Genomic DNA, 45464 nt, shown 5'->3' on the forward strand with positions numbered 1-45464 from the left:
CCCAGGCCTGAATGATCGGGGTATCGGTGGTCAGGCTCCGGCAGCCACCCTCGTGCCAAACGGCAGAGAGCCGCGCGGAATCATCTGGAGTGTGAAGTCAAGTTGGGCCCGCGCGGCCTGCTCCGATTCTGCCCTGTGCGGGATCTCGAAGGCACACCTGGGTGCGCTGATCACCGAGTTGGCCGGGCCGTGGACCGCAGCCCGAGACTCTGCGCCGGCCCAACGGCGTGGCCATGGCCGACTGCGGGCGGCCGGGGCTGGGCCGGATCACCGGTTGGTCTTCGTGGACCGGGTGCTGGTGACCTTGGTGGTGTTGCGCTGGGCGCTGTCGCACAGGGTGCTCGCGGCGCTGTTCGGAGTCTCGCCCTCCACAATCGACCGGGCGGTCGGCGAGGTGCGCCCGTTGCTGGCCGCTCGCGGCTTCGCGGTACCGGATCGGCCCGGGATCAGGCTCAGGACCCTTGCTGACGTGTTCGCCTATGCCCAGGCCGAGGGGATCACGTTGCGGATCGACGGTACCGAGGTGCAGGTAAGCCGCCCGAAGGCGGGGCGGCCGGGCCGTAAGGCGTTCGTGTCGGGGAAGAGGAAGCAGAACACCGGGAAGGCCACGATGATCAGCGACGAACAGGGGCGGGAGCTGTGGCTCGGGGCGATTCGCCCGGGCCGGATGCACGATGCCACCGCAGTGCGCACCGAGGGCATCGAGGAGCAGTTGCGGCTGCACCCGAACGTGAAAGCCGAAGTCGATTCCGGCTATGCCGGCCTGGCCCGCGACTTCCCCGGCCAGGTCAGCGCCCCGCCCAAGAAGCCAGCGGCGGACGCCGGGCCGTCCGAGCGCAACTTCTACGACCATACGCGCCGCCGCCAATCCCAACGGCGGATCATGGCCGAGCACGCCAACGCAGAGGTCAAACAGTGGCGGTCGCTGCAACGCTGGACCGGCGAACGCGACGACCTGCCCGAGGTCATCACAGCAATCGGCGCCCTAGTTTCCGACCGCAGCGCCAAACGCCCGACCCGGAGCAGGCCGAGCGTGGAACCCGACCTCGTCCGCGAGACGGCCTGCTGATCTACCCCCGAGTCGAACCGCCAGGCCAGTACGTCCCAAGCCCTATCGTGCGGCTACTCGTTAGTCTGCCGGTGGCTCAGGTTCGTACCTACACTGACCAAACGGCTGTCGCGCCGACCAGTTCGTTGACTCTGGACCGTGAGTGTTCCGGATCTTTCTGTTCGGTCTGCACGGATTCGTCCAGGCCGACCTCCTTGAACCGGTGGATCACGTCATGAAGTTGTTTACCTGGTGGCGCTGACCTGCGGCGTTGTGATTCTACAAACCTCTGACCTGCGCGGATGCGTCTTTCAGTGTCCTTCAGATTCGTGCTGAGTTATGCAGCCGATTCTCCCCACGCGCTCCCCAGGGCCGTCGCTACTCCCCAAATTCTCCCCAGAGGTGCCACTGGCGCAGGCACGGTGACGGGGGAGAGTTGGTTTGCCTGCGGCTCCAGGGTCAGCACACTGGGTGACTGCCGCGTCCGCTGGCCAGTGGACGCGGCAGTCAGCGGGACCGATGAGCCGCTCCCACCGGGGATACCGGAGCCCTGCCGTCGGCGGAGACAAGCGTGACGGGCATGCCGTCTCGGGAACTGCACTGGAGGCTCGTGTCCGGGATGCGGCCGCCTCAGCGCAGGCCGCATCCCGTCGACGGCTGACCAACGTGGCCAGGAAGAGGCTCAGGTCGGCGCGGGCCGGTCCCACATGGCACATGTCGTAGAAGCCGTCTTCTGGCGTCTACGTGGTCCAAGTCGGGAGCGTTTGTCCTGTTCAGGGCCTTGTGGTTCAGGAGTGTCGACGCTGTTGGTGACACGCGCGTGACAGGTGTGACCCCCCGTCGGCTTGATCCGGCGGGGGGCTCCGCGTACGGGGACGGGCCCGATTGAGCGGTGGTCGACGGGGTTTGCTCCGCTCCGGTTAGCTGTTCTGGGCTGCGAACAAGGGCGGGCTTGTCCCGTAAGTGATCTTCGAACGGGCGGGGACACGGCCGTCGGGGCGCGCATCTATCCAGCGAGGGTGAGGTTGTGCAGGCGGGCAACGCCGAGGATGGCGTGGTGGACTCCTTCTCTTTTGAGCCGGCAGTCGCGGAGGATCTTCCAGGTCTTCATGCGGGCGAAGGTGCGCTCGACTCGGGCGCGAACCTGCTTGTGGGAGCGGTTGTGTTCCTCCTCCCAGGTCGGGAGTTCTTCGCCCTTGCGGCGACGGTGTGGAACGACCAGACCGGTGCCCTGATAGCCACCGTCGGCAATCGTCATCGTGTTGCCGACGGCGGCTTTGGCGCCGGACTCCTCCCACCCTCGGGAATCGGGGTCTTCGATCTTGAGCGGTGCGCCTGCTCAGGGCCTCTGACGTTTCGTTACGCTCAGCGACGGCAGTTGGTGGCTGCTGCCGGGGCCGCAGGCGCGCCGGGAGCCCAGGGCACCACGCGGCGGGCCCTCTCCGTGACTACGGGTGCAGCTTCTCGCCCTTCGCCAGCATCGCTACGTACTTTTCGATCCGGCGCGCCCGGGTCTCGGCCTTCTTGGCGTCTTGGATCCGGTACAGGATCGCGTAGCGGTTCTGCCGGTCCAGTGTCTCGAAGAACTCCGCCGCGGCCGGGTCGGCGGTCAGGGCCGCCGTGAGGTCGTCCGGCACCGTGGCGGTCTTCGCGCCGTCGTAGGCCGCTTCCCAGCGGCCGTCTGCCTTGGCGCGGTCGACCTCGGCCTGCCCCGGGGGATGCATCCGGCCTTGCTCGATCAGGGCGGCCACCTTGTCCCGGTTGGCCTTGGACCACTTGCTGCGCGGCTTGCGCGGGGTGAACCGCTGGAGCCACCACTGGTCGTCGAGCTTGGCCTTCTGGCCGTCGATCCAGCCGTAGCAGAGTGCCGCGTCGAGCGCCTGGGTGTAGTCCAGCGCGGCGATTCCGGGGCCCTTCTTGCGAAGCTTGAGCCAGATGCCGGGCGAGACGGCGTGGTTCTCGCCGAGCCATGTCTGGAATGCCTCGGCGGATTCGAATGCGACGATCTCCAAGTCCTGAGTCACCCCAGCAGCGAACCACACCCGGCCGATTGTCATGAGGCATTCGGCACGGCCCCGGATGCGGGATGCCCGTGGGCCTGCGTGATCATCTCTGTTCTCGACGCAGAACGATCATGCAGGAGCCACGGGCCTGGTCAACGATACGACGTTGCTGCTCGACCTCGACGGGGTGTCTGTCGCGCGGGTTGAGCGGCTGGCCGACGGAAGGCGCCGAGTTCACCTGGTCACGGCCGACGAGGCAGCCAGGGCCTGCCCGGCCTGCGGGGTGTTCGCCACCCAGGTGAAGGGCTCGGCGGTGACCCGGCCGCGCGATCTCCCTTACGGCGAGAGCGGATTGGAGTTCCGCTGGCACAAGCGCCGCTGGTGGTGCCGCGAGGCCGGCTGCCTTCGCCGGTCCTTCACCGAGCAGATCCCGCAGATCCCGGCTGGTGCCAGGCTGACCGCCCGGCTGCGGGGTGCGGCCGGGCGCCGCATACGGGATGCCGGCTCCACGGTCATCCAGGCCGCCCGGGATCTGCATCTGTCCTGGCCGACCGTGATGGAAGCCTTCCGCACGCAGGCCCGCGACGGCCGATACGGATCGCGGCGTGGTAGGTGGCCGACATGTCGTTCCGCCAGATGCCCGATCACATGCCAGGCCCTGCTGCCGGCGACATGCGACGAGGGAGCCCAACATCGGTGTCTGAAGACAGAGGTGGGTTTCCGCCGACGTCCTGGCCTGGCTCGCCACTACCAGCCTGGACTGGAGAAAGGGCATCGGCCACATCGCCATCCGCGCGGCTGATCACTTCGCTCGCCCGTTCGCGCCGGCCGCGGGTCTCGGCGGTGGTGCGGCGCCTGACTACGGACAGCATTTTGTTGGCGAGCTGGACCTCTGCGGTAGCGTCGCCTCAGGGGCGACGCCGTACGAAGCCCAGGTAGGCGAAGCCTTCGCCCTCGCGCGGCGCCCGGGTCCAGGAACGGGTGGTGAACATGGGGAGGCTGCCCTGGGACAGGGCGAAACAGGGAAGCGAGATGCCCAGTTCGGCGTGCAGGGTCTCCAACAGGCGTACCTCTCGGTCAAGATGGGTGTCCGGTGAGCCGACAAATTGCGCGGGATCCAGGGTGTTGGGTATCGCACCCGAGCGCCGGATGTCGTTGCCCCGCACCGTGAACGCATAGAGTTCCACGCCGCGTTCGGCCACCGAGACATGGAATGCGGCCGGGTGATCAGCCAAGTGCCGCTGCGGCTCACGCCACACCACCACGGCGCGACCCGACGCGGAGGCGGCCGCGGCGGGGGACTGGAACAGGTGGTTGATGCCCTGTCGGGACTGGCCGTCGTAGGCGAAGGCCCACCCCTCGCTGCAGCGGCCGGCCATGACCGCGGCCCGGTCCTCCCAGAGCTCGACGCCCTCCCGCTCGTGGTTCTGCTTCAACGGCCGGTACGCCCTGGCTGCGTGCACGGGCGCACTCAGTTCGGCACCCTCGTCGCCTATCAGAGCGGGTAGGCCGGCGGGGTCGGCGCCCTCGACCCAGACGCAGCGGTACGCGTCGAACGGCCGCCCATGTATCCCGGTCGTCGTCAGCCAGGTGAGACCCGGCGGGTCGAGATCGGGCGCCGGCTCGGGAGCGGGCCCGGACTCGCCTGCGCGCGGAGTCGCGAGGATCTCTCGCCCGCGCTGCGGGGTGATCAGCGACCCCAGAACCGGATCGGCGAGCAGGCCAAGGGGCGCGAGCAGCAAAGGCCCAGGTGGTATCCACTGCGTAAGCGCGACACGCAGCATTCGCCACGCGGCATCGGTCGCTCCCCATCGGGCCGACTCCCGGGCCTCGTTGACGGCCCGGCCCCACGCACCCGGCGGCGCATAGCGATGGGTGCCGTGGCGCAGCGCGCTCAACAGGTCCTCGGCGATTTCCCGGTCGACCCCACGGGCGGCCATCATCCCCAGCCAGTGGTCGTCTCCGCCCAGTCGCCATTCGCCGGAAGCCGGTTCGATGGCCGACACCGTAAGGAGCTCGGGCAGATAGCGGGGGTCAGCCACAAGGGAGCCGTAGTCCCGCTGAGCGAGGGGAGCCGCCAGATGCTGCAACTGGTTCAGCAGAATGGCGCTGTTCGGTCGTCCGAAGGACCGCGCCTCCTCGAGCAAGGGCAGGGCCTCCTCATGCCGTCCGCGCAGGGCGAGGAGGCGGGCCTCCTCGACCCGGGCGTCCTGGGCGCGTGTGGTGGCGTTCTCGAAGTCCGGCCGCTCCACCCGGTCGCCGTGGAAGCTCCGGTACATGGCCTCCATGTAGGCACGAAACGACGGGTAGCGGTCCGGGCATTCACCGCTCCAGCCCTTGTAGATGTAGAGCGGCCACTCGCCGTGCTCGTCGCGGTCGCCCGGGTCAAGCAGAGCCAGCGTCATATCGGAGTCCGTCTCCAGGCGCAGCGATCGCTGCCACATGCCGGCGAGCAGGACTTCCTGCTCGCGCGGGTCGTCGCCCAGATTCTCTTCGTACACCTCGGTCAACCCGTACGGATCCCGGGACCAGCCGATGTCCGCGATCCCACCGAGTTGATAGACCCCGGCCGTCTGCTCCACACGCCATCCGTCGCTCGCGGCCAGGAACTGGCGGTAGGAGGGCGGCAGTCGCTTCCCCAGCCGCCTCTCGACCGTGGTGATCGCGGCCTCGTCCGCCCCTGGCCTGCCCAGCCTGACGGGACCCGGACCGCCGTCCCCGTCCTCCTCGTGCTCGGCGCGGGGAACCCACTCCTCCTGCCAACGTCCGAGGAAGTCGTGCCAGTTGAAAGACTCGTCGCTCATGACCGAGATCGTGCCAGCCACCACTGACAACGAGTCACTCAGAAGGCATACGTCGTCCGTTCTTGACGGCGGTTGGTCGGGGACGGTGCGTTGTCGGTGCCGGGCCGGCGGGGCGTGTCCCGATAGGGGCCTGCCGATTTTTGTGGCGTCCTCACGATTCTGACCGCCCGGTTGGCCCGGTACCGGCAACGCGACGCGGCCCGGAAAGACTTCTACCTGGTCAGATAGCCACAGCCAGGACCCCGCTCATAGGGGCTGTGACACGTGATGGGTCACTGAGGCCCCTGCCGGGCAGATGATGGCGGGGGCTTCAGCCTTCCTGAGCAGCGAGCGTCTGCTCCTCGATCCTGCTGCGGCGTCTGCGAACGCCTCCTTGAGGGCCCACAACGGGAGCCGCCGCGCGGCCACCCACTCGACCCGAACGCCAGCTCGTTGGTGCCCTGTCCTACAGCCGTCGAGAGGCGCCGCACTGGTGGTGAAGCAACCTGAACCAAGATGTCGGTCTCTGTGCCGCGGAATGATCGGCCGGTGTCAGATCCAGGGTGCTCCGGGAGCTGGAACTGAGCATGCTCTGTGTTTCTGGGGGGAGGGGCTGTGACGGGCGGGAGAATGGGTGGGTGCTGTCCCGGGTCCGGGCCTGACTCCTGACATCTCTGACCATTGTGTCCCGGTCTCACAGTGTCGGCCGTTGGCCGGGGACGGTGCGTTGTCGGTGCCGGGCCGGCGGAGCGTGTCCCGATAGGGGCCTGCCGTTCGTTGAGGCGTCCTCACGATTCTGACCGCCCGACGCGGCCCGGTACCGGCAACGCGACGCGCGGTCGGACCGGAAGGGGGAACGGGCATGTCCAGTACAGCGGCCATGTCCTCCAGCACGTCGCCTGCTCCGCAGCACCCTCGTCGTCGCCCTGCAGGGGGGGTGGTTTTGGGAGTGGACACGCACCGCGACGCTCATGTGGCTGCGGTGCTCTCCGTGACGGGGACGGTGCTGGCCACCGGCGAGTTCCCGGCCACTGCGGCGGGATACTGCGATCTGCTGAAGTGGGCCAGGAAATGGGGAGCCGTGCGGCGGGCCGGGGTGGAAGGGACCGGCTCCTACGGGGCGTCCCTGTCCCGCTCTCTGCTGGCCCAGGGCATAGGCGTGTTTGACGTGAACCGCATGGACCGGGCAGATCGGCGTCGGCGCGGTAAATCAGATCCGCTCGATGCCCAGAACGCGGCCCGGGCGGTGCTGAGCGGGCGGGCCCGCGCCCGGGCCAAAGCGGGCGACGGGCCGGTGCAGATCGCGAGAATGTACAGACTCACGAAGGTGTCGGCTGTCAAAGCCCGCACCCAGGCCATCAATCAGCTCAAGTCCGTCCTCGTTACTGCAGATCCCGTTTTGCGGGAAGAGCTGGCCCAACTGGGCAATGCCGATCTCTTGAGGAGCTGCGCGCGGTTCGCCGATGTGAGCGGTCACGAGGAGGTCGGTGACGAGGCGGTGCTGCAGGCCACTCGGATCACGCTGGGGCTGCTGGCTTGCCGGATCGGCCAGCTCTCCGAGCAGATCCGGGATGTGGACGCTCGTCTGGCCCGCCTCGTGAAATGTCATGCCCCGCAGCTGCTCGAGGTGGTGGGGATCGGTCCGGACACGGCCGTCGCCTTGCTGATCACGGTGGGGGACAACCCGGAGCGCCTGGATAGTGAGGCGTCCTTCGCTGCGCTGTGCGGGGTCAGTCCTGTCGAGCGTTCCTCGGGACGCCGGCAGTACCGTCGCCTCAACCGTGGTGGCGACCGTCAGGCCAATGCCGCGCTCCATCGCATCGTGTTCACCCGTCTGCGGGTCGACCTGCGCACCCAGGACTATTACGAGCGCCGGATCAAAGAGGGGAAGACCCGTCGCGAAATCGTTCGTTGTCTCAAGCGCTATGCGGACCGGGAGGTCTTCCACCTGGTCAGATATCTACAGTCAGGTCCCCGCTCATAGGGGCTGTGCGAGACGACGAAGCCCCGCAGGCACGGCCGGCGAGGCTTCTGAGCGCGTGGGCTACGACGGAGTGCAGCGTCCGACGTGGGCGAAGACTGCGGCAACGGGGTCTCCTGGCGCTTGGTTTGGTTCGCACCCCCGAGCTACCAAGAGGCCCTGCTGCCATGCGCCAGTTCTCCCGCGATCATCCGATCAGGAACCCTGTTCGACCAGACCAGCCCCGTGATCGATAAGCGGATGGCGTCTCACATCAGTCGACTTCATTGGGCCGGGCCAAGTACCTCGTCGGCGCTGCGCGGCTCTGTGCGTGGCTGCTGGTTGAGCTGGTGGCGCTCGATGGAGGATTGTCGGTAGACCTCCTTGCGGGCCCGCATGATGTTGCCCAGGGGCGCGTGCTCGGCGGTGACCCGCCAGGGCGTGAAGGACAGTGCGTCCATCTTCTCCAGATTCTCGGGGCTGGAGATGTCCTGCTGTGGCAGCCGCAGCTTGGCCACGGTGAAGGACGGCGAGGGCTGTTCGGGCCACTCGACGGTGGTGTCCTCCACCGGCATGCGTTCCAGGTCGGTGCAGAGCTGGACCTGGATGTCGAAGGCGTAGGGCCGCTCCTGCAACTCGGCTTCCAGGGCCGGTCGGAAGACCTCCGCGGCCGAGGTCGGGTCGAGGGTGTGCCGGACCACCGAGGCGGCGGAGTCCGGGTCGGGGGTGATGCGCACCTTGGCGATGTAGTCCCCGTGCCTGACCGCGCCCATCGTCCAGTAGCTCGACAGCAGCACGTTCGCCGGCGGGGTCTTCGCCACGCGCAGGAAGGCCAGGAACTCGTCCCACGCCCAGTTGTCCTGGTCCAGCGTTCCCTTTCCGGTCACGAACTCGGTGTAGAAACGATGTGCGCCGGGGCGGCCCTGGGAGAAGTAGGCCGGTGCGTTCAGGAACAGGTCCTGGATGAACAGGTAGTGCTCGATGGTGTTGCAGAAGAAGATCGGTGCGTTGATGTTGGCGTAGTCGAAGGTGCCGGTGTCCGGTTCGTCTTCCAGCAGGGTCGGGCCGGGGATGTCGAACATCTTCAGCGCCAGTCCGGTGGCGGCGCCCAGTCGCGCGTCGGCTCCGGCGTGGGGCGAGCCGTTGGAGAAGCGGATGAGGGCGTCGTGGGTTCCCGGGGTCGCGTAGATGCCCTGGGCGTACTCGGGGGGAAGCCCGGCCAGGATCTCCACTTCCCCCCGGACCAGCCCGTAGCCCTTGGCATGGGCGTCGCGCAGGGCCCGTCCGGTGCCACCGGCCTCGACCGACTCGGCGATGTAGATCCCGGTCTTCTCGATCACCGTCTGCACGTTGCGGTCGAAGCTCGGGTCATCGTCTTCGACGTCCGGCGTGTAGCGGACGAACTGTGCTGCCATGACTTCGACCTCTCCTCGGGGAGCGTGATCGGACCTCAGGGGCTGGGTCATGGGGTGGGAATCGCCCTCAGTCCTCCAGTTCGGCGAGCCAGTGCAAAGCGCGCAGACCCGGTACGAAGCAGTACTCGCCGCCGCGGGTGACCACGAAGCTGGGCAGGTTCTGCAGGCGGCGCCGGACCGGCTTCTCGGGGATGGTGATGCTGCCGGTTCCGTCGTGATGCCCGGCTACCGGGTCCTTCTCGCCGGGGTAGCCGATGAAGTTGCCGTTGTTGACCCATTCGGCCTTGATGAATTCGAACTGTCGTTCAAGGTGTGCTCCGAGGAAGACTCCGACGAGGCCCCGGTCGGCGCCGTCGTCTTCCAGCACGCCCTCGGGCAGCGGCGGGCCGTAGGTGGTGCCGCGGCGGATGAGGCGGTGCATCCGTGCGTCGCCGATGATGGTGGAATCGCGCGGGTTGGTGCGCCGGATGTGCGCACCGGCGGGGCACCGGAAGCCGCGATCGTCGTTCTCCCGGTACAGGAAGTTGTTGACGCGGTGCGGATCGGCCGCCAGCTCCGGATCGTCGTGTTCCGGGCTCAGCGTCAGCGGCGCCCCGCTGGGCCAGCGCCCGATCATCTTCGCCGCCAGGAGTGCCTCCTCCTCGGCGGCCGAGCTGTTCGCGCGCAGGAACCGGCGCCAGGCTGCCACGTTGGTATGGACCTTGCGAACGGCGGCGTAGGTCCCGTTGCGCCCCAGTACCTCGGGGCTGGGCATGGGCGGCAGATGGCCGGTTTCGTCGGGGTAGCCGAGGATGAACTCGCCTGCCTTGATCGGGGCTTCCTGCGGGTTCGAGCCGGGCAGTCCGACGCCCTCGATGTTCGGATGGCTGATGCCGTCACGGAAGCCGAAGGTGGTGCGCCCGGTCGGGAGCTGGTGGACGTCCTGCTGCCAGATCACCTGGACACCGGGCGTGTCCTCGTAGGCGGCACGGGCCCGCTCCAGCTCTTTGTCCAGCTGTCCCGTATCGGAGGAGAGGGCGCTCAACGCGATGTGGATGTCGCCCGTTCCGAACGGTGCCTCCCAGTGGGCCGGGGCGCTCTCGCCGACGTCGCCGATCAGCTCCGCGCGCGCGGCCATGCCCTCCCGGAATGCCTGCGGAAAGCTGTCCAGCGACTCCTGGGGCACCCCCAGCGCTTTCAGCCCCTGGTAGGTGAGCGCCATGGCGACCCAGGCATCCTGCTGTCGGTCCGCGCCCGGCAGACCACCCGAGACCACCGGGAGCAGCCGCCGCAGCAGGGCCCGCCCGGCATGGGGGTCATCGACGCGCAGGAGGATGTACTTCCCCTGGTAGGGCACGGGCCGTGGCCGCAGTGCCCCGCTCTGGACGTCGTCGATCTCGATGCTCACGCTGGCTCCGCTCGTGTTTACCGGCGCGTTCATGATCGCTTGTGCCTCCACATCGATCTTTACCTGGACAACTGCGGCGGCCGGCTCGCGCCCGCCAGCGTGATCCATGACGTGCCGGGGTTCACCGCCGCGGCATCGTGCACGTTGGCGCCTGCCCGCCTCATCCCGATGCGGCGTCGGGTCGCTTGGGGGTTGGTCGTGTCCGGGTTCTAGGCCGAGGCTTCTTCCAGCAGCTTCTGGAAGGCTGGCGTCTCCCGCAACTCGGCGTTCGCCGGGTTGTCCAGCATCGCCCGGAACTCGGGGGTGTCCAGCACCTCCTGGAATGCTTCGTCCACGCGTTGGTCCTTGTAGATCTGCTGAACGGTCAGATCGGGATAGGCGCTGACGAAGATCCCCGCGGGCTCCTGGTGGGCGATGAACCAGTCCTTCACCCCCGGATCGGTGACGCCAGGGAAGCCTTCGGTGTGCGAGAAGGCTTCATCGAAGAGCTTCCCGACTACCGTCTTGGCGAAGTCGTCGATGTAGTTGTCCCAGGTGCCGTCGAAGACGCTGGCGAACATGTACCGGGTGTCGTTGTCGAATATCACATGGCGTGCGTCGTGCAGGATGCCGAGCTGGCGCACCGCCTCAATGTTTCCCGCCGTGTCACCCGACCCGCTGGTGGTCTTGGCGAGAAGCTCACGCAGAGCATCCGCATGGCCCGGCTTGATCTTGGCAAAGACGGTGAACTCTGTGCATACCCCAGCCTTCCTGCCCTTGCGCTCGGTCTGAGCCGACGGGGTTGCATCTGGCGTTGCGGCCATCGTGATCCCTCCTGCCGTGGATCCGTCCGAGGGTCGCCAAGCGTACGGAGATGAGGCGCTATCGCCCTCAAAATCCTGACCCCACACGCGCTGCCTCGCACCACCGGCCATGGCACGGTCCGTGCCCGATAGACCGTAGGGGTGTACCTCGTCCGTCAGGGTGCCGCGAGAAGGCAGCCTCGGGTGCCGGCTTGCTGTCCAGTTCCGGGAAGGCAGCAATGAGAGTGGCCGGCAGGTCAAGGCCAGGGTCCTCGCGTCCTGAGAAGCTCCCGAGGACAGATCCGGAAAGGCGCAGGAAGATGGAACCGGGACGTGCCGAGTACGTCGACGTCACGTTCTCGGGCAGCCGCTTCAGCGTGGCCGTGAAGACAGCCGCGCAGCCGATCGCACAACAGCCCGTTGCGCCGCCCAGGGGGTTGTGGCACCTGCTCGCCCCAAGCCCTGCTCAACTGGATCGCCACCTTGACCCCACACGGAGGCAACCATGGGCAAAGTTCTCGGTGACATCCTGGGTTTCGCCGCCGGCGTCGCGATCAGCCCGCTTCCGATCATCGCCATCATCCTCATACTTGCGACGCCGAGGGGACGTCTCAACGGCCCCCTCTTCACCGTCGGCTGGATCCTGGGGCTCTCGGCACTGGGTGCGGTGATGCTGGCAATCGCTTCCCCCGCAAACGCCTCCGCCCATAATCACCCGGCCACCTGGGTGGGAGCCCTCAAACTCGCCCTCGGCCTGTTCCTCGTCCTCTTCGGCGCCCGGCAATGGCACCGGCGCCCAAAGGATCCCTCACAAGCCAAGCTGCCGAAGTGGATGAGCGCGATCGACCGCCTCACACCGGTCAAGATCTTCGGACTCGGGCTGGCCCTGGCCGCGCTCAACGCCAAGAACGCCCCGCTGACCATCGCCGCGGCCGCCTCCATCGGCTCAGCCGGACTGCCGGTCGGGCAGCAGATCGCATCGCTGGCGATCTTCGTCGTGATCGCCACCCTCGGCCTTCTGGCCCCACTGGGAGTTTTCCTGCTCGGGGGAGAGCGAGCCAAGACCACGCTCGGCAACTGGAAAGACTGGGCAGCTCAGCACAACGTCGCCGTGATGGCTGTCCTGTTCTTCGTTCTCGGGCTGAAACTGCTCGGAGACGGCATCTCCATCCTCACCTCCTGACCGGCTCACCCACGTGCGACGGTGTATCCGATCACAGATGTGCAATAGAGAAGGTCGGCGGAGTCTTAATGGGCGTGTCAAGCGCCGCGGGGTGCACTCAGTAGCCGAAGAAGTGAAGGGCCGGGTCTTTGACCTGCTGGTGATCACGTGAGTGCCGTTCCTGACTCGTGCAGTCGATCGAACTTTCACCTGGTGGTTGTGCTCGGCGTGCCCGATGACCTCACCGCGGATGCGGGCCCCGAGAACGGGCAGTCCCAACCCCTCGGGCATGGCAATGATCTCGGCCAGCGACACGGCGTTCGGAACTCCGTCGACCCGGATGAAGACGCCGAAGGGCTGGCGTCCGACCACCTCTCCTGCGATGGAGGCCCCCAGGGGAGAGCTGCAAGGGTCGCCGTCCGGACTTCCTCTGGCGACTGCCCCGGCACGTTGGGGCAGCGCGTTGGCCAGGTGTACTCGTCCATGGGTAGATCATGACCTGCTCAGAAGCCCGCGCCCGCTACGTTGTAAGCCTGGCAGCGCCACCTCAGCCGTCACTGCAGCTCATCCTGCCTGTGCGCTGCGACGGTGGTCACGAACGTGTGGACGCCGCTGTGCTCCTCAACTGACCGTGGCTGACCGTTCGATCTGGCACGTATCTGGCACGCGCAACGGATCCACCGGAGGCAGGGTTCGCGGTGGAGACGCCCTCAGAGCGAGCAGGTGTGTGCAACCGGGGGGCGGAGGTGTGTCAGTAGCCGGTGCCGCGCTTGACCTGGGCCCGCTCGGTCCCATGGGTCGCACCCTTGTCGTCCAAAGTGCGACACGCGTCGGCAATGTCCTGGCTCAGGCGATCGATCTGCTCGCGGCTCAGGGTCTCCTTGACCAGGGCACGCATGATCTTCACCCGCTCCGCGTTGGGCGGGAGCGTGTACGCCGGCACCATCCAGCCGCGCTCGGCCGAGAGCTGCCAGACGACGTCGGACTCGTCGTAGGCGTGCTTGCCGGCGAGACGGAAAGCGACCAGCGGCAGCTGCTCGAGGTCGCTCCCGATCACTTCGAAGCGGCCGCTGCTACGCAGGTTGTCCGCCAACACGTGAGCGTTTTCCTGCAACATCTTCATGACGTAGGTGTAGCCCTGGCGACCGAGCCGGACGAAGTTGTAGTACTGCGCGAGCACCATCGACGCGCCGGTAGAGAAGTTCAGCGTGAACGTCGCGTCGGTTTTGCCCAAGTAGTTCTCGTGGAACACGAGGTCCTTGGGCAGGTCGGACTCCTCGCGGAAGACCAGCCAGCCGATGCCGGGGTAGACCAGGCCGTACTTGTGTCCCGAGACGTTGATCGAACGGACCTGCTCGAGCCGGAAGTCCCATTTCGAGTCCGGGTAGAGGAAGGGCCACACGAATGCGCCGCTGGCTCCGTCGACGTGGATCGGGATGTCGAGGTCCCGCTCCTTGCGGACGTCCCGCAGGAGCTTGTCGATCCCGACGACGTCGTCCTTGTGGCCGGTGAACGTGGTGCCGAGGACGGCGACGACGCCGGTCGTGTTCTCGTCGAGGTGAGGCTCCACGTCCTCCGGGCCGATCGTGTATTTGCCCTCGGCCAGCGGCACGATCCGCGGCTCGACGTCGAAGTAGCGGCAGAACTTCTCCCACACGACGTGGACGTCCCCGCCGAAGATCAAGTTAGGTCGGTCGACCGACAGATTGGCCGCCTGGCGACGCTCCCGCCACTTCCACTTCAGCGACAGCGCACCGAGCATGATCGCCTCGGACGAGCCCTGGGTCCGACATCCGGTTGTCTTGCCCGGCGCGTTGAAGAGGTCGGCGAGCATGCGCACGCAACGCTGCTCGATCTCGGCGGAAATCGGGTACTCCGCATGGTCGATGAAATTGCGGTGGAGATTCTCGGCGATGATCCGTTGCGCCTCCGGCTACACGAAGCGGATGACATCACGCTCCGGCAGGGTGCTGAATGCGGCGGAAACTGTAGACGTGCGTGCCTGCCTGCGAACTCACAGGGAAGGAAATTCGCCAGTTCGTGTCCGGTGGCAGCAGACCCGGACCGTTTGCCACCGACGTTGGATCAGCGACTGCTGTTCGAGCAGTCCGGAGCCCATGCCAACGGCCTCCCGCTCCTTGGATTTCCCGGCGGAATCGTCCGGTGCCTCAAACGCTACGCTGCCCGCGAGGTGTTCCACCTGGTCAGGGCCATACAGCCGTGGCCCAGTCATAGGGGCTGTGTGAGAGAAGTGAACCCCCGTCGGCTGCTTGCGTTCTAGTGGTCGTCGCAACACCCCAGTTCAGGGGATGCGATGGACTTCGAGATCCGGAAGGTCCGCAAAGCTCAGGGGCCTATGAAGTTGCGGCGGGAGCGGGAGGAATACTTCCGGCTCGTGCGACAGGGCTGCAGCAACAATGAGGCGTCCCGGCTGGTGGGCGTCAACGAACGGACCGGCCGCGAGTGGCGCAACGGCCGGACGGACCCGAACAGGTTCCGGGCGACGGTCGACTAGGGAGAGAGCCTGAGCTACCTGCATTTCGGTGAGGGTGGCGCTGTCGCGGAGGCAGTAGTCCAGAAGATCCCGATCGTGCCTTTTTCCCTCCTCGTCCTTGCGCGCCCACTCGACGACGAGGAATTCCCAGGCTACGTAAGCAGAGGTATGTCGATCTTCGGTGCAATCTTCTGGGTCGCCGGGACACCAGCCTGCTTCCAAGGCGCTAATCGTCGCGCGCAGTACCGCGCGATCGAGCGCGCAGCGTTCCAAGAAGCGGCATTGCGAGAGAAGACGCTCTGCGGCTGCAAGGACATCAGGAGGGGGGAGGAGCTCCAGTGAGGCGTAGCGGGTTTCTACCGGGATGGCGTGCTTGGCTACGAGCGCCTGGCGTTCATACCCACCGTGAGATCATTCGTTGCCTCAAGCGATATGCCGCCCGCGTGGTCTTCAACCTGATCCGGACGGTATCCGGCGTCCCCCCGTTGTAGGGGGTGCCCGTCATGTCCGGTGCCGCGTTCGCTGCCCCTTGCGGACAGGTGTCTGCGACGTAGGCGTTGAAGGGACCTCCCCGGAGAAGAGGCTTGCTCCCTCTCGCAGTCCATGGATAAATCCGGCGACCGCTGCTCGCTCGCGGGCAGGCATCGCCTCGACCGAAGAGAGGATCCATGCGACGTCGGGCGAGATGGCCTCAGTGTTGGTTCTCACTGTCGGCTCGGGCGGAACGGGTCGAGCCACGGGTTCCGGGCATGCGAACGTGACTATCAACTCGGGGGCCTTGTTCGACTCGTCCCCGTCCAAAACCTTTGCCCGCAGTTCGATGGTGATCGCTGCGAGGCGCATGTCGATGGGGTCGCGCAGGCCGATCTCGTGCCTGTAGTTAACCGTCCAAGGGTCGCCCAGCAAGCGCCTCAGGATCTGGCAGATCGCCTCGGCGAGGGCGAATAGCTCCAGCGAGGGCTCATAGAAGTCCTCGTTCGGAGTCCAGGCGCTACTGGCGGCGCTACGGGCTTGGTGATGGTCGAGCTCAGCCTGAGGACTCGCCCCCAACTCACGCCACCATCGAGGGGCCGGCAGGTCGTCGGCCCAGATATCGATCCCGATCATCCCCTGCATCGCCCACCAGAGCTGAAGCAGAGCATCCTCGTCGAGCTCCAGGGCGGCGGCGTAGCCACGGACCATCGCCTCGGTTTTGGGCGGACGGTTGCCGCTCTCGGCCATCGAGACAGCGGCCACGGAGAGCTTGGGATCGAAGAAGCCGGCGACGTCAGCTTGGGTCTTCGACCAGCGTTTGCGCGCTGCCTGCAACACGCGACCGAAGGCCACCGCTGAACTGGATCCTGCTTTCACTTCACTGACTCCTCGTGGACCGTGTAGCCTGTTGTTTCACAACACTAGTAACTCGTGAAATCTACCACGACACGTCCTCTCGATCCGCGAGTCCGACGCAGTCACGCCCGCAGGAGAAGGAAGTTGCGCATGAACCGCCAGTTCACGATCGGCCCCGTCACGGACGCCCGAGTCATCGCCGACAATGTTGAACAGATGGCCCAAGAGCTCCGTCGAACGGTGGCCGCGGTCGAGAGGATCGTCGACGACCTAAAGGGCTTCTACGAGGTCGTGTCTCCACTCGTCAAGTGGCTCAGGTCGACGCTGGCCGACCCTCCTGCCAAAGCCCAGGTGCTGGTCTCGACGGAGGAGTGAGGTTCCCGCGCGCCACGTACTACTCCTGGCTGGCCAGCCGGTCCGCCGTCACAGAGCGGCAGCGCGCTGAGGCGAACTCGCCGAGGAAATACGGGAGATACGCGGGAAGTCTCGTGGTGTCTACGACGTCCCGGGCGTGCATGCACACGCTGCGGAGCAAGGGCCATGTAATTAACCAGAAGAAGGTCGAGCGGAGGTCGAGCGGATCATGCCGGAGCGCGACATCCGGGGCGTGGCCCGCCGCAAGCACCAGTACCTGACGAAGCAGGAAACTAACGAGCTGGTGGGTGATAGCGCTTGACGTGTCCTTAGCGGTGGGTGGCGTGATCCACCTGTGGCGATCATGGTCTCAACGCTCAGGCCGGTGGTGATCTTGGGGATGTCGGTACGTACGGACGTGACCCGGTCGGGTGTTGGCTGCACCGATGTCAGCCGCCCTCGCGCCGCGACGCACCGATGCTGCAGGCCATCTGCATCAGCCAGCGCTTGGGTCTGATGAGCCTTCCATGGTGGAGGTTCGATGCCGTGCTCGATGCCGTGCAGGACTCGCCAGCCCGCTGGTGGGCTGGTCGGTGTCAGGCGCGTCCCCGATACTCGGACAATTAGCAGGGGAGAGGGAGTCGGCGTGAAGGAGTTGCAGGACGGCATAACCCGCCTACTGCCTGACGCGGTCAAAGCGAAGATCGAACCAGAGAGCTGTCCGACCTGGTTGCGGCATCCAGGGCAGACCGAGTGTGCCGGCATGTGGGAGACGATCGCGGCGATCTACGGCGCGCTCACCGGGCTGGCCCTTCCGGAGCAGGCCCCTTCTCGTGAATGGCGGAGTCTGGACGTCCTGCTGACCTACGAGAACGGGCAGCAGCAGATCCTGGAGGTTGACGAGAAGCAGCACTTCACCGCGGCCCGTGCCCTGACGCTGGAGTGCTACCCGGCAGGCGTGAAGCTCGGCTTCGACGCTTCTCGATGGTTGGCCCGCTCGCAGGCTCTAGCCGGGCGTGAACCCGGCGGCGGATTCGGCAAGCCAAAGCCGCCGTTGTTCCCTGGCGAGGGCGGGCGCCATCGGCAACGTGCTTTCAGGGACACGCTGGCGGATCTGCTCCCGCCCGCGCACGACTGGCTTCCGACCATCCGGATCAGCGATACGGAGATCACCGCCATCACCGCCGCACGGGATCCGGTCTCGTCGCTGAGGACGCTGCTTGGTGAACGTGGCGTACCAATTGCGTGTCTCGCCTCTGAGTGAGACGGCGCGGCGGCCACCCGGTCCAATGGCAGGAGTGGAGCGCCCGGCCAGCTCATCTGTTGGCCGGGCGCACTGCTGCCGCCGGGGAGACGACGAAGCCGCCGGAATGCTCCGACGGGGCGCCTGCGCCCGGAGGTCTACGACGGCGTGCCGTGTCTGGCGAGCGCACCGTTGTACTCCGGCTCTCCGCTTTCCAGGACGCGGAGCAGAGATGCGGTGACGACACGTGTCGTACGGCCGATGCGTAGCACGCGGCATGGGAACTCCCCGCGGCGCACCAGGTCGTAGCCCTTCGCCCGAGAGAACCCCAACGCCCTGGAGGCGTCTTGCACGCTCCCCGTGCCGTTCCAGGTGGCACGGATGTGCGTCGGGTTGCAAGGGGTGCCTCGCACCGCGTTGGTCTGTCCGTGCAATTCGGGTTCTCCAGTTACTTTGGTAGTTCGGCTTGCGCGCAGCCGTTGGGATTGAAGCTGCCGAAAACGTGTCGCGCTAATATGTTCTGCGGGATTGCCGGTTTGGCTAACCGGCGATCCCGCGCTAAGTTGCTCTGCGTCCAAGCTGTCTGGGCCGATATGCCACCGCTCGCGTGGGGCCGGCTGCCTCAGGCGCCTGCTGTCTCCTCCAGCAGGAAACGCCTGCCCAGCTCGGCGCCGTAATTGCCCCGGTCTTTCACTGCTTGGGCGGCAACGACACCGACACTCACGTCAGAGCACTCGAAGTCACCTCACGTCTCAAAACGGTCGCAGCACAGGTGTACGTGTTGGTGGCGATTTCCGCCCGGGAGCAGTCACCGGCGGTGGCCACCCAGCTGGTCCGCGACGTGGTCGACAACCCGCGCGATGAGGTCGTCGGCATCGGAATGGACGCGAACCATAGCTCGAGCCGACCCGGCCCATGCTCCTGCGGATCCCGAAACCGTCGCAGACCTGCGCGAACGCGGCCGACGTGTATTGCGAGCCCCTGTCCGCGTGGAAGATCACTCCGGCGACGGTGCCGCCGCGGGCCGCGACCGCCATCTTCAGGGCGTCGATGACCAGTTCGGCGCGCATGTGCGAGGCCATTGAGTAGCCGAGTACCCGGCGCGAGTAGATGTCCAGGACGCAGGCGAGATACAGCCACGTGCCGCCGACCTGCACGTATGTGATGTCGCCGCACCACTTCTCGTCCAGCCGGGCGGCGGTGAACTGGCGCTGGATGAGGTCCGGGGCGGGCGGCGCGAGCAGGTCCGGGACGGTGGTGTGCTTGCGGCGCCGCGGGTGACGGCCCTCGATGCCGTTGAGGCGCATCAGCCGCTCGATGCGCTTGCGGTTGACGGTGTGTCCCAATCCCCGCAGCTCAGCATGGACGCGGCGGACTCCGTACATCCCCTTGTGCGTGGTGTGGACCTCGCGGATCTCCTCGACCAGGGCGGCGTCGGCGGCCTGCCGGACCCCGCGGGCCTTCGCACCGGCGAGCCACCGGTAGAAGCCCGAGCGGGAGACCTGAAGGGCCCGGCATATCCGCTGGACGCCGAACTCGGCGCGATACGTGGAGACGAAGTCCCAGCGGCGGGTCATGCCTTCATCTCCGTGGCGAAATAGGCGGCTGCCCGGCGCAAGATCTCGCGCTCGAGCTGCCACTCCTTCTCCGCTTTTCGTAGCCGGCTGATCTCGGCCCGCAGCCGTGCCAGTTCCTCATTCCGGTTCTTTCCGGGCACCTCACTACGGCTGCGGCCTGCCAACTCGTCAGCCTGGCGCACCCAGCTCCGCAGCGTCTCGCCGGTCACCCCGACATCCGCCGCGACCGCCGCATACGTGCGCTTCCCGCCCGCCGCGCGGTACAGCGCGACGGCATCGTTCCTGAACTCCGCCGGATACGGAGACTTCCGTCCCACCAGGACACCCTTCCTCGGATCTGCAAGATCCAATTGTCAGAGTGTCCACACCGCCGGGGTCACCTCATCTTTCGGGCCGCCCCCCTGGCGGACCTTCTCCCAGTGGTGGGCCATCTGCCGCACAGCGTGGGAGACCGGGGAATTCAAGGGCTGCCTGAAGTAACCGCCCTCGCTGCCGCGGGCAGGCTCCGCGTCCGGTTCCGGCCGCGCAGCCTGCTCATTGTGTCGGACGTTCGTCAGCAGGTGACCGGAACGTCCAGGGTCACCGGGCTGGAGGGATAGCCGAGGGCGGATGAGGTGAACTCGGCGTGGACGGTCGAGCCGCAGGGGACGGTGCCGCCGACGCCACGGACCTGGGTGGTCGCGGCTTGGAAACGGACCGGCTGCACCAGGTGGCCGAGGGAGGTGCCGCCGACGGCGTTGCCGGTGAGGGTCGTGGTCAGGTCCTTGACCGGGAGCGTGGAGCCCGGGCTGGGCGGGCCCGACAGGCTTATCTGGCCGTACAGCTGCACGCTGTTGCCGGTGACTTCGGCGCACACCTTGGTCGACAAGCCCACCCGGAGGGCGGACGGACCGCACGTCACGGTGGTGGCAGTGGTGGTGGGGGCGTGTGCGGCGGTGGCCGGGGCCGCGCCGAATAAGGCCAGGCCCACGGCCGCGGTGGCGAGCAGAGCGATACGAGACATGAGGGTAGTTCTCCCTGTTCAGAGGCGTCGTTCATAGGCATCACTGATGCACTCAGGATGCAGTTGCAATGTGACATTGCACTGAACTTCAGTATGTGTGGAGGCGGCGTGAAGGTCAATTCCCATACCTCCATGGGATCTTCGCGCCCTCGCCTTCCCCTTGCCCCGCCGAGTTACGGGTACGGCTACACCGAGCACGCCGCTCCCGCGACGGGCATCCCGGAGATCGGGGCCACGCAGATGGGCGTTCCCGGGAATGTCGTGCCGCCGTCGGCGACCGCTTGTATGTGATCGCCACGTGAGAACTAGTTGTAGGAGGTCGAGACGTTGCTGACACCGTGGCGTAGGCGTGAGGCTGGCGGTTCTCCATCGGCGGCGCTGTGGGGCCGGTGATAGTTGTAGTGGATGTTCCAGAAGACCAACGCCTGGCGGCGTTGGTCTTCTGAGGTCCAGGTGCGGGCGTAGAGGAACTCCTCAGAGATGATCCGGTTGTAGCGCTTGGCTTTGTTGGTGAGTTTCAAGAACGTCTGATGCTCAGCGGCAGGAACGCCCAGTTCCACGGGAGAGTGATGTCGCTGAGTTTCGAGAACACCTCGGTGCTTGCTTCGGGACCATGGTTGTGCTCTGCACGACGAGGGGGCCCGGGTGTTGCCGAAGTCCAAGGTCGATCTGTACGCGGCGATCCGTCGTGACGCCAAGGGCGGCATGTCGTTGCGGGCGGTCATGCGGAAGTACGGCGTCGGCTTCGAGAGCGTGCAGAAGGCCCTGATCTCGGCGTTGCCGGAGCCGCGGAAGAAGATGGAGCCGCGGGAGACACGGCTGGACCCCTACAAGCCGGTGATCGACGGCATCCTCACGGCCGATCTGACCGCGCCGAGGAAGCAGCGGCATACCGTCAAACGGATCTACGACCGACTGCTGGACGAGCATGGCGCCGACGTCTCCTACCAGATGGTCCGTGGCTACGTCGCTGCCCGCCGCGAGGAGATCCGGCTGGAGGCCGGCAAGGGTGTGGTCGACGCGTTCGTCCCGCAGACTCACAGGCCAGGTGCCGAGGCCGAGGTCGACTTCGGGGGCGTCACGGTCAAGCTGGCCGGCGAGCTGGTGACCTGCTACCTGTTCGCGTTCCGGATGTCGTACTCGGGCAAGGCCGTCCATCGACCCGTTGACCGCACTATCGGCGTGTCCTACGTGTTGGCTTGGTGAGGGCGAGAAGTCTCCGTTCGGGATGTTCCCGATGAGACGGAGACGCGATGGATCACGGTGCGGTGATAGCCGAACGCGAGGTGTCTGGGCTGGTGGTGGCCCGGGTGGGTAGGGTGGAGGCGACCACTGCCGCCACACTGCCCTGGGTGGTTCTCGACGGCGCGGGGCGGGCGATCACGCCAGCAAGCGGGTTCCTGCGGGAGCTGCTGGCCTGCGGCAACACTCCAGCTTCCTGTCGTTCCTATGCCTTTGACCTGCTGCGCTGGTTCCGGTTCCTTGCCACGGTGGATGTCGAATGGAGCCGTGCGAAGCGTGTGGATGTACGCGACTTCGTCCTCTGGCTGCGGACGTGCCACAACCCGGCGCGGGACCGGCACCGCCCGGACGCACCCGCGCCGGGGTCGCTGAACGCGCGCACCGGCAAGCCGTACCTGAGGTCGGGCTATGCCCCAGCAACCATCAACCACGCGGTGTCGGTGCTGGCGGCGTTCTACGACCACCATCTGCAAACCGGGAAGGGGCCGCTGGTCTCCCCAGTTCCACCGCAGTCCCGTGACGGGCGCCGGCTGGAGGCGCACCATAACCCGCTGGAGCCGTTCCGGCTGCACCGCCGTGGCGCCTACCGTCAGAAGCAGGTCGACCGCGAGCCCCGCGCTGTCCCCGACGATGTCGTCGAAGACCTGTTCAACTCGCTGGGCTGCCACCGCGATCGGGCGTTGTTCTCCATGTTCTTGTCCAGCGGTGCACGGGCCGCCGAGATGCTGGGCATGACGATCGGCGACGTCCACCCGGGCGAGGGCCGGGTCTACGTGCAGACCAAGGGCCTGGGCGGGGCGAAGGAAGCATGCCCGGCCTCCCCAGAAGCCTTCGCCTGGCTGGCCCTCTACCTCGGCGACCTGGCCCAGGACGGCCACCGGCCCGCCCCGGACGAGCCGGTGTGGTGGACCCTGCGCGGACCGACGCGCCCGCTGACCTACACCGCCCTGCGAGCGGTGCTGAACCGGATCAACGCCCGGATCGGGGCGAACATCACGCTGCACGACCTGCGGCACACCCTGTGTCTGCGCCTGATCGAAGACCCGAGCAGGTGATGCGCCACCGGCGCATCACCACGACCAGCACCTACCTGCGGCCCAGGATCGATGAGGTCATCACCAAGGTCCACGAGCACTACACGCGCCCCAAGCCGCGGCGCTGACCGGCTGGACGTATGACCCGGATGACCTCGCCGACGTGTTCGGGAACCGCTGATGACCCGGCACGGGCGCGTGGCCCGCACGCCGGTCAGCCCACGCGACCCCGCCCTCCTCACCGCCGTGCTGCCCGAACCGAGGAGCACAGCCCGTGGCAGCGGACGGGAGACGTCGCATCGCGACGAACTGGCACGCCTGGCCGAGGGCCTGCTGAGCGAGCCGACCGTCCGCAACCTGTGGCGCCAGCAGCTCTCACTGACGCGCATGTTCGACTGGCTGGAGGGATTCCCTGCCGACACCTGGCAGGACCGATGGCTGCTGAGTGGTTCCGACGACCTGGGCTCCGGCTGGGGACCGCAGGGGCTCAGCGCGGGCACCCGGTCGGCGCCTGATGGTGGGGGCGGCCGTCCAGGTCATGATGGTTGTCGCTAGGCAGATCACGTACGGAGCGTGACCAGAGAGAGTGATGCGATATGGATGAGTTTCTGGTGGACTTTTGCCGAAGAGGGACGTTCGGTCCACTTGTCTTAGGTATGTCCCCGCCGGATGTGGTGCAACGGATCGGGGAGCCCAGGGGAATCAAGAACGGGCAAGGCGACGATTGTTTCCAGTGGTATCGCTACTGTCCGGCTGTACTCAGTAGGAACCGGTACTCTCCGGTTGAACTGGGAATGCGGTGCTTCAGTAGGGAATCCAGGACCCGGCGTGGGGCCGGACTGGACCTTGTACTCGCCCGCATCACCCTCACATTCCACCGCGATGAACCGCTGGCCCTGCCTGAGGCGATCACCCGGAGACCCATTGCATCTGCCGCGTCGCTGCAGCTGACGGAAGCACACCGGCTCCTCACTGGCCACGGCGTCGAAATGACCCGCGACGACGAACAAGTGCTGAGGCGGCCCCTCAACGACGCACTCGTGATGGTGCTCAGCGATGACGACGGGTTCGTGTCGCAGATGACACTCGGCTGGTGGCCCAGGCCCGGCGGCTGGTTCTACTCCGAAGAGAACGAGGCGGGAGGCTGGGTAACTGGTCCCCCCGAGCCGTAGCCCCAGCGTGGGGAACTGGCCCCAGGGACCTCAGCCTTTCGTCTCATGATCCGCGGCAAGTGGTGAGGTTGAGCACTCGCGAACGGTTATGACTGCAAGACAGGCACGAGCCTGAGTGATCGTGGAGTTCTTTAGAGGTTGTTGTCTTTCCGGGCTTGAGGACTGCGTTCTCGCTGGTCAGGCATAGGGTCGGCGGTCTCGTGGCAGTGGTGACGTGTCGTGTCGTTGCTTTGGTGGAGGTCGAGGATGCCGTCGGTCGTGGGACCGCTGGAACAGCGTGAGCTCACCGCTCGCCGTCGTGTCGACGATCTGCGGGAGGAGGCCGACCGCCTCCAGGCGGAGCTGGCCGTGGCTGAGCGGGAGTGGAACGAGTGGGTCATTGCCCGCTCACGCGTTGGCGAGGTACTGGCCCCGGGCAACGACGCCGTCGTCGGCCCCGCCGCCTCCGAGGGTCTGCCGGCTCCCGGTGTGCAGCCGGCGCGGCCCGAACCGGCGGAGGCGGCGAAGCCGAAAACAGTGGTGCCGGTGTGGCGCGCGGGGCTGGCCTGGTCGGCGCTGTCGGTGGACTACCAGCGCATCCTGCAGGCCCTCAGCGACCGTAACCGACTCGGTCAAGGAGCTTTGACGTGCCAGGAGATGGCCGCCTGCTTCGGCCTGGACCCCGTACCGGGAAAGGTGGAGGCACTGCGATCGAAGGCCAAGTGGCTGACGGCGCGCGGCTGGCTGATCGAGCCGGCACCTGGCCGATTCACGCTCGCGAAGGACGTGGCCGGGCAACGCGGCGGGTCATGAGCATCGTCATCGACCAGTAGACCATCGCCTCCGCGCTGGCGATGGAACGCTCGAAGTCGCGCACGAGACGGCGACTTCGCATCAGGTGGGCGAAGAACCGCTCGACGATCCAACGCTTGGGCAGCACGACGAAGCCGCGCATGTCGTCGCTGCGTTTGACGATGGCGAGGACCAGGGCGAGGGCCGCGAGGCAGTACTCGACGAGGCTGCCGGTGTATCCGCCGTCGGCCCAGACCAGGGCCAGCAGGTGGTGCGCGGCAGTGACCTGGGTGAGCAGGACCTGGGCCGCGGCGCGGTCGCCCACATCCGCTGCGGTGACCATCACCGCGAGCAGCAGGCCAAGGGTGTCGACCACGACGTGCCGCTTGCGCCCGTTGATCAGCTTGCCGCCGTCGAAGCCGCGGCTGTCAGAGCCGACGACCGCGTCCGCTTTGACCGACTGCGAGTCGATCACGCCCGCGCCCGGCTCCGAGTCCCGCCCGGCCCGCTCGCGGACCAGGCGGCGGAGCCGGTCGTGGAACTCGCGGACCAGATCGTGGTTGCGCCAGCGCCGGAAGAACGCGTAGACCCGGTCCCACGGTGGGAAGTCGGCAGGCATGGCCCGCCACTTCGTGCCGTTGTCGACCAGGTATCGGATCGCGTCCAGCATCGCGCGGTGGCAATAAGCCTCCGGTTGCCCGCCCCGGCCCCGCAGCCAGCCCGGCACCGGCAGCAGTGGCCGGACCACCGCCCACTCGGCGTCCGACATGTCGGTGGGATACCGACGCTCGCGCGCCCCGTGGTCTCTGGCGTTCCCGAACCTGTGAGCCAGACAGTCACACGCGAGAGTGGCTGAAGTGGACCCCACTCCCGCGTTGCCGTAGAAATGCGACAACAGGGCCTCCTGGACCGCACGTTGGATTCGACATCCTTCGAGCTACCAAGAGGCCCTGCTCTCATGCACGGCAGCCGCCGCAGTCACCCGATCGACTGACTTCTCGACGAGATCGGGACGACGGCAGTCGCGTCGCTTCTCGTGATCGCTGGGACGGACAAATTCGCACTGCCATCCAGGTAGACGGTCGGCTTGGTGACGCCCCGAGGCCGCCTCGCGGGTTTGAGCCCGGTGCCGCGACTGACGAACCTGGCGAAGAGTCGTGTCCTACCGGCTCGAGGCGCGGCCAACCGCCCCCGCTACGTCCTACTTCTCCTCCGGCTCCCAGGCGCGGAGCAGGTCGAGCAGCCCTGCGTCTCCGTCAACGTGCAAGGAGTCGGCCTGGATCCGGTCGTACAGGTAGAGGACCAGCTCACTGGCCGTGCCGTGGACGGAGGCGCCGGCTGCGTCCGAGTCTTCGCCGGTCGCGGCGGTGGGCGCGGGGATGCGGGTGATGCGTGCGCCGTCGCCGTCGACGGTGAGGCGCCAGGAGCGGCCCTCGGCGGCGTGGAAGTCGAAGGCCGTGGGCTTGTGCGGCCAGGCACTCGGCGTTGCGCAGACGGTGTACAGGAACTCCTCCACACCGTCGAGTGCCAGCTCGACCGGCAGCGGCTGCAGGGAGCCCCCGGCGAGCTGGGCGTCGTAGGTGTGCACCGCGGTCTCCTGGACCCGGTGCCGGGCGGTGCCGCCGGCGGTCTGCGGTGACTGCGACGCGGGCCACCACGTCCAGCAACCGCTCTCCGGTCCCGCCGCGCGCAGGGCGCCCAGCAGAAGCTGCGTCGACGCGTCCAGCCAGGCCAGCAGGGCCTCACGCTCCTGCGGCACTTCCAGCGCGGCGCGCGCGGCGACGGCCTCGGCCGGGGGAGCGTCGGCAGACCCCGCGCCGACGATGGCGGCCCAGAAACGGTCTCCCCCACCCAGGTGCTTCACCAGATCGAACAGCGTCCACCCGGGGCAGGTCGGCACCTGCGCGTCGAGACCGGGCGCGGCGGCGACCACGGCGCGGAAGGCGGTCGACCGTTCATCGATCAGTCGCAACAGGTCAGGGAACTCAAGATTCTTTTCCACGCCGGATGTCTATCACCGTGCTCCGGTGATCGGACAGCGATTTTCACAGTCGCCGCCGGTTGGCCATTGCGGACGTCCTCGCCTCCCACCGCTCGGGTGACAAGCTGCGCACTGCTGCGAGGACGCTGGTGGTGGCGGTACGCCAGGCGTCGTGCCTGTGGGTGCTCTGGCCTCGCCGTGCGGCCGGGCACCTCGGCGACGTGACGTCCACCCGGTGCGCGCGGTCATGCTGCCGCTCGATGTGATGGACGCGGAGGTCACGATGGCGGGGGAGGACCGGTCGGGTCGGGAGTTCAAGTGACTCCCGTTCGACCAGCACTCCTCAAGTTCGGAACAACAACAGCCACTTACGCTCAGCATTCACTCGGAGGGCTCGTGCCTGCGGTCCCATCTTGCCTGCTGGAGCCTCTGTGGGCCCAATTTGCTGCGCTGCTGCCTGAGCGGGAAGGGTATGTGGAGGGCCATCCGCTGGGGTGCCACCGTCGACGGGTCCCGGACCGCGTAGTGTTTGAGCACGTTGTGCTGGCACTGGTTCACGGCTGCGGATACGAGCGGATCGCCAGCCCAGGCTGCTCGGACCGCACCATCCGGCGCCGCATCAAACAATGGGCTGAGCTGGGGATATCTGAGCTGGCTCACGCTCTGACGCTTGAGGCGTACGACCGTGTGATCGGCCTCGAGCTGACCGAGATCTCGGTCGATGGGTGCATCACCAAGGCTCTCTCGGGTGGAGAGAAAGCCGGTCGCTCGCCCGTCAGGGCTAATGCGTTCTCAGGCGGTGAGATCGAGGAGGGCAGTCGCGTGCTCGGGGCGTGACCGGTAGTGGTCGGTTGCGGCGGCGATGTTGGTCCAGCCGGCCTGGCGCATGAGGCCGATGGCCAGGTTCCGCATCGTGGCCATGGCTCGTGGCGCGGTGCCGGTGCGCACGCGCGAGGCGTCCTCGCCGTAGGTCACGTCTCTGACATGGTGCAGGGCCTCAACTGACCATTGGTTCTGCATCAGTTCGGCGAGCTGGGACGGGTTGGCCTGGCCCGGGGACAGGCTGGTGACGGCGTAGACCGTCTTCGTCTGGACCTTCCCGGTCCTGCGATTGACCCGGCGACGCTTGATTTCGATGGCCTGGACGGCGTGCGGGAACAACAGGCCGGGCTGGACGGCGCAGACCTTCAGCCGGCGGATCTCGCGGCGGCCGTGGCCGGTGGTGGTAGTGCGGTCCTGCAGCGGGATCTGGCGCCAGGGCAGCTTCTTGAGCTGCTTGCGGAGCTTCTTCTGGTTCCCTTTGACGACCAGAAGGCAGTGACCTTGAGCCGCGATGACGTGCTCGGCGTGGGCGCGCTGGGTGTGCATGGCGTCGGCGGTGATCACAGTGCCGCGCAGGTCGATGCGGTCCAGCAGTGGGGCGAAGGCGGGGATCTCGTTGCTCTTCGCGGGGATCTGGTGCTGGGCGATGACGGTCTGCGAGGTGTGCAGTGCGGCGGCGAGCAGGTAGACGGCCTTGTCGTTGTCGGTGCGTGAGCCGCGCACGGCTTTGCCGTCGACGGCGAGGCCGACCAGGGTGCCGCCGGGTTCGTCCACCCCGGGTCGGTGGCGTAGCGGGCGATCCAGGCACCCACAGCGTCGTCCAGGGCGTCGCCGTCCAGGCGGGCCAGCAACCGGCCCAGGGTGGTGGTGTTTGGCGTGGCGCAGGTGAGACCGAGGCGTGTCCGCAGGTCAGAGTCGCCGTCGGCGGCGAAGCGGGCGATGGCGGCCACAGATTTGGTGCCGCTGAGGACGGCGACCAGGCACAGGGCGAGCAGGGAACCGATCCGGTAGCGGCGGCCTCGGACCCGGCGCGGATCGGGCACCTGGTCCAGCACGTCGGCCAGGGTACACAGGCCGGGCAGTTCGATGAGCGGGCATGGGAGGTCAACGTCCTCGTGGTGGCGCGCGAGGGCGTCGATCAGAAAAGATGGCACGCGAACGCGACCCCTGTTCATGATCTTCGGCTTCGAGAACCTTGATCATCGGGAGTCGCGTTCGTCATTTCCAGTCGGGCACATCGGCCACCACACCGGTGCGAACCCCTCATCTCGACATCTGAGAACGCATCAGCCCTGGCTCGCCCGTCGACCGAGGCAAACAGGGATTGAAGCGCTCAGTTGCCTCCGACGCCTGCGGCGTCCCGCTCGGGATCGTCTCCGACGGAGCCAACCGCCACGATTCGCCCCTGCTCGGACCCACCTTGGATGCGGTGAAAGAACAGGTCGGCGCATTGCCGGAGACCGTCAACGTCAACCTCGACCGCGGCTATGACAACAGCAAGTCCCGTGCCCTGATAGCCGAGTTGGGCTTCACCGCCGAAGTAGCGGGCAAGGGCGTGCCGGCCCCAATCCAGGCCGGCAGACGCTGGGTGGTCGAGCGAACGCACTCTTGGATGAACGACTACGGCAAGCTGCGGCGCTGCACCGAGAGGAACGGATGGATCGTGGACTTCTACCTCTACCTCGCCGCCGCCCTCGTCACGCTCCGCATGCTGATCCGTCGAGCGAAAAGCCGCTATCGCTGGGATGGCCGCCCCACCACCAGGCGCCTCAAGTGATCCATTTGCCGGTCGGTCTAACTTGGCTGTAGGTTCCGGCACTTCGCGCGCACTGGGTCCTGCGGAAATACGGGAATCCGGGCTCAGTGAGCAGTGATGCTGCAGGTGAGTGGTGCGCAAATCGGCTGTTCTTCCCTGGGCGGTTGGTGACGTTGGGTCATCAATGGTCTTGGTGAGGCCCTCGTTGCCCCCTCGGGTGATCCCCCGAGGGGGTGACGGCTAGGGGCGTGCGTGCGTGAGGAGTGGTCGCTGGAAGACGTGGTGGCGTGTTGGACGCTGGTGGATGCCGACTGCTTGGTGGCCAACAGGACCGGTCCGACCCGGCTCTACTGCGCGGGCCCGCAACGGCCGGTTCAGACCTGGTCACCGGGCGGTGGCGTCTTTACCGTCGATGCAGCATGGCGACCGTGAACCGTACCCCCGCATCTGCTGGAGGAATAATGCCCCAAGCATCCTTACCGGCTCGGCATCGTGCTGTCTCGCCGCAATGGATGACGCTCTGCTACGACGAACCCCTGGAGATCGTGGGAGGAGAGGGCCGCCGGGCCATCGATGCCCAGGGGCGCCGCTACCTGGACTTCTTCGCGGGCAGCCGGACGAACTGCCTCGGCTACAACATCCCTGAACTCGCCGACGCGATCCGCCGACAGCTGGCCAAGGCGGAACTGCTCACCGCCACCTCTTACCTCATTCGCAGTGAGATCGAACTGGCGGAGCGGATCGCCTGCCTGTCCGACATCCCCGACGCCAAGGTGTGCTTCGTCCAGTCCGGTACCGAGGCCAACGAACTCGCCCTGATGCTGGCCTGCCAGCACCGGCACAGCAACCAGGTCCTGGCCCTGCGCAACTCCTTCCACGGCCGGGGCTTCGCCACAGCGTCGGCCACCGGCATCCGCGGCTGGTCAACCACGTCCCTCAGCCCGCTCCACGTGACCCACGTCCATGGTGCCTACCGCTACCGCGGGCCCTTCCGCCACCTCGACGACGCCGACTACATCCGCGCCTGCACCGAAGACCTCCGCGACTTGCTGGCCAACTCCGCCATCGGCGATGTCGCGTGCCTGATCGCCGAACCGGTACAGGGCGTCGGCGGCTACGCGCCGGTACCGCGGGGGCTGTTCACCTCCTACCGCGAGGTGCTCGATGAACACGGCATCCTCCTCATCTCCGACGAGCCGCACTCCGGCTGGGGCCGCGGCGGAGAGCACTTCTGGGGAATCACCGCGCACGACGTAACCCCAGACGCCATCACCTTCATGAAAGGGCTCGGCCACGGTCTGTCCATCGGCGCGGTCATCGCCCGACCGGAACTGATGGACGCCCTCGGCTCCGCAGTCGCCACCACCGGCTGCAACCCCCTGGCCACAGCCGCAGCGAACGCGGCCCTGGACTACCTCGAAACCCATGATCTTCAGGCCAACGCCGGTAAACAGGGCACCCGCCTCCTAACAGGGCTCCAGACCCTCGCCGAGACCAGCCCCGTCGTCGGAGATGTACGCGGACTCGGCCTCATGATCGGAATCGAACTCGTCGAACCGGGCAGCGATGCCCCCAACCCCAAGGCGGCCACCCTCCTCCAGGAGCAGGCCCGCTCCCGCGGCCTCCTGATCGGCAAGGGCGGCCTGCACGACAACGTCCTCCGCCTCGAACCGCCCATGACCCTCACCGACCTGGAATCCGACGAAGCCCTGAACATCCTCGCCGAGGCCCTGAACAGCATGAACCAGCGCTCTTAGGGATCTGCTCCAGGCGGCTTTCACAGACCACGTGCCCACCCACCGTCGCGGACGCGTACTTGCCCAAGAGTGAGTCATCCCGCGAACCGACCGGACATCCCGCCACGGCTTTGACCCGCGAAGTCCGCCAACCACAGCTGCCAGACCGGCACTTCACGTACCGACGCTGTAGGGACCTTGCGCGTACGGCGTGCTTCGCCCGTACTCCGGACCGTCATACGCTGGACGGTGCGGAGAACGGGCAAGGCCCATCCCTCAAAGACCGCAAGAGATCTCAAACTACGGCTACGGACCGTAGCGAATGCGCACCGAGCCTCGGATTTGCGCATTCACTGCGCATCCTCAGCCAGCATTGCATCGACTCGCGGATCCTAGATTGGCTGTCAAAGGACAGCAGTTCGCCGGGGGCAGACAGGAAAGACTCCCGAAAGACTGGCCAACGGGTGCGAGACCATGTCAACGTAGACGACCTTGCAGGAAACCTCAGGTCAGAGAGGTGATTGCCTGTGGCCGTGGCTTCCGTCGGACCCGGATTCTCCACCACCGTCGAAGCCCTGAGGCTGCGTGACTGGCAGCTCGGCCCGGGCCAGCCCGCGCTCGTCCTGGACCAGTTCTCCGCCGAGGAATTCGACCTGGTCGTGGACGACCGGGCGGATGTGCACGTCAGCAGCAAGGACGGCCGCTTCTACCTCGGCTGGTTCCCGCTCGGTCGCCCCGGCACCGACGGCGAGGGATGGAAGGTCGCTGTCACCGGCACGGCCAGGGTGCGCGGGTACCACCTGTCCTTCGATACCGAGACGCCGGCCGAGATCGTCGCCGCCGCTGTGGCGCGCGTGCTGGAAACGTCGCGGTGTCTGTAGCACCAGAGGTCCGAGTCGGAAGTCCGCACCCGAGGGGTGGCTCGCCGGCTACGGGCAGGCAGTTCCACCGCTCACCGTTTTCCCCCAAGGAGGCTGTCCGTGACGCACACGGAGATGACCGTCGGCGATCTCATCGACCTTTTGACTGCCTGCGACCGGAGCGCTCCGGTACGCCAGGCGATGAACCCCTTCTTCCCGATGGCTCATCGCCTCGCGCAGGTCGTGCAGTCCGTGGACGAGACAGGACAGCCCGTCGTCTACCTCGCCGAGGGCCGGGAGACGGACGCGCAGCTCGGTCATCTGCTGCCCGAGGTCGCCGTCGAACTGACCTGGCACGGCCCAGTCCAGGCACCCCCGCGCCGCGTCCGCCGTACCGCCGGCGGCAAGTAAAACCGTACCTAGCCTTTGGAGGCGCCCCTGTACCCCGACTTCCCCCTCGACCCGTTCGCCCCGACTAGCGCCCAGTCCGCGTGCTGGGTTGGCCCCCGGCACCTGGCCGGCGACGACGGACGCCTCTACGACCCCGTCGCCGACACGCTCGCCAGCCTCGGCTGGACGAGCCTGACGATCGTCCGCGGGCGACACGAGCCGGACGAGGCACCGGAGGACCGGCAGGTCCTGCGCAGCACCGTCCTGCACATCAGCCCCGACACGCTCCGCTGGGCCCAGTGGGTCCTGGCGGACGAGCCGTTCCACCTGGGAGAACTGCCCATCGCCTGGCAGGTCTCCGCTCGCGCGGACACGAACAGCCCGCTCGCCGCGTGGTCGGCGTATTTCACCCCCGATGTCCCCGGGGAGGTCCTGACCGACTTCCTCGTCGCGCTCGACGCCCGCGACCAGCCCGCCGTTCCGCTCGCAGGCCCCGAGCTGGTCCTCGACGCCGTCACCGCGCACGGCTGGCTCCGGGACATCGACCAGCCCACCGCCGGAGCGACGGACCCCACGTTCACCTCGCACCTCAGCCTCGGCGAGGTACCGCCCCTCATCCAGGACGCCAACCCGCGCGCCCTGACCAGCCAGGCCGACGAGGCGGGCTTGGCCGGATGGCAGGCATGGGCCGAGCCGGCGCTCGGCGCGCCCTGCCTGTGGGCGGTGTCCTTCGGCGCCAGCGTGCCCCACGACCTCGTCGCGGCGTTCGTCACCTCCCTCAGCTCCACCGCACCGGTTCTGCGCCGAGTGCTTCCCGAGAGCACCCGGGAGCGGCTCCTGCGTGCGCCGGCGAGCTAGCGGTCTGCGCTTCCTTCGATCCGACGTACGAAGCCCGGCCTTTCCGAATGGGGAGGCCGGGCTTTTGGTATTCCCTTCCGGGGCACGTACGGGCCGTGAGAGTCGAAGGAGAACTCGGAGCTGTGTCAGGCCGACGGCACCCGGGGACCGAGCCCGGGGTCTACGCGCATTGGGGGCATCTCCGGACTGGGGAAGTGGCGGTGAAGTGGCGACCGCTCGGCGTAGCGGTGGGCGCTGCTCGCGTGGTATTCGGCAACGCCTCAAGTGAGGCAACGTGGCCACGCTTTGGCGTATCGGGGCCACTCGAAATGTGGTAATTGGAAGCCTGTTGAAGTGGCAGTGAAGTGGCCAAGGTATGGCGTAGCGGTGCCACGTTCCGTGCGGCTGAATGGCGTCATGCCCCGAACAACAGAGCAGCAGCCCGCATTTGAACTCCACTGCGGTGGGTTACACGTAACCGTCCAACGCATCCCGGGATGGCTGGTGGCGGCCCTCGCCACGACCGCGGGAAGCGGACTCGCAGCATGGCTCACGTCCCGTTAGGCAATTGCCGGGCCCTACAGCGGCGCACGTCGCCCACCGCTGCTGCCCCCGACCGGTGGTCGGGGGCAGCAGCATGTCGGGAGTGGGTCAGCTGGTTGCTGCCGCCTTGGTGAGGGCCTTGTCGAGGTGGCGGTCGACGAGGGCCGGGGAGCCGGAGACTTCTCTGAACTACTGGGGCTTGACTTCGTTCATTTCCAGGGACTCTGGCTCAATTCCCGTGATTAGTCACTGAGAGTGCCCGCTGCTGGGATGAAGCAAGCTCCGTAGGTCGGACCCGGAACATCGTCCCTCGAATCGCCCGCAGAGGTGTCGAGTCCTCTCAGCGGCTGAGCCGTCACCGTTGGACCGTGGAACGGACGGTGGCGTGGCTGGCCGGGTGCCGCCGCCTGCACCGACGCTACGAGCGCAAGGCTGACCACGTCCTTGGCTTCATCGGCATCGCCGCCTCCGCTTTCGCAGGCTGTAGATCTGAACAGGGTGTGGGCGATCTCTGTATGCGCGGAACGGTCAGGCAGCCTGGTGGTCACTGCCAGTCAGCTGCCCTGATCACGGACGCAGCGACGTCAAGGACGGAGCCTGTGGTGGTATCGATGGTGAAGTCCTCGACAGCGACCCGGCTGAGGATTCCGTCCAATTCAGCGGATCGGTCCAGGTGCCATTGGAGTGCTTCGGGCTGCCCGTCGTGACGTTGCGCCAAACGCTGGCGAATGACGGGTAGTTCGGCCCTCAGCCAGCACACCGTGAGATCAACACCTACAGCTTCGGCCAGTTGTTTCCGCTCATCCCGTTGCTCGATCACGCCGGCGAGCACAAGGCGCCTCGCTCCAGCATCGAGGTAGTTGCTGGCGATGCTCCGCAGGTTCCGGAGCATCATGTGGAAGTTGAAACGGTCACCGGGAGGCGCGGGCCACGACTGCCTCAGCCAGTCAAGGTCGAGCACGGCATGAGGCATCCCAGCCTCGGCGAGAACGTCGCCCACCGCCTCGGCAACGGTGGTTTTCCCCACACCGACGGTGCCGTTGATCAGGAGGGCCTGAGCGCTCCGAGCGCTGTCTGTGTGCATCTCGGCATCGTACGTCGAAGCGGGATGGCCCCGGATGCACACCGCAGGCCGGGCATCGGGCGAGGCTCGATGAGCCTTTCAAGCATGAATCCGGCGGTTCTCCAGACGCCCAGATGTGTCTCACGTCGTCAGGTCCGACGACTCTCAACGCGTGGTGTGGTGGGACGCCTGGCCGGCATGCGAAGCCTTTGGAGCAGCCGCCCCGTGCCGTGCGGTCAGTGGGTTTTGAACTCCTCGATGGCGTCACGGACCACTTGGCCGGCCGCGTCGCTGCCGGCGTGCCCCGCATCCTCGATGATGTGCAGGCGCGCGCCCGGCCACGCCTTCGCCAGCTCCCACGCTGTCTGGACAGGGCAGCCCATGTCGTGCCGGCCCTGGACGATCACCCCCGGGATCCCGGCCAGCTTGTGCGCGTTCCGGATCAGCTGGTCCTGCTGCAGCCACGCCCCGTTGCTGAAGATGTGCGCGCAGATCCGCACGAAAGCGATCTGCGCGTCAACCTCGCGGTTGCTGTACATGCCGGGGATGCCGTTGGGCTCGCCCGTGACGACTGCGTCCTCCCAGGCGAGCCAGTCGGCGGCGGCCTTCTCGCGGACCGCGCGATCGGGGTTCTCCATCAGCCGGGCGTAGGCTGCGAGCAGATCGCCGTCCCGCTCGTCCTCGAGAACACCGTCGCGGAATCGGTCCCACGCCTCGGGGCGGAATCGCCCGGCGCCCCGGTAGAGCCATTCGATCTCCGAGCGGCTGGTGGTCATCACCGCCTGGATGACGATCTCGCTGACCCGCTCGGGGTACTGCTCCGCGTAAGCCAGGATGAGCGTCGGGCCCCAGGAGGCGCCGTTGAGCAGCCACTTCTCGATGCCTAGGTGTTCGCGCAGCAGTTCCATGTCGCCGATCAGGTGCTCAGTGGTGTTCAGGTTCATGTCCGCGGTCGGGTCGCTGGCGTGCGGTGTGCTGCGGCCGCAGTTGCGCTGGTCATAGCGGATGATCCGATATGCCTCAGGGTCCCAGGCCCTCGTTGGTCGCCGCGTCGCACCGCCCCCGGGGCCGCCGTGGATCATCAGGGCGGGTTTGCCTGCGGGGTTGCCGAGCTGCTCGTAGTAGACGCGGTTGCCGTCTCCGGTGTCGAGGAATCCGGAATCGTAGGGAGTTGTCGGGGGGTAGAAATCGACCATGGCCGTTGATCCTAGGGGCAGATGGCGGTCGGCCACTCTGGATTTACCTGCTGCGGCGTCCGACAGCGGTATCACCGCGAGCCGGGCCTGGCGGCGCCGCTGGACGAGCCCCCACCACCCGCTGCAGAGCAGGGCGGGTGCCCGATGGTGTCTCATGAGACATGCGGGAGTCTGGAGAACGATGGCCAGCAGCTCGTTCAGGAACGTTTCCAGCGGCATGCGCTGATAGTGGACTGCCAACGGCCCCCCGGCGAGGTGGAGGTCAACCCAGTCCTCGGCGTAGTACGAACCACCGAATTTCCGCCAGTCAGCCGTCGGATGGGTCGTCGAGACAAGCAGCCAACCGCCTCGGGGTCCCTGCCGCCGCTGCCCGCGGCGCCTCACTCCGCCAGCAACTCCTCGAACTGCCCGCCCCGTCGGCGCGGACGCCCTCGGCTACCACGACAAGACCACCAGCCGCCTCATCAGAGAGGCCGGCGGGACATGGAGCCGATACGCCGCTGGTGATCACGCACGGTCACCGGCTGGCTGGGTTTCTCGGGGAACCCGCGACAGCTGAGAACGAGCACCAGTATCAGACCGCAAAGCGAGTCAGCCGTTGACGGAACGTGTTCTCGGTTGCACAAACCGCTCGCGGTTGGCAGCCACCGGCGCGATGCTGTCACGATGCCTGCAGAAACTGCTTACCACGACGAAGTCGGCGACTACTTCGCAAAGAACGCCGACACCAGCCCCTACAACGCACACACCGACCGGCCGGCGATGCTCGCGCTAGCGGGGGATGTTGCCGGGCTGAAGATTCTCGATGTCGGTTGCGGGGCCGGGCACTACGCCGCCGAACTCCTGGCGGGTGGCGCCGAGGTAGTCGGAATCGACGGCAGCGCAACTCTGCTGAGTCACGCACGGGAGCGATTGGGCGACCGGGCCGAACTGCGCATGCACGACGCGGAGAAGCCGCTGGACTTCATCGACGACGCGTCGTTCGACGGAGTCGTGTGCGCATTGATGCTCCACCACATCGCCGACCGGCCGAGTCTCCTCGGCGAGCTACGACGAGTGCTGCGTCCGGACGGGTGACTGCTTGTCTCGACGACCCATCCGACGGCTGACTGGCGGAAATTCGGTGGTTCGTACTACGCCGAGGACTGGGTTGACCTCCACCTCGCCGGGGGGCCGTTGGCAGTCCACTATCAGCGCATGCCGCTGGAAACGTTCCTGAACGAGCTGCTGGCCGCCGGATTCATGCTTGAAAGACTCATCGAGCCTCGCCCGACGCCCGGCCTGCGAGAACTCGACGAAACGGCCTACAACAAGCTCCACCAGGCTCCGTGCTTCCTTGCTGTCAGGCTCCTGCGGCCCTGACAACACGCAATCCCTGCCTCCCGGCGAACGCGCACAGTCACTGCTCCCCCCGTCTCCCAAGCGCCAGAACTGGCGACGCTTAAATACGCGAGCTCACCAGTACCGAGGCCGAGATCCACTGGCCGTCGGGTCTCAACATCGACGAGAACTGTGCCATAGACGCGTCTCTGGTACGGCAGGAAATTCGATTGCCCTCGGTGCGGGGCAGTGCACACAATCTCCGTCGTGATCTCTCAACGACGTGACCGCAACCGTCCGGAGTTCGACACGCACATTGAGGATCACCGCCTTGAACCACGTCATACGTGAGTATCGCCCCGCTGACCAGGTCTCCTGGCTGCGCTGCCGAGTGCTCTCGTTCTTGAACACTCCCTACTTCGACGACGTCCTGACGAGCAAGCCCGAGGTGCCCGCCCCAGGTTTCGCGCTGGTCGTAGCCGCCGAGCTGGGAGCCATCAAAGGGATCATCGACGTTACCGTCGACGATGAACTGGCGACCATCGACACCGTCGCTGTGCATCCCGACTACCAGCACCAGGGCCTTGGTACTGCCCTCCTTACCGAGGCACGCGCCCGTGTCAGCGCGTTGGGTGTGCCGACGTTGGACGCTTGGACGAGGGACGATCCCGCGACATTGAGCTGGTATCGGGCAATGGGCTTCACCGAGAGCCAGCACTACCTCCATGTCTACGCCAACTCCTACGCCGACGTCAGCGAGCCGGACCGGGCCATCAGCGAACGCCGGGAGGGGCTAATGTCGGCGTACAAGTGAACGCGCACCACTGCGTACGGATAAAAGTGCACCGTTGTTGATGCGGTGAGGTTGGTGTCGCGCGAGTCTTCTGTCGTCCTGCTCGGGGTCAGTGGAGGGCGGCGACAGTGGTCTTGGATCCGCATCGCTGGTTGGAGCTGAGGCGGTTTCGCGGCCTGTACGAGTCTGGCGCGATGAGCCTGCGGGAGATCGCGAAAGAGACCGGGCTGAACCGGCGCACGGTCGCCAAGTACCTGTCGGGCGAGACGCCGGTCGCCCCACCGCGAAGGGCGCCCAACTGGCAGCCGTACCGGCGGATCGTGGATGAGGTCGCGCCGTTGATCGACGCGATGTTGCGGGCCGAGATCTTGCTCGAAGGGGCCGTGATCCACGAGCGTCTGGTGGCCGAGTACGGGTTCACCGGCAGCTACCAGCGGATCAAGATGTACTTGCAGGAAGCCCGCCCGCGGATCGCGGAGGAACTCGGCATCAGCCCGAGTGAACTGGCGGGCCTGCACCGCAGGTTCGAGGTGGTGCCGGGGGCTCAGGCCCAGGTGGACTGGGGTGACGAGGGAAAGATCCTTGCCCACGTCGGGATCCCGAAGGTCTACTCGTTCCACATGACGTTGTCCTACTCGCGCGATCTGTTCTGCTGCTTCACCACCAGCCAGGACCTCGCCACCTTCTTCGACTGCCACCGCCAGGCGTTCGCCCACTTCGGCGGAGTCCCAATGTCGATCGTCTACGACCGCACCAAAATGGTGGTCCGCCGACACGTCGCACCAGGTGAAGCCGTTCCCCTGCATCCGGAGGCTGTCGCCTTCGCCGGGCACTACGACTTCGATCCCGACGTACTGGCCGCCTACCGGCCCACGGGCAAAGGCCGGGTCGAACGGCAAGTGCTGATCGTCCGCGACCACGTCCTTGCGGGATGCGCCTTCTCCTCGGTCGAGGAACTCAACGCCGCCTTCACCGCCTGGGTGCCGCTGCGGCGGGCGAAGATTCACGGCACCCACGGCGAGGTCATCGGTCTCCGTGCGATCCGCGACCACGTCGCCCTCCGCCCGCTGCCGCAGACGCCCTATGTGGTCACTCAGCGGCATCTCCGCCACGTCGGCAAGGACTGCCTCGTCGCCTTCGACGCGAACCTCTACTCGGTGCCGGCCCGCAGGGTCCGCCCCCGTCAACTGGTCGAAGTCAGGGCCACGAAGTCCCAGATCATGCTGCATGCCACCGCCCCCGATCGCACTGGCGAAACCCTGCTGGCCGTTCATCAGCGGGCGGTCGGCCGAGGCGCCCGCATCGTGGATGAGAAGCACTGGGACGGCCTGCCCACGGGAGCCCGCCGCCGCGTCACCACCGGTGATGGGAGCCTGCCGCGGCCCCGCCGCCACGATGCCCCGGTCTCGCAAGCCGGGCCGCTGGCGGCCCTGCTGAACCGGGCCGCGGTCACCCACATCGAGGTCGGTCGCCGGCCTCTGTCGGTCTATGACGAACTGACCGGCACCCGCCCCTTCACCACCAAGCCGAGCGCGAAGGAATCGTCTTGAGCGAGCTGGTCTCCACCCGCATCCGCACCACGGCCGGCAAGCTGGGGCTGCCCCACCTGGCCGAGGCCCTGACTCAGTACGCTCAGCGGGCTGACGAGGCCAAGATGGGTTACCTCGACTTCATCGACCTGGTCCTCTCCGAAGAACTCGCCGTCCGTGAGGACTGCTGCTTCCGCACCGGTCCGCGGATCTCGAAGCTGCCTTACCACAAGACACTGGACGACTACGACTTCTCGTTCCAGCCCGAGCTCGACCCGCGCAAGGTCAAGGACCTCGCCACATTGTCGTTCGTCGAGGCCAAGGCCAACACCGCCCTGCTCGGGCCGCCGGGAGTGGGCAAGACACATATCGCCGTCGCTCTCGCGGTCGCGGCCTGCCGGGCTGGGTACTCGATCCACTTCACCAGCCTCGACGACATGGTCCGCAACCTCAAAGCCGCCGAGGCCACCGGACGGCTGACCAGCAAGCTCGGCAGCTACCTGCGGCCGGCTGTTCTCGTGGTCGACGAGGTCGGCTACCAGCCCCTCGAACGCGCGGAGGCCGACCTGGTCTTCCAAGTGATCTCAAAGCGCTACGAAAAGGGCTCGATCATCCTGACTTCGAACAAAACCTTCAGTGGGGGCAGGTGTTCGGCGACGAGGTCCTGGCCACCGCAATCCTCGACCGCCTCCTGCACCACTGCGACGTGATCTCCATCAACGGTCCCAGCTACCGGCTCAAGAACCGGCTCGCTGCCATCGAGCGAGATCAGGAAAGCGCCGCCTAATAGTTCATATGGTCGACAATGAGCACATGGACGTCCCTGAGCTGCTCGAATCAGCTTCTCTGCTTGTTCCGGAAGAGACCGCCACCGAGAACGACATCACGGTGCGAGACATCTGGGACTACCTCGTCCACGACGAGTGGGAGATCGCCCTGGGCCTGCTGGAGGAGCTTGGGGACGGTCGCTCGCTCCCGCTGGCGTTTTGGGAGAAACTCGCCGACGCGGCTGAGCAGCTCCGGCTTGAGCGGAGCGCGGCCTGGTGCCATTGGCGGTGCTCCGAGATTCGTCACGGCGTGATCCGGGCGGATCTGACGCTCCGTCCTGCCGCTGAGGCGCGACGCACCACGGCAATCTCCGGCGCCGGTGTTCTGCGACCCATGTGGGACATCGGACACCTCTCGCCCACCGGTGGATGCGCGGTCAGCATCGCCTCGCTCTGGGTTGAGGACATGCCCTATCTGGAGCCCGGCGGGCGAGCCACGGTTCGACTCGTGCCCCTCACTCCCTCTCACTGGACGCACCTCCAGCCCGGCCAGCAGATCAGCATGCATGAGGATCAAACCGTGGCCGGCACCGCAGTCATCCTGGAGGTTCACCGCCGTGCCACCGCCATGCCCGCGGGATGACGTGACTGGCTCACAGCCTCCCTGCTGGCGCACGTATCTCCGTACTTGGTGAAGCACTCACAGGAGTACGCCGACAGCTAAGGCCGATGGCTGCCTTCCTCCACGCCAGCCTGGAAAACGAACAAGCCATGCGCGAGCAGTTCGCCCGAGTTCACGTCTGTCGTCGCTTCGCGGTGGACGTCCTCTGAACGCGGACGACATCATTTCTCGGGTCGCTCGCGGTACTGTGGCGGATGCGGCAGCCACTCCGTAGGTTCATCGATCACCACGCGTGGTGGGGATGCCAAGGTCCACGGCCGTATGCTGCCCGTGGCGCTGATCGAGCTGGCGGAGCTTCTCCTCGGCGCCAGCCAGGCTGACCTGGAGACCTTCGACCTCGCCGAGCCAGCCTTCCGTCTCGGCTTCGGCGATTCGGACGACCAAGTTGTCGCGGATCTCGACCAGCCGTGCCCGTTGGGCCGGGTCAGGTCGGAGGAGCGAGCATCTGACGCAAGCGTGTTCGTGGATACAGGCGGTGCCGTAGGCGCGGGCGCAGGTGCCGACGGATAGTTTGCGGCGTTCTAAGTGGCCGAGGAAGTCTTCCCATTCGGGACTGCTGCAGGATCGGGTGACAGCGGGGCTTATGCAGCCAGGGCTGCGGGTGGGGTCATGATGGCTTCGTACTGGACGGGGTTCAATCGGGCCAGGCGTTTCTGGCGCCGGCGGCGGTGGTAGGTGCGCTTGATCCAGGTGACGATCGCGATCCGAAGTTCCTGGCGGGTGGCCCAGGTGCGGCGGTCGAGGACGTTCTTCTGCAGCAGCGCGAAGAAGCTCTCCATGGCCGCGTTGTCGCCTGCGGCACCGACTCTGCCCATCGATCCGGTCATGCTGTGACGTGCGAGGGCTGCGACGAACTTTCGTGAGCGGAACTGCGACCCGCGATCGGAATGCACGATGCAGCCGACGACCTGGCCGCGGCGGGCGACGGCGGATTCCAGGGCTCTCACCGCGAGGCTGGACTGGCCTCCACCACACGCGATGCTGCAACCCGAAGCACTTGGAGGCAGTGACGAAGGAGGAAGCTCTTCGTCGCAGGGATTGGGAGAAGGCGCGCGCTCGTAGGACCCGCTGTCGGCACGGTCACGAGTACACGCCGGCGAACTCGTACCTGGACCCTCGGGGGTTCCGACAGTGCCGGACCTGTCGTAGCGAGAGGAACAAAAACCGCTAGGTTCGACCCGGTCATGTGAGATCCCGTGAGAGATGAGAGGGTCGGACGGGTGAGCGAGACACCGACGAACACCCTGCAATACCGCTTTGACGGGCCAGAAGACGCCCCGGTCCTGGTCCTGGGCCCCTTCCTCGGTACCACATGGCACAGGTTGTAGATCGCGTCTTGTGCGGTCCAAAGTGGTCCAGGTGAGGCGCATATGGCCAGGTCAGCTCACTGTGGTCCAGGCGCGTCTACGCAGTTGGTGAGACGCGTGTGAGAGAAACGCCCCCGTCGGCTGGTGCCGGCGGGGGTTCCCGGTGTGCGGGTTGCGATGACATGCCGTCACTCCGTCACGCTGCGCAGTTGCGGCGAGGCGGAGAACTCGACCGTTCAAGGTCGCTGGGCAGGGTGCCCGGCGGTGCTGTGAGGCTGGCTGCGCGGGCGGCAGTGACGAAATCCTTACGGTGGGATTCGGCGCGTTCGATGAGCGGGTCCCGGACCCATCCACCGATCAGTTGGTCCCACATGGCCGGGCAACGGTCGACAAGAGAGAGAGCCTGAGTTACCTGCATTTCGGTGAGGGTGGCGCTGTTGCGGAGGCAGTAGTCCAGAAGATCCCGGTCATGCCTTCTTCCCTCCTCGTCCTTGTGTGCCCACTCGACGAGAAATTCCCAGGCTACGTACGCCGCGCTATGACTATCGTCGGTGCAGTCTTCTGGGTCGCCGGGGCACCAACCTGCCTCCAGCGCGCTGATCGTCGCGCGCAATACCGCGCGATCGAGCGCGCAGCGTTCCAAGATGCGGCATTGCGAGAGAAGGAATTCTGCGGCTGTAAGGACATCAGGAGGAGCAAGTAGCTCCAGTGAGGCGTAGCGGGTTTCCACCGGGATAGCGTGCTTGGCCACGAGCGCTTGGCGTTCATCGTAATCGAGACTCGGGAGTCGCTTCACGACACCCACCAGGGCGTCGGAGACACTCAGGAACTCCATGCACGCGCTGTCGAGTGCAATGTGCCGTTGCTGATCCCGGTCGAGGAAGCTCTGGGTCTGCACCACCGCGATGGCAGTGTCGGCCTGGATACGCCCGGCGAGGAGCGCGGCAGACGTTGCGCTTTCTGCGCTGCGCTTGGTCCACCATGCTGCAACTACGGCAGTGGGAACGGAGAGAAGGGCTGCGACTGCACTCAAGTCGACCATGTCCATGGACCAATGCTGGGCGAAGAAGAGCTGCCCTGCGGGCGGTTCGGTGCAGATCGATAAGCCCGGACATTCGTTCCCGCTCGCCTGCCGTTGAGGCGGTCCGTTTCGATGAGACGCCAGCAGCGTGGAGGGAGATCCTGAAACCTACCGCCAGGGCAGCGTGGCGGAAGCAGACGAGGATGCGTTAGCACGATGCGGGCGGCACGGGCGAAGTCTTGAAACTCACTGCGGGTCATACCGCGCGCACGGGCTCACGCGGCGCCCCCAGGGCCAGTTCCGTAGCAGCGCCTTCGGCCGGGGCTTTGGACTACCGGCGCCTGGGGGAGTGAACTGGTCCGACGTCTTGGTGCGGTGATGCGGCGGAGTTGCTCAACCGTGAGTGGACCGTCGGGGATCTCACCGATCAGGTGATCGAGTCCGGGGTCGGTCCGTGGCCTGGTCGGGTGAACAGGCTGATGATCAGGGCGAATTCACCACCGACAACGGCAGTCTGCACATCGCCGTCAGGGCTGGCCCAGAAGTGACCGCCCAGCCATAGCCGCGGCCTGACCTCGTCCCACGTGTCTGTGGTTCGGGGGCACCTCGGTCACTCCGACGTGTCGTCACGGACGCTCCTCGCCGGGTGGACCAACGACACGGTCAGACGGTCGCGTTCCCTGCTCGATGCGCTGTCGTCGTTCCCTGATCGTCAGGTCACGCCTCCCGGTAGAGATGCGGGCCCAGCCCGTAGATCGCTCCCAGGCCATCTCATACGTCAGTGCCCGTCGAGTCGTCGACGTTCCGGTCAGCACTCTGGTACATCCGCTGGACCTTGCGCCAGGCGACGATGATTTCGGGCAGCTGGTCGAGCAGTCCCCGGGCGACGAATAGGAAGATGCTCAGCACGCCGGAGGCGGCCAGCAGCCAGAGAATGATGGAGTCCACCCGTTCGAGTCCCTCGTGATCCAGGGGTCGAACATGGGTGACGTCCACTCAGTTCGACCACCGATTTGTGTGGTCAGAACTGAGGTCTACGCCGACAGTAAAGCTCAGGTGCTGCTATCCCATGGGTAATGCGAGCACGCTCTGAGGCGCCCGCGGTGAGCGGTGAGGTAGCAGGTGGCCGGGTCGTTGTTCACGGCTCGAACAGCTACCCCTCGACATGTCGGCTCGGGGGGAGCTGATCCTGCGCTGCTCCTGAAGCTACCTCCAGATCAGGACACGGCAGCCACAAACGCCATACGTGAGACAGGCCCCCGGCAATGAGGTATTAGGGTCCAACACTGCCGAGGCGCAGCCGAACAGATCGGGCTTTCAACGGCAGCGAGGGCACCGACTTGCCCCGCGAACTCTGTGCCAGCGTTCACTGGTACAGGTCAGGGCCTGTCCACCGTCATGAAACACCGCTGTCGACCCTCACGGCTGGCAGCTGCTCACGCCCGCCGACAGACACCCGGCCGCGCGCCGTCCGGCGAACCCGAGCTGGCTCCTGGGAAGTGGCTGATATCCCGGGTGCCATAGCGTTGCGGGAATGGCTACTGCCCCAGCGCAGCGAGGGCTTGCTCGGCCATCTGAACGCCCATCGTGGGCGCGATGGTGGTGCCAGCCTCCAGGAGCTTGTCCTTGAACTGGGTGGCGAACTGGCGCAGACGACCCGGTTCAGGGTTCTCGGAGGTTGCCTCAGCCTGCAGGTCCTGGGCGACGCGTTCTAGTTCCACGCGGTCCGTGTCGGTAAATGTCATGTGGGGTGTGGTGCTGCTGGCTGCTGGGGGCGAGTTCGTGCGGTGGGGCTCCGTTCAGCTCCGCGTCGGGCAGGACAAGCAGCAGGGCGCCATGAAAGCACATATCGGGACGATGATGCACAAGGCGCTGAACGGCCAGTCGGGAGCGGACATGTGGGCAACTCATTAGTTGGTGCTGGTCACCAGCATGTTCGGCACTCGCGTGTCCTGGACCTTTCCCGCGCGATATCCTCGGGCGGATCGCACGGCCTCACGCCATACACTAGTAGGCCGTCGCTGCTTAATTATGGCGCGTTTGGTGGGAGGTTGGTGTCTGGCAGATTCCTTCCCCCCTGCCAGATAGGACTGTTGTCATGG

At 66.6% G+C, this 45464-nt stretch carries 40 protein-coding genes and 12 pseudogenes (1 of these 52 cut by a window edge); 31 read left to right on the forward strand and 21 right to left on the reverse strand.

What is annotated here, in order from left to right; translation table 11 throughout:
• A protein-coding gene (locus ACGFU7_RS30345; RefSeq protein WP_393699968.1) for a GNAT family N-acetyltransferase crosses the window boundary here: on the forward strand, nt 1-15 show its end. Its footprint begins 504 nt before the window's first position; 15 of the gene's 519 nt are visible here — the last part of the coding sequence; the start codon falls outside the window, past its left edge; the stop codon is at nt 13-15.
• Between the two features lie 76 nt (nt 16-91).
• Nucleotides 92-1069 carry a transposase family protein gene (locus ACGFU7_RS30350; RefSeq protein WP_393700030.1) on the forward strand — a complete coding sequence of 326 codons (978 nt, stop codon included), beginning with the start codon at nt 92-94 and terminating at the stop codon, nt 1067-1069.
• Between the two features lie 985 nt (nt 1070-2054).
• Here ACGFU7_RS30350 and ACGFU7_RS30355 read toward each other — a convergent pair.
• Nucleotides 2055-2351 (reverse strand): annotated as a pseudogene (locus tag ACGFU7_RS30355) (transposase family protein); the annotation flags it as partial.
• A gap of 145 nt (nt 2352-2496) precedes the next feature.
• Complete coding sequence (locus tag ACGFU7_RS30360; protein ID WP_393699970.1) at nt 2497-3105, reverse strand: YdeI family protein; 609 nt, start codon at nt 3103-3105, stop codon at nt 2497-2499.
• A 133-nt stretch (nt 3106-3238) separates the two neighbouring features.
• Between ACGFU7_RS30360 and ACGFU7_RS30365 the strand changes: the two genes are divergently transcribed.
• Complete coding sequence (locus ACGFU7_RS30365) at nt 3239-3853, forward strand: helix-turn-helix domain-containing protein (RefSeq protein WP_393700032.1); 615 nt, start codon at nt 3239-3241, stop codon at nt 3851-3853.
• Nucleotides 3854-3959: 106 nt separating this feature from the next.
• On the opposite strand, the gene ACGFU7_RS30370 is transcribed toward ACGFU7_RS30365, so the two are convergent.
• Nucleotides 3960-5855 carry an SMI1/KNR4 family protein gene (locus ACGFU7_RS30370; RefSeq protein ID WP_393699972.1) on the reverse strand — a complete coding sequence of 632 codons (1896 nt, stop codon included), beginning with the start codon at nt 5853-5855 and terminating at the stop codon, nt 3960-3962.
• Between the two features lie 928 nt (nt 5856-6783).
• On the opposite strand from ACGFU7_RS30370, the gene ACGFU7_RS30375 reads away from it, so the two are divergent.
• Nucleotides 6784-7818 carry an IS110 family transposase gene (locus ACGFU7_RS30375; protein WP_393699974.1) on the forward strand — a complete coding sequence of 345 codons (1035 nt, stop codon included), beginning with the start codon at nt 6784-6786 and terminating at the stop codon, nt 7816-7818.
• A 260-nt stretch (nt 7819-8078) separates the two neighbouring features.
• On the opposite strand, the gene ACGFU7_RS30380 is transcribed toward ACGFU7_RS30375, so the two are convergent.
• The 3 genes from ACGFU7_RS30380 to ACGFU7_RS30390 form a co-directional block, all read right to left on the reverse strand.
• The gene (locus ACGFU7_RS30380; RefSeq protein ID WP_393699975.1) at nt 8079-9209 is read right to left on the reverse strand and encodes a catalase family protein; all 1131 of its coding nucleotides are present in this window, start codon (nt 9207-9209) and stop codon (nt 8079-8081) included.
• A gap of 67 nt (nt 9210-9276) precedes the next feature.
• The gene (locus tag ACGFU7_RS30385) at nt 9277-10596 is read right to left on the reverse strand and encodes a Dyp-type peroxidase (protein ID WP_393699977.1); all 1320 of its coding nucleotides are present in this window, start codon (nt 10594-10596) and stop codon (nt 9277-9279) included.
• Nucleotides 10597-10805: 209 nt separating this feature from the next.
• The gene (locus ACGFU7_RS30390; RefSeq protein ID WP_393699979.1) at nt 10806-11399 is read right to left on the reverse strand and encodes a hypothetical protein; all 594 of its coding nucleotides are present in this window, start codon (nt 11397-11399) and stop codon (nt 10806-10808) included.
• Between the two features lie 484 nt (nt 11400-11883).
• Here ACGFU7_RS30390 and ACGFU7_RS30395 point away from each other — a divergent pair, with 484 nt between their 5' ends.
• Nucleotides 11884-12561, forward strand: a complete 678-nt coding sequence (locus ACGFU7_RS30395) for a GAP family protein (RefSeq protein WP_393699981.1) — start codon at nt 11884-11886, stop codon at nt 12559-12561.
• Between the two features lie 730 nt (nt 12562-13291).
• On the opposite strand, the pseudogene ACGFU7_RS30400 reads toward ACGFU7_RS30395, so the two are convergent.
• Nucleotides 13292-14461: pseudogene (locus ACGFU7_RS30400) on the reverse strand (glutamate decarboxylase); the annotation flags it as partial.
• Nucleotides 14462-14854: 393 nt separating this feature from the next.
• On the opposite strand from ACGFU7_RS30400, the gene ACGFU7_RS30405 reads away from it, so the two are divergent.
• Nucleotides 14855-15055 (forward strand): hypothetical protein, encoded by a 201-nt coding sequence (locus tag ACGFU7_RS30405; protein ID WP_393699983.1) that lies wholly within the window; start codon nt 14855-14857, stop codon nt 15053-15055.
• 480 nt (nt 15056-15535) lie between these two features.
• Here the strand turns inward: ACGFU7_RS30405 and ACGFU7_RS30410 are convergent, their stop codons facing one another.
• Nucleotides 15536-16384, reverse strand: coding sequence for a helix-turn-helix domain-containing protein (locus ACGFU7_RS30410; RefSeq protein WP_393699984.1), 849 nt, complete (start codon nt 16382-16384; stop codon nt 15536-15538).
• A 129-nt stretch (nt 16385-16513) separates the two neighbouring features.
• Here ACGFU7_RS30410 and ACGFU7_RS30415 point away from each other — a divergent pair, with 129 nt between their 5' ends.
• A complete protein-coding gene (locus tag ACGFU7_RS30415) occupies nt 16514-16738 on the forward strand; it encodes a hypothetical protein (protein WP_393699986.1) in 225 nt (74 codons plus the stop codon).
• A gap of 625 nt (nt 16739-17363) precedes the next feature.
• Nucleotides 17364-17981, forward strand: a complete 618-nt coding sequence (locus ACGFU7_RS30420) for a hypothetical protein (protein ID WP_393699988.1) — start codon at nt 17364-17366, stop codon at nt 17979-17981.
• Between the two features lie 872 nt (nt 17982-18853).
• Here ACGFU7_RS30420 and ACGFU7_RS30425 read toward each other — a convergent pair.
• Together ACGFU7_RS30425 and ACGFU7_RS30430 are read right to left on the reverse strand one after the other, a co-directional pair.
• Nucleotides 18854-19854 (reverse strand): annotated as a pseudogene (locus ACGFU7_RS30425) (IS3 family transposase); the annotation flags it as partial.
• 236 nt (nt 19855-20090) lie between these two features.
• Entirely contained in the window at nt 20091-20540 is a 450-nt protein-coding gene (locus ACGFU7_RS30430; RefSeq protein ID WP_383969363.1) for a hypothetical protein, read from the reverse strand.
• A 132-nt stretch (nt 20541-20672) separates the two neighbouring features.
• Between ACGFU7_RS30430 and ACGFU7_RS30435 the strand changes: the two genes are divergently transcribed.
• The gene (locus ACGFU7_RS30435; protein ID WP_393699990.1) at nt 20673-20831 is read left to right on the forward strand and encodes a hypothetical protein; all 159 of its coding nucleotides are present in this window, start codon (nt 20673-20675) and stop codon (nt 20829-20831) included.
• A 14-nt stretch (nt 20832-20845) separates the two neighbouring features.
• On the opposite strand, the pseudogene ACGFU7_RS30440 reads toward ACGFU7_RS30435, so the two are convergent.
• Nucleotides 20846-21046: pseudogene (locus tag ACGFU7_RS30440) on the reverse strand (integrase core domain-containing protein); the annotation flags it as partial.
• A gap of 142 nt (nt 21047-21188) precedes the next feature.
• Between ACGFU7_RS30440 and ACGFU7_RS30445 the strand changes: the two are divergent.
• The 5 genes and pseudogenes from ACGFU7_RS30445 to ACGFU7_RS30465 form a co-directional block, all read left to right on the forward strand.
• Nucleotides 21189-21480, forward strand: a pseudogene (locus ACGFU7_RS30445) (IS21 family transposase); the annotation flags it as partial.
• A gap of 313 nt (nt 21481-21793) precedes the next feature.
• On the forward strand, nt 21794-22837 hold the full coding sequence (locus ACGFU7_RS30450; RefSeq protein WP_393699991.1) for a tyrosine-type recombinase/integrase: 1044 nt from the start codon (nt 21794-21796) through the stop codon (nt 22835-22837).
• Nucleotides 22838-22996: 159 nt separating this feature from the next.
• Nucleotides 22997-23371, forward strand: coding sequence for a hypothetical protein (locus ACGFU7_RS30455; protein ID WP_393699993.1), 375 nt, complete (start codon nt 22997-22999; stop codon nt 23369-23371).
• 434 nt (nt 23372-23805) lie between these two features.
• Nucleotides 23806-23988: a hypothetical protein gene (locus ACGFU7_RS30460; RefSeq protein WP_393699995.1), complete on the forward strand. Its 183-nt coding sequence runs from the start codon at nt 23806-23808 to the stop codon at nt 23986-23988.
• Between the two features lie 246 nt (nt 23989-24234).
• The gene (locus tag ACGFU7_RS30465) at nt 24235-24780 is read left to right on the forward strand and encodes a hypothetical protein (protein ID WP_393699997.1); all 546 of its coding nucleotides are present in this window, start codon (nt 24235-24237) and stop codon (nt 24778-24780) included.
• Here ACGFU7_RS30465 and ACGFU7_RS30470 read toward each other — a convergent pair.
• Together ACGFU7_RS30470 and ACGFU7_RS30475 are read right to left on the reverse strand one after the other, a co-directional pair.
• The gene (locus ACGFU7_RS30470) at nt 24737-25528 is read right to left on the reverse strand and encodes an IS5 family transposase (protein ID WP_390938652.1); all 792 of its coding nucleotides are present in this window, start codon (nt 25526-25528) and stop codon (nt 24737-24739) included. The two genes, ACGFU7_RS30465 and ACGFU7_RS30470, sit on opposite strands and share 44 nt — an antisense overlap.
• Before the next feature lie 432 nt (nt 25529-25960).
• The gene (locus ACGFU7_RS30475; RefSeq protein ID WP_393699999.1) at nt 25961-26761 is read right to left on the reverse strand and encodes a maleylpyruvate isomerase family mycothiol-dependent enzyme; all 801 of its coding nucleotides are present in this window, start codon (nt 26759-26761) and stop codon (nt 25961-25963) included.
• Between the two features lie 151 nt (nt 26762-26912).
• On the opposite strand from ACGFU7_RS30475, the gene ACGFU7_RS30480 reads away from it, so the two are divergent.
• Nucleotides 26913-27062, forward strand: a complete 150-nt coding sequence (locus tag ACGFU7_RS30480; RefSeq protein ID WP_393700000.1) for a hypothetical protein — start codon at nt 26913-26915, stop codon at nt 27060-27062.
• Between the two features lie 74 nt (nt 27063-27136).
• Nucleotides 27137-27517 (forward strand): annotated as a pseudogene (locus ACGFU7_RS30485) (transposase); the annotation flags it as partial.
• Nucleotides 27518-27532: 15 nt separating this feature from the next.
• On the opposite strand, the gene ACGFU7_RS30490 reads toward ACGFU7_RS30485, so the two are convergent.
• A complete protein-coding gene (locus tag ACGFU7_RS30490; protein WP_393700002.1) occupies nt 27533-28336 on the reverse strand; it encodes an ISAs1 family transposase in 804 nt (267 codons plus the stop codon).
• An 83-nt stretch (nt 28337-28419) separates the two neighbouring features.
• Nucleotides 28420-28737 (reverse strand): annotated as a pseudogene (locus tag ACGFU7_RS30495) (transposase family protein); the annotation flags it as partial.
• Nucleotides 28738-28859: 122 nt separating this feature from the next.
• Between ACGFU7_RS30495 and ACGFU7_RS30500 the strand changes: the two are divergent.
• From ACGFU7_RS30500 to ACGFU7_RS30525, 6 genes and pseudogenes are all read left to right on the forward strand, one after another.
• Nucleotides 28860-29339: pseudogene (locus tag ACGFU7_RS30500) on the forward strand (transposase); the annotation flags it as partial.
• A 491-nt stretch (nt 29340-29830) separates the two neighbouring features.
• A complete protein-coding gene (locus ACGFU7_RS30505) occupies nt 29831-31075 on the forward strand; it encodes an aspartate aminotransferase family protein (RefSeq protein ID WP_393700004.1) in 1245 nt (414 codons plus the stop codon).
• Between the two features lie 506 nt (nt 31076-31581).
• Nucleotides 31582-31935: a DUF317 domain-containing protein gene (locus ACGFU7_RS30510; RefSeq protein WP_393700005.1), complete on the forward strand. Its 354-nt coding sequence runs from the start codon at nt 31582-31584 to the stop codon at nt 31933-31935.
• Nucleotides 31936-32034: 99 nt separating this feature from the next.
• Entirely contained in the window at nt 32035-32325 is a 291-nt protein-coding gene (locus ACGFU7_RS30515) for a hypothetical protein (RefSeq protein WP_393700006.1), read from the forward strand.
• Nucleotides 32326-32340: 15 nt separating this feature from the next.
• Entirely contained in the window at nt 32341-33162 is an 822-nt protein-coding gene (locus ACGFU7_RS30520) for a DUF317 domain-containing protein (protein ID WP_393700008.1), read from the forward strand.
• An 812-nt stretch (nt 33163-33974) separates the two neighbouring features.
• Nucleotides 33975-34154: pseudogene (locus ACGFU7_RS30525) on the forward strand (transposase); the annotation flags it as partial.
• 74 nt (nt 34155-34228) lie between these two features.
• Here the strand turns inward: ACGFU7_RS30525 and ACGFU7_RS30530 are convergent.
• Together ACGFU7_RS30530 and pip are read right to left on the reverse strand one after the other, a co-directional pair.
• On the reverse strand, nt 34229-34768 hold the full coding sequence (locus ACGFU7_RS30530; RefSeq protein WP_393700010.1) for an AAA family ATPase: 540 nt from the start codon (nt 34766-34768) through the stop codon (nt 34229-34231).
• A 215-nt stretch (nt 34769-34983) separates the two neighbouring features.
• Nucleotides 34984-35943, reverse strand: a complete 960-nt coding sequence (pip, locus tag ACGFU7_RS30535) for a prolyl aminopeptidase (RefSeq protein WP_393700034.1) — start codon at nt 35941-35943, stop codon at nt 34984-34986.
• A gap of 666 nt (nt 35944-36609) precedes the next feature.
• Between pip and ACGFU7_RS30540 the strand changes: the two genes are divergently transcribed.
• The 7 genes and pseudogenes from ACGFU7_RS30540 (at nt 36610) to ACGFU7_RS30570 (ending at nt 41544) form a co-directional block, all read left to right on the forward strand.
• Entirely contained in the window at nt 36610-37020 is a 411-nt protein-coding gene (locus ACGFU7_RS30540) for a class I SAM-dependent methyltransferase (protein WP_393700011.1), read from the forward strand.
• 120 nt (nt 37021-37140) lie between these two features.
• A complete protein-coding gene (locus ACGFU7_RS30545; protein ID WP_393700012.1) occupies nt 37141-37305 on the forward strand; it encodes a hypothetical protein in 165 nt (54 codons plus the stop codon).
• Nucleotides 37306-37594: 289 nt separating this feature from the next.
• Nucleotides 37595-38077, forward strand: a complete 483-nt coding sequence (locus tag ACGFU7_RS30550) for a GNAT family N-acetyltransferase (protein WP_393700013.1) — start codon at nt 37595-37597, stop codon at nt 38075-38077.
• 107 nt (nt 38078-38184) lie between these two features.
• Complete coding sequence (istA, locus tag ACGFU7_RS30555) at nt 38185-39606, forward strand: IS21 family transposase (RefSeq protein WP_393700014.1); 1422 nt, start codon at nt 38185-38187, stop codon at nt 39604-39606.
• Nucleotides 39603-40372, forward strand: a pseudogene (gene istB / locus ACGFU7_RS30560) (IS21-like element helper ATPase IstB). Before istA ends, istB begins: the two are co-directional and overlap by 4 nt.
• Nucleotides 40373-40398: 26 nt before the next feature.
• On the forward strand, nt 40399-40995 hold the full coding sequence (locus ACGFU7_RS30565) for a hypothetical protein (RefSeq protein ID WP_393700016.1): 597 nt from the start codon (nt 40399-40401) through the stop codon (nt 40993-40995).
• 300 nt (nt 40996-41295) lie between these two features.
• Complete coding sequence (locus ACGFU7_RS30570; protein ID WP_393700018.1) at nt 41296-41544, forward strand: hypothetical protein; 249 nt, start codon at nt 41296-41298, stop codon at nt 41542-41544.
• Between the two features lie 71 nt (nt 41545-41615).
• Here ACGFU7_RS30570 and ACGFU7_RS30575 read toward each other — a convergent pair.
• Nucleotides 41616-41996 (reverse strand): annotated as a pseudogene (locus ACGFU7_RS30575) (transposase); the annotation flags it as partial.
• 258 nt (nt 41997-42254) lie between these two features.
• On the opposite strand from ACGFU7_RS30575, the pseudogene ACGFU7_RS30580 reads away from it, so the two are divergent.
• Nucleotides 42255-42353, forward strand: a pseudogene (locus ACGFU7_RS30580) (3-oxoadipate enol-lactone hydrolase); the annotation flags it as partial.
• A gap of 184 nt (nt 42354-42537) precedes the next feature.
• Here the strand turns inward: ACGFU7_RS30580 and ACGFU7_RS30585 are convergent.
• The 3 genes from ACGFU7_RS30585 to ACGFU7_RS30595 form a co-directional block, all read right to left on the reverse strand.
• The gene (locus ACGFU7_RS30585) at nt 42538-43389 is read right to left on the reverse strand and encodes a hypothetical protein (RefSeq protein WP_393700020.1); all 852 of its coding nucleotides are present in this window, start codon (nt 43387-43389) and stop codon (nt 42538-42540) included.
• Between the two features lie 744 nt (nt 43390-44133).
• Nucleotides 44134-44310 carry a hypothetical protein gene (locus tag ACGFU7_RS30590; RefSeq protein WP_383971436.1) on the reverse strand — a complete coding sequence of 59 codons (177 nt, stop codon included), beginning with the start codon at nt 44308-44310 and terminating at the stop codon, nt 44134-44136.
• 590 nt (nt 44311-44900) lie between these two features.
• Nucleotides 44901-45107, reverse strand: a complete 207-nt coding sequence (locus ACGFU7_RS30595) for a hypothetical protein (RefSeq protein ID WP_393700021.1) — start codon at nt 45105-45107, stop codon at nt 44901-44903.
• Between ACGFU7_RS30595 and ACGFU7_RS30600 the strand changes: the two genes are divergently transcribed.
• A complete protein-coding gene (locus ACGFU7_RS30600) occupies nt 45106-45276 on the forward strand; it encodes a hypothetical protein (RefSeq protein WP_393700023.1) in 171 nt (56 codons plus the stop codon). The two genes, ACGFU7_RS30595 and ACGFU7_RS30600, sit on opposite strands and share 2 nt — an antisense overlap.
• Nucleotides 45277-45464: the final 188 nt, after the last annotated feature.

This window comes from Streptomyces sp. NPDC048473, from assembly GCF_043200155.1.
Classification (GTDB): Bacteria; Actinomycetota; Actinomycetes; order Streptomycetales; family Streptomycetaceae; genus Streptomyces.

Bases quoted from the DNA above. Each gene is read 5' to 3' on its own strand.
- ACGFU7_RS30570 (WP_393700018.1), top strand. From the start codon at position 41,296: ATGCTGCCCGTGGCGCTGATCGAGCTGGCGGAGCTTCTCCTCGGCGCC.
- ACGFU7_RS30530 (WP_393700010.1), bottom strand. From the start codon at position 34,768: ATGCACACAGACAGCGCTCGGAGCGCTCAGGCCCTCCTGATCAACGGC.
- ACGFU7_RS30545 (WP_393700012.1), top strand. From the start codon at position 37,141: ATGCCGCTGGAAACGTTCCTGAACGAGCTGCTGGCCGCCGGATTCATG.
- ACGFU7_RS30505 (WP_393700004.1), top strand. From the start codon at position 29,831: ATGACGCTCTGCTACGACGAACCCCTGGAGATCGTGGGAGGAGAGGGC.
- ACGFU7_RS30450 (WP_393699991.1), top strand. From the start codon at position 21,794: ATGGATCACGGTGCGGTGATAGCCGAACGCGAGGTGTCTGGGCTGGTG.
- ACGFU7_RS30390 (WP_393699979.1), bottom strand. From the start codon at position 11,399: ATGGCCGCAACGCCAGATGCAACCCCGTCGGCTCAGACCGAGCGCAAG.
- pip (WP_393700034.1), bottom strand. From the start codon at position 35,943: ATGGTCGATTTCTACCCCCCGACAACTCCCTACGATTCCGGATTCCTC.
- ACGFU7_RS30460 (WP_393699995.1), top strand. From the start codon at position 23,806: ATGACCCGCGACGACGAACAAGTGCTGAGGCGGCCCCTCAACGACGCA.
- ACGFU7_RS30435 (WP_393699990.1), top strand. From the start codon at position 20,673: ATGGGATCTTCGCGCCCTCGCCTTCCCCTTGCCCCGCCGAGTTACGGG.
- ACGFU7_RS30360 (WP_393699970.1), bottom strand. From the start codon at position 3,105: ATGACAATCGGCCGGGTGTGGTTCGCTGCTGGGGTGACTCAGGACTTG.
- ACGFU7_RS30430 (WP_383969363.1), bottom strand. From the start codon at position 20,540: ATGTCTCGTATCGCTCTGCTCGCCACCGCGGCCGTGGGCCTGGCCTTA.
- ACGFU7_RS30370 (WP_393699972.1), bottom strand. From the start codon at position 5,855: ATGAGCGACGAGTCTTTCAACTGGCACGACTTCCTCGGACGTTGGCAG.
- ACGFU7_RS30395 (WP_393699981.1), top strand. From the start codon at position 11,884: ATGGGCAAAGTTCTCGGTGACATCCTGGGTTTCGCCGCCGGCGTCGCG.
- ACGFU7_RS30595 (WP_393700021.1), bottom strand. From the start codon at position 45,107: ATGACATTTACCGACACGGACCGCGTGGAACTAGAACGCGTCGCCCAG.
- ACGFU7_RS30465 (WP_393699997.1), top strand. From the start codon at position 24,235: ATGCCGTCGGTCGTGGGACCGCTGGAACAGCGTGAGCTCACCGCTCGC.
- ACGFU7_RS30405 (WP_393699983.1), top strand. From the start codon at position 14,855: ATGGACTTCGAGATCCGGAAGGTCCGCAAAGCTCAGGGGCCTATGAAG.
- ACGFU7_RS30565 (WP_393700016.1), top strand. From the start codon at position 40,399: ATGGACGTCCCTGAGCTGCTCGAATCAGCTTCTCTGCTTGTTCCGGAA.
- ACGFU7_RS30415 (WP_393699986.1), top strand. From the start codon at position 16,514: ATGAACCGCCAGTTCACGATCGGCCCCGTCACGGACGCCCGAGTCATC.
- ACGFU7_RS30585 (WP_393700020.1), bottom strand. From the start codon at position 43,389: ATGGACATGGTCGACTTGAGTGCAGTCGCAGCCCTTCTCTCCGTTCCC.
- ACGFU7_RS30600 (WP_393700023.1), top strand. From the start codon at position 45,106: ATGTGGGGTGTGGTGCTGCTGGCTGCTGGGGGCGAGTTCGTGCGGTGG.
- ACGFU7_RS30470 (WP_390938652.1), bottom strand. From the start codon at position 25,528: ATGTCGGACGCCGAGTGGGCGGTGGTCCGGCCACTGCTGCCGGTGCCG.
- ACGFU7_RS30380 (WP_393699975.1), bottom strand. From the start codon at position 9,209: ATGGCAGCACAGTTCGTCCGCTACACGCCGGACGTCGAAGACGATGAC.
- ACGFU7_RS30540 (WP_393700011.1), top strand. From the start codon at position 36,610: ATGCCTGCAGAAACTGCTTACCACGACGAAGTCGGCGACTACTTCGCA.
- ACGFU7_RS30455 (WP_393699993.1), top strand. From the start codon at position 22,997: ATGACCCGGCACGGGCGCGTGGCCCGCACGCCGGTCAGCCCACGCGAC.